Origin of the sequence: Serratia sp. BIGb0163, assembly GCF_024809935.1 — a bacterium.
Classification (GTDB): Bacteria; Pseudomonadota; Gammaproteobacteria; order Enterobacterales; family Enterobacteriaceae; genus Serratia; species Serratia quinivorans.
Window position 1 is genome coordinate 1 of record NZ_JANUDZ010000006.1, and the last position, 56,478, is coordinate 56,478.

The following is a 56,478-nucleotide window of genomic DNA, read 5'->3' on the forward strand; positions in this document are numbered from 1 at the left end:
GGCCCGACGCACCAGCCGGTTGAGCAGATGGCCAGCCTGCGCGTGACCCCGAACATGAGCACCTGGCGTCCGTGTGACCAGGTGGAATCGGCGGTAGCCTGGCAGTACGGCATCGAGCGCAACGACGGCCCGACCACGCTGATTTTCTCACGTCAGAACCTGACCCAGCAGCCGCGTACCGCAGAGCAACTGGCCAACGTTTACCGTGGTGGTTATGTGTTGAAAGACTGCGCCGGGACGCCGGACGTCATTCTGATTGCCACCGGTTCGGAAGTGGGTATCACCGTGGAAGCGGCAGACCAGCTGACTGCGGCGGGCCGCAAGGTGCGCGTGGTCTCCATGCCGTCTACCGATGCGTTCGACAAGCAGGATGCGGCGTACCGTGAATCCGTGCTGCCGGCGGCAGTGAGCGCACGCGTGGCGGTAGAAGCAGGTATCGCGGACTACTGGTACAAGTATGTGGGCCTGAACGGCACCATCGTGGGCATGACCAGCTTCGGTGAGTCTGCCCCGGCAGAGCAGCTGTTCAAAGAGTTTGGTTTCACCGTGGACAACGTGGTAGCCAAGGCGCAGGCACTGCTGAAATAGTTCCCTCTCCCCCTGGAGAGGATGACGCCATCAGCCCGGCACATTGCCGGGCTTTTTCGTTCTGGCTGAAGCTCTTTTTATATTTCATATTCCCCCCCCCAAATTGAGTTAATCATAATCAGGTATCTTATACCTTTGTTTTATTAAAACTGACGTCACAGCAACCATAAAGATATAATTAAAATAAAATAACTCCCGCGATAGTTTATTAAGAAATCAGTTGCGGTGCCATTTATTGATTTTTAATGCCATTATTTTTATTGCAAAACAGCACATTAATAAATACCTCATATAACCAATGAGACTGTGATCCTTCGTTCAAGTCGGGCGCATTTAAATGGAAAAAATAAAAAAATTCAATATAATTATATCGTTATAAATAAAACCATAAAAATACAATAGCCAATGACTATCGAAACTTGCTTTTTGATCGATGACACCGATAGATTTAATCGATCAAAAGAAAGAAATTAATAGATTGAACGATACGAATATAGCGTGTAATTTTCATTCCTATTTTAAAACCCAGAAATATCAAAATAAAAAAACAAAAAGAAAATGTATCCTTCCGCATTTGGAATCACCAAGAACAATTACACATGGATAGTTACACTCAACATGAAGGAAGCGCCATGATTATTATCAGTGAAATACTTGGAAACATAAATAAGAACAAAGAGTGGCAAGACAAGATCCGTGGAACCTCTCCAGACTACCTCATACTGGATTCGGCACAGTTGGAAAAAGAATGTCATCAATACTCTACCCATGATGGGCTAAGACTGGCCATATTTATGCCACCCAACAGCAGGCTGGCGGATGGAGACATTTTAATCTGGGATGAAGAGACCGAAATCGCCGTTATCGTGAAGGTTATCTCACATGACATTATGGTGATTAACCTGCAACGCCTGCTCTCCACCAATTCAGATGCCATCATTCACTATGCATTCAAACTGGGTTTGATTTTAGGACAACATAAACTGCACGCCATGATAAAGAATAATCTGGTTTATGTCCCGATCACTATCGCCACCAGCACGTTAGACACCATGTTCAAAGAGAACAGTTTCCACTCGCTGTCCTATTGGTATGTCAACGGCACCGATATTTCTTCGCTGTTAACCCCTAATGAAATTGATCTCCTATTCGACGGTATCTTTCCCTATCGCCATGTATGACGTCAGGGTCTCACCCCGTACACCGCCAGCATTCTTTTTATAAATCAGAGGTCATTCACCCAAACGACAGAACATGAACGCCCCCAAAAGTCTATGCGATAAAAGGAGTTTTCCATGGCAATTAATATGAAGATTTTTATTAATGAGATGCTTAAATGGATAGAGGGCAATTTGGGAGCCGAGCTGAATATAAAGACCATTGCAAAAAAATCCGGCTACAGCAGATTCCACATTCAACGGCTTTTCAAGTTGCATGCAGGGCTAACGCTTGCCCAATATATCAGAATGCGGCGCGTCACTGAGGCGGCGATCGCACTGAGATTTACCGACAGAAAAATCATGGATATCGCACTGGATTATGGCTTTGACTCTCAACAGGTTTTTACTCGGACATTCAAAAAACAGTTAAAAACCACGCCAGGCGAGCTGAGGAGAAGCAAACAATTAAACAATAACCGGCTCTGTTACTCATTGTACATGCCGACGATGGTGCAAAAACCCTCGACAATCCAGCCTAACGCCCACAAGCCTAACTAACGCACGTTGGATTCATCTCGCCGTTCGCCGGCGAGATGAATAGCCTGTCTCAGTCCATAATCCGATGAATTTGCAGGTACTGCAGCAGCATAATGGTCTTGCCGTCTTTCATGCGCCCGTCGGCGATCATCGCCACCGCCTCGGTGAAGGGCAGTTCCACCACTTCAATATCTTCGTCTTCGATACCGCCACCGGCCGCATGACGCTCGTCGTCGTGGTATTCGGCGATAAAGAAATGAATAATTTCAGTCACGCCACCCGGCGACATATAGGCTTCGAAAACCTTCTTCACCTCACCGACCTGAAAACCGGTTTCTTCCACCGCTTCACGTCGCGCGCACTGTTCCGGTGAATCCGCATCCAGCAGGCCCGCACAGGCTTCCAGCAGCATGCCACTCTCATTGCCGTTAACATAGGTCGGCATGCGGAATTGATTGGTCAGTACCACCGTGCCCTTGGCGCGGTTATACAGCAAAATGGTCGCACCGTTACCACGATCGTAGACTTCGCGCATCTGCTGAACGGAACCGCCATCCTTGCGCTTGAGATCAAAAGTATATTTGTGCAGTACATACCAGTTATCCGACAACAGCTCTTTTTTCACATTCTCAATTTTCGCCGACATGAACCCTTCTTCTTTTCCGTTAGCTGAAACGCAAAAATGATACCGCGATTAAGCTTCGAAGTGACAACGGATTTGCAACAAAAAACCCCGTAGCTCATACAGAACCACGGGGTTTTTACCCTCAAAAGTATTTAGAAGCCGTTGGGTACGTCGCGCATATCCGGCAGCTTATGGGCGATCCCCTTGTGGCAATCGATACAGGTTTTGCCTTCGGTTATCGCCTTGTCGTGCATCTTCGCCGCCACGGTTTTTTGCGCGGTAAAGTCCATATATTCAAAATTATGGCAGTTGCGGCACTCTTGCGAGTCATTGGCCTTCATTCGTGCCCATTCATTGCTCGCCATCGCTAACCGATGCTGGTCAAATTTCTGTGGCGTATCGATCAGCCCGAACGCTTTGGCGTACAACTCCTTGCTGGCCTTAATCTTACGCAGCATTTTCGGCCCCCACTCATGCGGCACGTGGCAATCCGGACAGGTGGCACGCACGCCACTGCGGTTGTTGTAATGCACCGTGCCCATGTATTCCTCATAGACGTTTTCGCGCATTTCATGACAGCCAATACAGAACTGTTCGGTATTCGCTGCTTCCATGCCGGTATTAAAACCGCCCCAGAAGATGATGCCGGCGCCAAAGCCGAGCAACAGCAGCGTACCCAGCGCCAGGCGGCTTGGCCTGCGCCACCAGCGCCAGATCCGCAACAGGCGGCCGGGCTTTTTCTCAGTGGTGGTGTGTTTGTCTTCGCTCATAGCTCCCCCGCTTAATGCCCAAAGCCCGGCATGGGCTGGAAATCATTGCCGACAATCGGCGCCGCATCGGTTTGCGGTACGTGGCACTGCAGACAGAAATAGCGACGTGGCGCGACTTCACTCAGCACCTTGCCGTCCCGGTCCATAAAATGCGTCGGGCTGATACGCGGCGCACCGGTGGTGCGGTAATGTTCCACGCCGTGGCATTGCAGGCAGCGGTTGGTGTTCTTGCTGATCTGATAGCCATCCACGCTATGCGGGATCATCGGCGGCTGATTGACGTAGTTCAGCGCCATCCGTTCCTGCTGCTTTGGCATCGAAATCGGCCCGCTGGCAGTCGAGGACACTTCCGGAGACTTACTGAGATCGACATCACTGGCAGCAAACGCCAGGCCGGCAAAGGCCAGCGACAACAGGGTCACCCACAGGGCAAACGTCTTTTTCACAACAGGGCTTTTCATTTTTATTTGGCTCCCGGGTCATTAAATAAGGTGTTCATCGCGCAATTCGTCAGCCTCACACCTTCTCCAACTTCACCGCGCATTTCTTGAAATCGACCTCTTTGGAAAGCGGATCGGTGGCGTCCAGCGTCAGGTTATTGACCAGCTGCGCCGCATCAAAGAACGGCATATACACCAGCCCTCTTGGCGGACGGTTGCGGCCGCGAGTTTCGACCGTGCTGATCAATTCGCCACGGCGCGACAGTACCTTGACCTTCTCGCCGCGGCGCAGGTTGCGGCTTTTGGCGTCCAGCGGATGGATAAACACCACCGCCTGCGGGAAGGCACGGTGCAGCTCGGGTACCCGGCGCGTCATCGAACCGGTATGCCAATGTTCCAGCACCCGACCGGTGGATAACCAAAGGTCATATTCTTTATCCGGACTTTCCGCCGCCGGTTCGAATGGCAGCGCGAAGATCACCGCCTTGCCGTCCGGCTTGCCGTAGAAACGCACTTCTTCTCCGGCTTTAACGTAGGGGTCAGTACCTTCGCGGTAGCGCCACAACGTCTCTTTGCCATCCACCACCGGCCAGCGCAGACCGCGAGCCTGATGATAGCTATCGAACGGCGCCAGATCGTGCCCATGACCGCGACCAAAGCCGGCATATTCTTCAAACAGCCCTTTTTGCAGATAGAAGCCGAAGTCGCGAGCTTCATCGTTAAGCTGATCCGCCGGGATCTCCGTCAGCGGGTATTTATTGACCTCACCGTTGGCAAACAGCACGTCGTACAGCGTTTTACCGCGATATTCCGGTTTCTGTGCCAGCAGTTCGGCCGGCCACACTTCTTCCACCGTAAAGCGTTTGGAGAACTCCACCAGTTGCCACAGATCGGATTTGGCCTCGCCCGGCGCTTTCACCTGCTGGCGCCAGAACTGAGTACGGCGCTCCGCATTACCGTAAGCCCCCTCTTTTTCCACCCACATGGCGGTCGGCAGGATCAGATCGGCTGCCAGGGCGCTGACGGTCGGGTAAGGATCCGACACCACCACAAAGTTGCGTGCATCACGCCAGCCCGGCATCCGGTCTTCATTGATGTTCGGCCCGGCCTGCATGTTGTTGTTGCACATCACCCAGTAAGCGTTCAGCGTGCCGTCTTTCAGCGCGCGATCCTGCGCTACCGCATGCAACCCGACTTTGGCTGGAATGGTACCGGCCGGCAGTTGCCACTTCTGCTCGGCGGTCTGCCGATGTTTTTCGTTGGTGACCACCATGTCGGCCGGCAAACGGTGGGCAAAGGTGCCCACTTCACGGGCGGTGCCGCAGGCGGAAGGCTGGCCGGTCAGTGAGAACGGCCCACAGCCCGGTTTGGAGATTTTGCCGGTCAACAGATGCAGGTTGTAGCACAGGTTATTGGCCCATACGCCGCGCGTATGCTGGTTAAAGCCCATGGTCCAGTACGACACCACCTTGATGTTCGGATCGGCATACAGTTTTGCCAGCGCTTCCAGTTGGTCTTCCGGCACGCCGCTCATTTTGGCCGTTTTTTCCAGCGTGTAGTCCGCGACAAAGGCTTTGTATTCTTCGAAGCTCATCGGGTCCGAAGCGTCGCTACCGGGGTTTTTCGCCGCTTTTTCCAATGGGTCGGTTGGGCGCAGGCCATAGCCGATATCCGTCGCGCCACGGCGGAAGTTGACGTGCCGATTAAGGAAGTCCTGATCTACCGCGTTGTTTTGAATGATGTAATTGGCGATGTAGTTCATGATCGCCAGATCGGTCTGCGGCGTGAACACCATGCCGTTGTCCGCCAGTTCGAAGCTGCGATGCTCAAAAGTCGACAGGACCGATACGTTGACCTTCTCATTGCTCAGGCGGCGGTCAGTGATGCGCGACCACAGGATCGGGTGCATCTCCGCCATGTTGGAGCCCCACAGCACAAAGGCATCGGCCTGCTCGATATCGTCATAGCAGCCCATCGGCTCGTCCATGCCGAAGGTGCGCATAAAGCCCACTACCGCTGACGCCATACAGTGACGGGCATTAGGATCCAGGTTATTGGAGCGCAGGCCGGCTTTGAGCAATTTGGCGGCGGCATAGCCTTCCCACACCGTCCACTGACCAGAACCGAACATGCCAACGGCCTCTGGGCCTTTCTCTTTCAGGGCCTGCTTGAACTTTTCGGCCATGATGTCGAAAGCCTGCTGCCAACTGACCGGCGTGAACTCGCCTTCCTTGTGGTACTGGCCGTCTTTCATGCGCAGCAGTGGCTGAGTCAGACGATCTTTGCCGTACATGATCTTTGGCAGGAAATAGCCTTTGATGCAGCTCAACCCACGGTTGACCGCCGCTTCCGGATCGCCCTGTGAGGCCACAATGCGGCCGTTCTGGGTACCGACCAGCACGCCACAACCGGTGCCGCAGAAACGACAGGGCGCTTTGTCCCATTTTATAGAGTCGGCGCTGCCTGCCGCCGCCTGCACCACCGTAGGAATAGTCAGCCCGGCGGCTGCCGCAGCGGCGACCGCGGCGTTTGCTTTCATGAAGTCTCGACGACTGAGTTTCATGGCGTTACCTCACCTTGAGTGTCCTGCTGGTGATAAACCAGCGATACCGCCAGCACGCCATCCAAATTGCGTACCGACTCAATTTTTTCCAGCAGCTGATGAGAACAAGCTGCCTGCATCACCACCACCAGCTTGCCGTGCTGCTGGTCCTGGGCCGGAATTTCCGTGTCTGCGATCGCCAGCAAGTCGGCGACCAGCCTTGGAATTTTTTCCGGCCGTGCCTGCACCACCAGCCCGCTGACGTGCCATTCGTTATTCATCATTATTTTCGCTCTGGGTTAGGGTAACGGCACCGGCCGGACAACCGGCGACACAGGCGCCACAGCCAGTGCAGGCCGCGATCTCCAGCACCGGTTGAGCCATTTCGCCCAGACGGGGCCGAAAGCGGATCGCCTGGGTCTCACAGCTATCCTGACAACTGCGGCATTCCACGCCCCGCTGCGCCAGACAACCGCTACCGAATACCGCATGTTGTTGCCAGGGTGTTTCTGCCAACGGGCGAAATAGCGGTTCTTCGCAGGCCTGCACGCAGCGTCCGCAGAAGGTACATTCTGCTCGTTGAAAATCAATTTCGGGAAAACCGCCGCTGCCGCTAATCAGCACCCCGGTTTCGCAGGCGCGAACGCAGGCCTGGCAGCGAGTGCAACCGGTAATAAAAAGGGATTCTCGCAGCGACCACGGGGGGCGGATCGCTGCGGCTGGCTGACGCCATTGTCCACCGAGCAGGTTACGCCGTGACAATACGGTCATGCTGTTTTCCTCGACATTGCAAACACGCCATCGCGCGTAAATATACCCGTCATCTTTCAAGCTGCAGCGTTGTTACCTGCACTCGCTCACCCCAGTTACTTACTAAAGTAAGCGCCTGGGGATGAGCGAGCTGGCCGCCTAGCTGCAGCTTGAAAGCTATAGGGTATAGAACCTGTTTTTGTATTGTTATTGTAGTCGTTACCAAAGAGTTTCCAGTTGTCGTTAAAGACATTAAAAACGGCAGGCATAAACCTTGATAAATACGGGGGTAAGATAATATCAGTTCGGGGGGTATATAATCCCCCTAAAGGGGTAAATGCAGGAGTAGTTTGCGCCAGATCAATCAATTACCGATGGGGGGCGGAATTTTAGCCCTGCGATTTCCACTTACTCGCTATCTAGTTGATTATACAGCGGCCACCTTTTGTGACGATGGCAGCCAATTTCATGCAAAACGCTACGCATTTTAGTTGCAAAACTTATAATTTTGCTTTCGAATGAAACCCGGTGATGCTCATCGCCCGCGAGAAAAGGATGCATGATTGCTTGTTAAACGTTCAGTGACCAGCAGCCTGGCCAAGGCGCTGTTTTGCATTGTGATTTTGTCCGTGCTCTCTACCGGGCTGGCGCTAACCACCGTGGCTGACAGCCTGCGTGACGCCGAAGCGGTCAACATTGCCGGTTCGCTGCGCATGCAGAGCTACCGGCTGGCCTACGATCTCACTGGCCCGGCTCCGGAGCTGGAACAGCATCTATTACAATATCGGCAATCCCTGCAGGCCCCGGCGTTGCAGAAGTTGGATCGTTTTTACGTGCCTGCGGAAGTGCGGGAAAAGTACCTGTCTTTGCAGCATGCCTGGCAACCCTTGGCGCAGCAGATCCAGGCCGGCCAGTCGGCCGACTATCAGGCCAATATCGCCGGCTACGTTAACCAGATTGACCATTTCGTGTTGGCGCTACAGCGTTATTCCGAGCTGAAACTGACTATTGTGGCGGCCATCAGCGTGCTGGGCTTTATCGCCATCATCGGCCTGGTGCTGTTTTGCATCCGTTTTATGCGCCGTCAGGTGGTGGCACCGCTGAAGCATCTGGTGGATGCCAGCCAGCGCGTGCAACAGCGGGACTTTAACCACCCACCGCTGGATACCGCCCTGCCGAATGAGCTGGGCGTTTTGTCGCAGGCCTTTACCGCCATGTCGGGCGACCTGGCCAAGTTGTATCAGTCGCTGGAGCAGAAAGTGCAGGAGAAAACCCAGCGTCTGCAACAGGCGAACAAGACGCTGGAGGTGCTGTACAACTGCTCGCAAGCACTTAACGTGCGGCAGATAGACCAGCAGGCATTTGAGAAGATCCTGCACATCGTGCGCCAAAGTGAAGATTTGCACTGCATCCGGCTAAACGTGGCGGACAGCCTCAGCGAGTGGCAATTGCGCAGCGGCCGCCCTTCGCCGACGCTGGCCTGGCAATCGCTGACCATTATCCAGGGCGACAAACCGCTGGGTGAACTGAGTTGGCAGCATAAGGAACAGCCACCACATCCGCACCTGATGCAGAGCGTGGCCAATATGCTGAGTCGTGGGGTTTATTTTAACCGCGCGCAGAAACAGCATATGCAATTCTTGCTGATGGAAGAACGTGCCACCATCGCCCGCGAGCTGCACGATTCTCTGGCACAGGCGCTGTCGTTCTTGCGTATTCAGTTAACCCTGCTCAGGCGCACGCTGGCGGACAGCACCCCAGAAGCCCAAGAGATTATTAGCGATTTTGACCAGGCGCTGGCCGACGCCTATCGCCAACTGCGCGAACTGCTGACCACCTTCCGCCTGAACATTCAGGAGGCCGATTTGAACACCGCACTGCACCAGTTGCTGGCGCCATTAAAGGTTCTTACTGACGCACGGATTCAGTTACACTGTCGGCTTTCTTCCCAGGCGCTCAATGCCCAGCAGCAGGTGCATGCGCTACAGATTGTGCGCGAAGCGGTGCTTAACGCCATCAAACATGCCCAAGCACAGGAAATCGTCATTCGCTGCGAAATGACGGCCGAGGGTGATAACAGCATCAGCATCGCTGACGACGGTTGCGGCATCGCCAGCCTGAATGAACCTGAAGGTCACTATGGTCTGACCATCATGAGCGAGCGCGCTGCGCGACTGGGAGGAACGCTGCGCATCCAGCGGGGTGAGCCGGACGGCACGGAAGTCCGCCTGACATTCCCGCCATAAAATCAGGACTGTTCACTCTTCGTTACGGTTTAGCTGAGTCTAACGGTCTATTTCAGGATGTTCGTAGAGATAAGCTGCATCCCGTATTTGCACGTGAGCACCGCTGGCGGTCATTTGGACGCGCAGCAAGGCGCGAGTCGTGAGGTTTGGTGGGCCAAATAAGCGGCTCGTAACACAGGTGCGCGTTCAAATGGCCCCAGCCCTTCGGGTCGCGCCCCAAAAACCCGTACTCTGTGTTGTCGGGTTTGAACGTAGGCCCGCTATGTCCTGCCCCCTCCGCCTTGATTACGGGCTTTTGGGTCTGCGACGGTGCCACGGTCAAATACGGGATGCAGCTTAATCGCCACTATTTTATAAGAGTCTGTCCCACTGTGAAGCGTGCTGCACGGCGCGTTTGAGTGGCTTTACTCGCTACAGGGAGCATATTTCATGGTGATGAAGAATTACCGAGTGATGATCGTCGACGACCACCCGCTGATGCGCCGCGGCATCAAACAACTGCTGGGGCTGGATCCGCTGTTTAGCGTGCTGGCCGAAGCCAGCAACGGCAACGAAGCCATTACGCTCGCGCTGCAACACACGCCGGACGTGATCCTGCTCGATCTGAATATGAAGGGTTTGTCCGGCCTGGACACGCTGAAAGCGCTGCGTAATGAAGGTGTGGATGCCCGTATTATCGTGCTGACGGTGTCAGACTCACGCAGCGACGTGTACGCGTTGATCGACGCCGGTGCCGACGGCTACCTGCTGAAAGACAGCGAACCGGAACAGTTGCTGGAACACATTCGCGCGGCGGCGGAAGGAAAGAACGTGATCAGCGACGCGGTCGCGGACTATCTGTCATCCCGTAGTGAACAACACGACCCCTTTGCCGAACTGACCGAACGCGAGCTGGACGTGCTGCAGGAAGTGGCGCGTGGCCTTTCCAATAAGCAGGTAGCGGCCCAGTTGCACATTTCTGAAGAGACGGTGAAAGTACATATTCGCAATATGCTGCGCAAACTGGATGTACGTTCACGCGTGGCGGCAACGGTGATGTACCTGGAGCACAAGAGTCAATAATCTCTCCCCGGCATGCCGGGGAGGCTTTATTCGATGGCGGCAAGCAGCGCCTGATGATGCTGGTGAACCCAGCCCTTGTTGATCGGTCCCCAGTTTTCCAACTGATAGAAACCGTCGTTATTACGTACGCCCTGCTGAACAAACTGCAGCTCTACCCCCAGACCGGGCAAGGCTTTCAACACGTCTTGCAGGGTCCGGCGCGGCCAGCCGGTCAGCTCCATCAGACGCGGGACGTTTGGCCGTTCGCTATGGCTAATCAGCCAGCACAGATAAAGACGACGGGCAAATACCGGGTTAATTTCCATGCCTTGCTCCTGCATTAAAGTGAGTCCTGATTATTTTTTGACAACCCCGAATACTCAGGCCATTGATTGTCATTAAATTGTCTTAATCGCGCCGTTAACGGTAATGACAGTGTAATTAGGGGTTTCTTCTACCGTTATTTACATTATCTCCTTTTTTTCTCCACGCTTTCCCCCCCCTTCACGCGTAAAGTGCATAAGTGCCGGAATCCTTCCCAGCCACTGAGAAAACGCAATTCCGATGCGTCTTAAAGATAGAACAAGTCATAACGAGGTTCGCGCTGCATGGCCAATTTTTTTATTGATCGCCCGATTTTCGCCTGGGTCCTGGCAATTATTCTTTGCCTGACCGGCGCCTTGGCGATTTTTTCCTTACCGGTGGAACAATACCCGAATCTGGCGCCGCCGAACGTTCGCATTAGCGCCACCTATCCAGGTGCTTCGGCACAGACGCTGGAAAACACCGTCACCCAGATTATCGAACAGAACATGACGGGCCTGGACAACATGATGTATATGTCGTCGCAGAGCACCAACACCGGGCGAGCCACGGTAACGCTGACCTTTGAAGCAGGTACCGACCCCAACGAGGCGATGCAGCAGGTACAAAACCAACTGCAGGCGGCGATTAAACGACTGCCGCAGGCCGTGCAGACCCAGGGCGTAACGGTATCGAAATCCGGTGATACCACGCTGATGATGGTGGCCTTCGTTTCCACCGACGGCAGCATGGACAAGCAGGACATTGCCGATTACATCGTTTCCAATCTGCAGGATCCGCTCAGCCGCATCAACGGCGTGGGCAGTATGGACGTTTACGGTTCGCAATACGCCATGCGCATCTGGCTCGATCCCAACAAACTTAACAGTTACCAGCTCACCACCCAGGACGTCGTCAGCGCGATCCAATCGCAGAACGCCCAGGTCGCCGTCGGTCAGCTCGGCGGTACACCCTCCGTCGATAAACAGGCGCTTAACGCCACCATCAATGCGCAGTCTCAGTTACAAACGCCTGAACAATTCCAAAAAATTACCCTGCGAGTCAACCAGGACGGTTCATTAGTCACGCTTGGCGATGTTGCCACCATCGAACTCGGTGGCGAAAACTATGACTATCTCAGCCGCTATAACGGCATGCAGGCCGCCGGCATGAACATCAAGCTGGCCTCCGGTGCCAACGAGTTGCAAACCGATCAGTTGGTGAAGGATAAAATCGCCGAGCTGTCGCAGTATTTCCCGCATGGGCTGGAGGCGAAGGTCGCCTATGAAACCACCCCGTTCGTTAAGGCCTCAATCAAAGACGTGGTAAAAACCCTGCTGGAAGCCATTGTGCTGGTGTTCCTGGTGATGTACCTGTTCCTGCAGAACTTCCGCGCCACGCTGATCCCGACCATCGCCGTGCCGGTAGTGTTGATGGGCACCTTTGCCATTCTTTCGGCCTGCGGATTCAGTATCAACACCCTGACCATGTTCGCCATGGTGCTGGCCATCGGGCTATTGGTGGATGACGCCATCGTGGTGGTGGAAAACGTCGAACGCGTGATGAGTGAAGAAGGCCTGTCGCCCAGGGATGCCACTCGCAAATCCATGGGGCAGATCCAGAGTGCGCTGGTCGGCATCGCCATGGTGTTGTCGGCGGTGTTTATCCCAATGGCGTTCTTCGGCGGTACCACCGGCGCCATTTACCGCCAGTTCTCGATCACCATTGTTTCTGCCATGGTGCTGTCGGTGCTGGTGGCGATGATCCTCACCCCTGCCCTGTGCGCCACCCTGCTCAAACCCATTGCCAAAGGCCACCATCACGGCAAGCGCGGCTTCTTCGGCTGGTTCAACCGCATGTTCAACCGCAACGCCGACCGCTACGAGCGCGGCGTGGCGCGGGTGCTGCACTCCAGTGTGCGTTATATAGTGATTTACCTGTTACTGCTCGGCGGCATGGCGTTACTGTTTATCAAGTTGCCGACCTCCTTCCTGCCGCAGGAAGACCGCGGCGTATTCACCGTCCAGGTGCAATTGCCGCCGGGTTCGACCCTGCAGCAGACCACCAAAGTGGTGGAAAAAGTTGAACACTATTTCCTGACCAAAGAAAAACAGGACGTGCTGTCAGTGTTCTCTACCATTGGCGCCGGCCCCGGCGGGAACGGGCAGAACGTGGCACGCATGTTTATTCGCTTGAAAGACTGGGATTTGCGTACCTCCGGTGCCAACAGCTCATTCGATATCATCGATCGCGCCACCAAGGAATTTAACCAGATTATCGAGGCGCGGGTGATTGCCAGCAGTCCACCGGCGATTACCGGTCTGGGCAATTCTTCCGGCTTCGATATGGAACTCGAAGACCACGCCGGTCTGGGTCACGACAAACTGATGGCGGCACGCAATCAACTGCTGCAACTGGCCGCCGCTAACCCGCTGCTGTCCCGCGTGCGCCACAATGGCCTGGATGACAGCCCGCAGCTGCAAATTGATATTGACCAACGCAAAGCCCAGGCGCTGGGTGTTTCAATTGATGACATTAACAACACGCTGTCGACCGCCTGGGGCTCCACCTATGTTAACGACTTCGTCGACCGCGGTCGGGTGAAAAAAGTCTATGTGCAGGCCGCCGCCCCGTTCCGCATGCTGCCTGGCGACATCGATAAATGGTTCGTGCGCAACAGCGCGGGTGGCATGGTGCCGTTCAGCGCCTTTGCCACCTCCCACTGGGAATATGGCTCCCCACGTCTGGAACGCTATAACGGCAGCTCAGCGCTGGAAATTGTGGGCGAAGCGGCAGAGGGTGTCAGCAGTGGTACCGCAATGGCCGAAATGGAAAAGATTGTCAGCCAGTTACCGACCGGCTTCGGTCTGGAATGGACCGCCATGTCCTACCAGGAACGCCTGTCCGGCTCGCAGGCACCGGCGCTGTATGCCATTTCGCTGTTAGTGGTGTTCCTGTGTCTGGCGGCACTGTATGAGAGCTGGTCGATCCCGTTCTCGGTGATGCTGGTGGTGCCACTGGGCCTGATTGGTGCCGTTGCCGCTACCTGGCTACGCGGACTGGAGAATGACGTTTACTTCCAGGTCGGGATGCTGACCATCATCGGGCTGTCGGCGAAAAACGCCATTTTGATCGTCGAATTCGCCAACGAGCTAAACCAGAAAGGTCAGGATTTGATGTCAGCCACATTGGAAGCCTCACGCATGCGCCTGCGGCCGATCCTGATGACCTCGCTGGCCTTTATCTTCGGCGTACTGCCGATGACCATCAGCAGTGGGGCCGGCTCAGGCAGCCAGCATGCGGTGGGTACCGGGGTAATGGGCGGTATGATTTCCGCCACCCTGCTGGCAATTTACTTCGTACCGCTGTTCTTTGTGCTGGTACGCCGCCGCTTCCCAGGCAAGCCGGCAGCCACCGCCAAAGCGCAAGACGTCGCGCAATAGCAGGCAAAAAAAAGCAGCGTCGGGAAACCGATGCTGCTTTATCTCGAACGAGTGTCTCGTTCCCAGGGTGCTTTAATCACGAACAAATAAACCAACCTTGTTATCAACCTCAACGCAGTGTCAGTTGCCTAACATCTCTTCGATGAAGTCTTTCCAGTTTCCCAACTCACGATCAACCATAATAATTTACAACCTCAATTAATAGACGAAGCGAATTCTACGCCTGTTTTTTGAGCAAGTGAAGAGCTTCGGGAACGATGCCACCCACGAAAACCGGGGATAGTGCACATTTTCGTATTTATCTGATCAATGGATATTCCCGACTATTCCCTTCAGGTATTAACTCATCAAATCAGCGGCAGAAAAGATCTAACCCGGCCGCAGTTGGCAAGCGGCCGGGTAATTTACTCGGCAAAAGTTAGAAATCGACACGTAAGCCGAGGTTATAACGGCGGCCTTCCAACTGCGGATATTCTCCCCAACTGGTGGTGCGTTTTGGCGCACTATCGAAAATGTTGTACACGCCCGCCATCACCTGGGTGTGTTTGTCGAAGTGGTAAATTACCCCGCTATCGAGCAAAGCATAAGCGCCATAGCGGGTATGGTCGCCGGTCTCCTCATTGCGGCTGCGATAATTGACTTTGGACCAGACGTCCAGCGCCGATGTCGCTGCCCACTTGGCGGATAAGTTGGCCATGTGTTTCGGGAAGTCATTCAGGGCATAACCCTTATTAACGCCGTTTTTCTGTTCGCTTTTGTTGAAGGTGTAGTTGGCGCTAAAACTTAGAAGGTCCGTGGCCTGCCAGTCTGCGTTAAGCTCAAGACCGTAGACGTTGGCCTTGCCAATATTGAAATACTTATCGATGGATTCTGCGCTATACCCGTTAACCACGCAGGGGTGGTTCGCGCTCGCTTCACAGATATTCACCTCCGCGATCTTGTCCTTGAAGTCGGTATAAAACACCGTTGCGTCAAAAGAGAGATCGCGATTGTTGTTCCAGTACAGCCCCAGTTCGGTGTTCAGGCTGGTTTCCGGTTTCAACTCGCTGTTGCCTACCGACAGATAGGGATAAGGCGGGTTACTGCCACGCGGCGTAATGAATTGATCGGAGTTTTCCCGCAGCGACGGTTTTTTATAGCCGGAAGAAACACCGCCCTTCAGCGCCCAGGCTGAATCGAGGATCCAGTTGCCATAGAGTTTCGGGCTAATGTGGGTGCCAAAGTAGTTGTCGCGATCCATACGCGCCGAGGTAGTCAGTGAAAAATCATCAATATTCCATTGTCCTTCGGCGAACAGCGCCCAGCCGTCGCGCGAGATTTTGGTGACGGGCTCAATCCCTGGCGCCCGCTTGCTGTCAGCATAGAAATCGTCATTCAGCGTTTCACGGCTGTAGTTGGCGCCAAGGGTCAGGTTGTGCTCACCCAGGCTTAGCTTGGCCTGGCTGTTCAGCACATAATTCTCGCTCTGAATATGCTGTGGCGCCAGCGTGCTGGTGTGGAAGGTCGACTCGCCTTTTTCGTACTGGAAATAGCTGGTGGTGGCCACGCTATCTTCCGCATACCAACCCGAGTGGGTCAGGCTCAGGGCGTCACGATCAAAATCCCAACCCCAGGGCGTACCGCCACCTTTTTCCGTCCGGCTACGTTTTTTCTCCCCTTTAACCAGGTTCAGATCGAACAAATTGGTCTCATTGGCGGCAAAGCCGAGCGTCATGTCGATCGACTTTTTGTTGTTCTTGCTGAACGAGTTGGGTTTTTCGTCCTCGCGTCGATCGAGATAATCTGCCGACAGGCTGAGTCCCAGAACATCGGGTACCAGTGGGCCCATCAGGAACAGGTTGGTCTGTTGGGTATTACCGAACTCCTGATGTTGTTGCAGGAAACTGTTTGCAGCGATCGAGCCCATCCATTCTCGTACGCCAAACGGCTTTTTGGTAATGACGTTGACCACGCCGCCGATGGAGTCCGAGCCGTACAGCGATGACATCGGGCCACGGATCACCTCAATACGATCGATGGCCGCCACCGGCGGTAAAAAGCCGGCTTCAGTGCCGACATTCTGGCCATAGGGACGGGATTCGCCGGTATTCTGCTTGATGCTGTTGACCATGAACGAGGTGTAACTCGAGTCCATACCGCGGATCATAACGTCGCCGGAAACCTCAGTGCCGGCACCATTGCTGACCGACACGCCAGAAATATCCTGAACCGCTTCGGCCACATCGTGGCTGTTCTGCTTCTCGAGCGTCTTTTGATCGATAACCGAAATGCTGGCCGGGGCATATTTCTTGTTCTGCTTGAATCCGGAAGCGGTGACCACCAGTTGGTCTTCCTGCGAGGCGTTATTTTTCTGCTCTGCCTCCCCTTCCTGCGCATAAGCTTGAGGGGCAATAATCAATACCAGCGCCATTGCTCTGGCTATTTGGCTGCGTTTTCCCATGAAGTGTTGATCAATCATAACTATTCCTAATAAAACCTGTTTCCGATTGGTGTTGTAGCCCGCAAAGCATCCAAAAACGGCGGCGTAACAAGAAGTGAGTGGCCAATACCTGCCCACTGCGCACATCACCGGATAACCCCTGTTGATAGTATTTTTATTTACAGTTCTTAACAGTTGGCGGCGAATATAGCGGATATTTTCCCGCATTAAAACGAAATGAAAATCATTACATTCATTAAACAAACGGGAAACAAGATCGCTTAATAAGTCTATTTTATAAGGGCAAACGAATAAATTACTTATATTTCAAATACAAACACAACTATCACTGTATGATTAATTAAATGATATTGATATTAATTATCAATATCATTAGCATCCCTGAATCGTAAACTGATGTAAAGGAATGTATATGAAATTATCCCTGTTCACCCCAGGCAAAGGTTTCTCTTTCAGCACCCTGACTTCCGCCATGCTGCTGCTGTCTTGCTCAACGCTGGCGGCTGAGCTGCCAGAAAGCCATTTCCAAACCAAACCGGTGGGATACGGCCTGTATGAGCTGGCATTTGATGGCCAAAACAACAGCCTGTTTGCCGCTTCTACCCCTTCATTCGCCAAAGGCAAAAACAGCGGCATTGTCTACCGTATCAATCCGGCCACGCTGGCCACCGATGGGAAGATCATCACCCAACGCCGCGCCTTTGCCACCGCGCTGGATGAAGAACGCCATGTCTTGTACATCGGCAACACCGTCGACGGTTCAGTAACGATGATCGATACCCAGAGCGGTAAAGAACTCGCTACCGTCCAGCTCAGCGAAAGCATGAAAGAAGACCAATTCGTCCCGACGCGTGAAATGGTGCTCGATAAGAAAAATCAGCGTTTGTATGTCTCTGGTACTTCGAAGAAAGGCGTACTGTGGGTGATCGATACCGCCAAACGGGAAAAAATTGCCACCATCAGCGACGTTGGGGAATACCCTACCGGTCTTGCTCTGGACACCGAACGTGGCCATATCTACTGCGTTAACGGCGGCGGTGAACTGATTACCCTGGACGCCACCAGCCACAAGATCCTCAAGCGTCTGGTGGTGGAACCTGCTAAAAAACACTTCTTCTTGAATATCAGCCTGGACAGCAAAACCGGCCGTGCCTTCCTCACCGATCCTGACCTGCCGAAGGTGCTGGTTGTCGATATCAACAGCGGCAAAATCCAGCACCAGATTGAGGTGATCAACTCTCTGGCCGTGCTGTTCAACCCGGCACGCAGCGAAATCTACATCACGCACCGCGAGGCCAAACGCATCAGCATCGTGGACAGCAATAGCTACCAGGTCAAAAACAGCATCCTCACCACCGCACTGCCTAACAGCCTGGCCCTTTCTGCGGACGGCAATACCCTCTTTGCCAGCATCAAGCAGTCCAAGGAAGAGATGGAGAAAAAGCAGGATTATCTGCTCAAGATTAATCTCGGCGAACTATGAGGCAGGTAATGACGAGTTTTATGATTCGCCTCTCCGGTGGCGCACTGCTGTGCCTGCCGGTGATGGTGGCGCAGGCTACGGGGGCCGAGCAGGCTCCCCGCCCACAGAAAGAAGAAACCCTGGAAGTGGTCGCTTCGCCGTTCAGCGATGACGGCAGCACCGAGAACACCGGCTCCTACACCACCAGCCAGATGACCACCGCGACCGGCTTGCCGCTGAGCATCAAGGATACGCCGCAGTCGGTTTCGGTCATCACCCGCCAGCAAATTGACGATATCAACGCTTATTCGCTGAAGGATATTCTGCGCTGGTCCACCGGCGTCAGCGAGAGTAACTACGATAGCGAACGCTCCTCGTTCAATTACCGCGGTTTTAGCGTCGATAATTATCAATACGACGGCGTGCCCACCTTCTTTGATTCCGGCTATTCCGGCGGTGAGTCAGAAATTGACTCGATCACCCTCGATCATGTCGAAATCGTCCGGGGTGCCGCCGGTTTGCTGAACGGCGTCGGTAATCCGGGGGCGGCCATCAACCTGGTCAGAAAGAAAGCCTCCAGCCTTTCGCCTTTTGCCCGCGTCGAACTCTCCGCCGGTTCCTGGGATCACTACCGCACCACGGTCGATGTCGGCACACCGCTCAACGACGAAGGCACCGTCCGGGTGCGCGTCGCGGCCGCCGGCGAACGCAGTCACTCGTTTATGGACAGGCATCAGGAACGTAAAGGCACAATCTATGGCACGCTGGAAGCCGATCTTAGCAGCGATACGTTGCTGCGCCTGGGGGCGGATTATCAGCAAAACCGGCCTAAAGCCTCCACCTGGGGCGGTGCCCTGCCGACCGGTTGGTTCAGCGACGGCAGCGAGATCAATTGGGATCGCCACTACAGCGGCGCTTCTGACTGGTCGAGCTGGGATACCACGCTCAGCACCCAGTTCGCGACGCTGGAGCACCAGTTCGATAACGACTGGAAAGGCGTGGCCAACTACACTCATAGCCGTCAGGCTTTCGATGCCAAAATGGCGATGAGCCTTGGTGGGCTAATCGATCCCGATACCTGGGCGGTGAAACCTTCAAGCCCTTATGCCGGGCGTTATGAGGGTTACCGCGATCAGCATGCGGTCGACCTGAAACTGAACGGTGATTTCAGCCTGCTGGGCCGCAACCACAAATTTGTGGTGGGCAGTTCTTCCGCCTGGCAGCACAGTTACAGCACCTATCGTAGTGCCAGCGCCTCACAACTGTTTAGCGGCAGCTTACTGGACTGGAACGGTGGCCTGGGTGAACCCGAGTGGTCGGACAAAATGCCACAGATGGATTACCGCACGCGGCAAATCGGCTTCTACAGCAGCGCTGACTTTTCGCTAACCGACCGTCTGGATCTGGTGCTCGGTGCCCGCTTCAACAGCTTTAAAAACACCACGACCACCACCGCAAACAAGGTCACGCCGTTCGTCGGCACGGTTTATAAGCTGACCGATCAGGTCTCTGCCTATGCCAGCTACACCGACATCTTCAAGGATCAGAACCTGCTCGACAGCAGTGGCCACTATCTGGCACCAATCGAAGGGGTGAACAAAGAGGTGGGTATCAAAGCCGCGTTGCTCAATGACCGGCTCAACCTGTCGCTGTCGGCATTCCGCATCACGCAGGACAACCTGGGCGTGCTGGACGAAGACACCGCCAATCTGGACTGGCTGCAGCAGACCTATCATGAGAGCCAGGGTGCCACCAGCAAGGGCATCGAGTTCGAACTGAACGGTGAGCTGGCCCAGGGCTGGAACGCGCAGTTTGGCATCACGCACTTCTCGTTGAAGGACAAGGATAAGGTTGATCTCAACACCGAGCAGCCGCGCACGCGCATCAACCTGTTCACCACCTACCAACTGACGGGTGCCTTGCGCGACCTGACGCTGGGCGGCGGCGCACGCTGGCAGAGCAAGGTTTACGCCAACGTTAGCGGGGCCGATAACGGTGAAATGGTGCAGCGCAAAGCCGAGCAAGGATCTTATGTCCTGGTCGATGCAATGGCACGCTACAGGCTAACGCCGCAAACCTCGGTGCAACTTAACCTGAACAACGTTTTCGACCAGAAATACTACTCGCAGGTTAATTTCTACAGTACCCGCAACTATGGCGAACCGCGTAACTTCATGCTTACGCTCAAACACGAGTTCTGATTATCCGCAGTAAACTGGCCCCTGACTACGGGGCCAACCTTCCCTCTGTAATGCCTTAGCCCTTGTGCGATGAATTCTTCCGTAGTAGCGTGCAAAAGATACAAAAACCTTACTCACCCAAGGCCATATGATGTCTCCTACGCTGACCATCGAACAATTGAAAGAGTTGGGCCGCTATCAGGAAGCGACCGAACTGGCGCAACAACAGTTACTGCAACAACCGGAAGCCGCCGGGCTGCACTACCAATTGGCTTGCCTGTACGACGTTCAGGGGTTTGAGCAGCAGGCCATTCCCTGCTACCTCGCGGCACTGGCGCGCAATTTGCCGGCGACGCAGCGGCAGGAAGCCTGGCTTGGCCTGGGCAGTACCTACCGGGCGCTAGGCCTGTACCAACAGTCGCTGGCCGCCTTCGACGACGGGTTGAGCGAGTTCCCGCAGGCCAAAGAGCTCACGCTGTTCCGCGCCATGACGCTGTACAACCTGGGCGAAACCAAACAGGCGGTAGCGGATCTGCTGTTACTGCTGGCGGAAACCTCCTCGCATAGCGACATCAGCAGTTACCAGCGTGCGATCCGTCAATACGCCGCCGACCTGGATAGGATTGGCTAAGCGAGGCTGATATGGAAATAGTGACTGACCCGAACCGCTACGGCGTCGACTGGCTGCAGTTGGCCGGGCTACTGGAAACCGCCGGATTGGGCCAGCGCGATCCGCAGGTATTGCAGCGCGTTTATCAGCACAGCCAATTTTGCTACTGGGGCTACCTGGATGGCCGACTGATCGCCACCGCCCATGCCATTAGCGACATGACTTCGGTGGCCTATCTGGCCGACGTAGCCCTGCATCCGGATTTTCAGGGGCGGGGATTGGGACGACAATTGATGGATCGGGTGATGCAGGATCTGGCCCCGCTCGGCAAAGTGTTTATCTACTCGGTACCCGACAAGCTGGAGTTCTACAAAAAGTATCACTTCCATGAGCTGACCACCGGCATGGTCTATGCCGATAGCGCGGCTTTGGAACGCCTGCAGCACAATGGTTATGTCCGCTGAAAAAACCTTAAAGGAACATTGCTCCCAAGATCAGAAAAAAGCCTGAGTTATAAATTACGTCAGGCCGGAGAATAATTTCCGGCCTGTCATCTACAGCGTCTTCATCATAAAGACTCGGCTGGTGCCTGCCGGCAGACAGGGCACCTCACCAAAGCGCGTCCAGCCGTTCAACTCATAAAACTTTGGTGCCTGAAAGCTGATGGTGTACAACACCGCGGAAACGCAGCCCCTGCGCCGCCCTTCCAATTCGAAACGACGCAGCAACTCACTGCCCAATCCTGAGCCACGCAGCGATTTTGGCAGATGAAACAGATCGACAAACAGCATGCCCAACGATGAACGCCCGCTAATCCCGCCCAGCACCTCGCCGCTGTTCGGGTCTCTCACCACCACCGCCAACGGGCGACGATCGTTGGTGCCGGTCACTTCATCGTTATATTGATTCAGCCCTTCTGCAATCAGCGCTTCTATTTCGTCAATGCCGCTTTCGGTAACTTCAATTCGGTAATTTTCCATAGTCTTCTTCTATGTAGGGTAACTGAGTAGCACATTGAGATTAGCAAAAAAGCACCGCAATAAACGCGATCGGGATTTTTTCAGCTTTCCCCGGTCTTTCAGACCATTGTACGGTGGAACTCCCCGCCATTTTTCGGCATGCTGGTCGCTGGCATTTATTTCACCGCCACCGGCGGTTTACCACCGGCCCCACGCGCCGGTGTCAGGTTGCAGAGAAGGTTCTTACTCCATGACGTTGACCATGTACGGCATCAAAAATTGTGACACCATCAAAAAAGCACGCCGCTGGCTGGAAGAACAGGGTGTGGCTTATCAATTTCACGACTACCGCGCCGACGGGCTGGACGAACAGCAACTGCGCGGCTTTGTCGAACGTCTCGGTTGGGAACCGCTGCTCAATACCCGCGGTACCACCTGGCGCAAGCTGGATGAAGCGCAGCGCACCGCCTGCAACAATGCCGATGCGGCCATCGCGCTGATGCTGGCACAGCCGGCAATCATCAAACGCCCACTGCTGGACGACGGCAACGGACACGCCCTGCTCGGCTTCAGCGCCGAAGGCTACCAGCAATTTATTTCCGAGGTGGCAGCATGACTTGCCCGGTTATCGAACTGGCCCAACAGTTGATCAAGCGCCCGTCGCTCAGCCCGCACGATGAAGGCTGTCAGGCACTGATGATTGAACGTCTGGAAGCCATTGGTTTTACCGTTGAGCCAATGCCTTTCGGCGATACCCTGAATTTCTGGGCCTGGCGTGGCGAAGGCCAAACCCTGGCGTTTGCCGGCCACACCGACGTCGTGCCAACCGGCGACGAAAAACGCTGGGACAACCCGCCGTTTGAGCCGACTATCCGCGACGGCATGCTGTATGGCCGTGGCGCGGCAGACATGAAAGGCTCGCTGGCGGCAATGGTCGTGGCGGCCGAACGTTTCGTCGCGGCCAATCCGCATCATCAGGGCCGTTTGGCATTCCTGATCACCTCCGATGAAGAAGCCAGCGCGACCCATGGCACGGTGAAAGTGGTGGAAGCGCTGATGGCGCGCAATGAGCGCCTGGATTATTGCCTGGTCGGTGAGCCGTCCAGTACCGAACGCGTCGGCGACGTGGTGAAGAACGGGCGTCGCGGCTCGATCACCGCCAACCTGCACATTCACGGCATTCAGGGCCACGTTGCCTATCCACATCTGGCGGATAACCCGGTGCACCGCGCCATGCCGGCCCTCAATGAGCTGGTGGCGATCGAGTGGGATCGCGGCAATGAATTCTTCCCGCCGACCAGCATGCAGATTGCTAACGTGCAGGCCGGTACCGGCAGCAACAACGTGATCCCGGGCGAGATGTTCGTTCAGTTCAACTTCCGCTTTAGTACCGAATCGACCGACGCGACGATCAAACAGCGCGTAGAGGAACTACTTGAGCGCCATCAGTTGAACTACAGCATCGAATGGCGCCTGTCGGGCCAGCCGTTTCTGACTGCACGTGGCGCGCTGGTGGATGCGGTGGTTAACGCCGTCGAACACTACTCTGAGCTGACGCCGCAGTTGCTGACCACCGGGGGCACCTCCGACGGCCGCTTTATCGCCCAGATGGGCGCGCAGGTGGTTGAGCTGGGGCCAGTCAACGCGACTATCCATAAGGTCAACGAATGCGTACACGCGGCCGATTTGCAACTACTGAGCCGTATGTACCAGCGCATCATGGAGCAATTGGTCGCATGATCACACCGGAAATGTTGACCGGGTGCTCAACCGAGCATCTGGCACCGCTGAGCGGTAACCACCGGCTGCAGCCCGCCGCGGTGGCTGCATTCCTCGCCATGCAACAGGCGGCACTGGAGGCCGGTTTTGATCTGCAGCCCGCCAGTACATTTCGTGATTTTGGCCGGCAACAGGCGATCTGGAATGGAAAATTCTGCGGCCAGCGCCCAGTATTAGATAAGGACAGTCAGCCAATCGACATCACGCTGCTGTCTACCGGCGAACTTTGCGAAGCGATCCTGCGCTGGTCGGCCTTGCCGGGCGCCAGTCGCCATCACTGGGGCAGCGATCTGGATGTCTACGATCCTTCACTCTTGCCTGCCGGGCAAAAACTGCAGCTGGAGCCTTGGGAATACCAAAAAGGCGGCTATTTTTATCCACTCAATCAGTGGATGACGGAACATATGGCCGAATTTGGCTTTTACCGGCCGTTCACCGAAGAGGGTGACGGCGTGGCGGTCGAGCCCTGGCATCTAAGCTACCGTCCGCTGGCGCTTGAAGCCGAGCATCTGCTGACGCCGGAGCTGCTGCTGGCGGCCTGGAAAAATAAGGAAGTCGCCGGTGCCCAATGGCTTGAAGAGCATTTGCCATCGCTATTTTCGCGTTTTATACGCCCTGAAGGAAAGGAGTGAATATGGAATGGTTAGCAGATTATTGGTGGATTATCCTGCTGATTCTGGTCGGGATGATTATCAGTGGGATCAAAGAGCTACGCCGCGTTGACGTCAAACGCTATCTGGCCGATAAGCCGGAGTTGCCTCCGCACCGCGATAATAACGCCGAGTGGGACGACGACGACTGGCCGAAGAAAAAATGATATCAGGGCGCATTATACCCTATGAATTTCAAGTTGCAGTTAGGCGCCCAGCTCGCTCATCCCCAGGCGCTTACTCGAGTAAGTAACTGGGGTGAGCGAGTGCAGGTAACAACGCTGCAACTTGAAAGGCGACGGGTATAAGCGCCCTGAAGTTTATTTAAAGGCCACCAAATCGCCGCGCTTGCCGAACATCGCTTCGTCCCAGTAGCGTTGCGGGACGTAGTAATGCAACCGTTCCAGGGCATCATTCATCATGCCCTGATTGATGGCGTGCCCCACGTCATCTTCCACATCCAGCGTGAAATCGACGCCGATAGCCTGCAGCCGCTCAGCCGCCGCCCTGGCATGTTGCACCCTAATTACCGCATCCTGTTCGCCGTGGATCAAATGCACCACGCTGTCACCGAACGCTTTATCAGGCAAACCGGCAAAACGCCCGCTGAAAGCCACGATGCGGCCGGCCAGCCGGGGTTCCACCTTCAAGGCTTCCAGCGCCATGATTGAGCCCTGAGAAAAACCGACCAGCGCGGTACCGGCATCATTCACGCCGCTTTGTTGCTGCCAGTAACGCACGGTTTCGATAAACTTCGGCATCACTTCAGCAATGCGCTCGGCACGGTTTTCTTCGGTCACACCCTGCACCGAAAACCACTGGCGACCGCCACCGGTATCGAAGGCAACAGGGCCACCAATGCTGACTACCTGCGCCTGCGGGAAGTCTTTGGCGAAATAACTGCCAATCTCACCCATCGCCACCGGAGTATCGCCAACACCGTGAAACAGCAGGATCAGCTGCGCAGCCGGGGTTGCCGGGCTCTGTACAACAAAATGCTCATGTTTCATCGGTGACTCCTCGTGTTGATCAAATTCTGCCCGGCGCCAGATGCCCCGGTTCCTGCCAGCTACTATACGCCGCTGAGAATTCAGGAAAATCGGGTTTTATTGAGCAACATCTTCAATTTATTGCAATGACTGCGACCAGTCGTGCCAGCGCAGGCAATGCTGCGCATCGAGCTGTTCAAGCGCCATTCCCGTCTCTTGTCGCCAGCGACGCAGCAAGGCTTTCTGGCCGCTGAAACCAAGTAGCTCCACGCAACCTGCCGATGTCGTTTGCTGTTGCAGATGCAGCCGCAGTGCGGGCAGTGGCAAAGCGCTGGCTAACAATAAACGCTGTAACGCCCCCAGGCTGGCCTCCAGTGGCCGATGGGCGAAGGCGAATCCGGCCAGTTCACGCCAGTCGTCCTCGCCCAGCCGGGTGTCGCCGTCGTCACCGGTGACTTCCAGTTGCAGATCGATGCGCGGCTGCAACCAGCGCCAATCACGCGCCAGATGCTTATGTGCCGCATGACGCAGCGCCTCACCCTGCTCGCTCAAGGGCAGAATGGCCATGACGCTGTAGCAACCGCTGCTGGCCTCGATCTTGCTGCCAATGCGCACCAGCTCAAAGCCACAGGACTGCCAAAAGCGCCACAGCGGCTCGGTGTAACCAAAGCTGACCGAAAGATAATCCAACCCTTGTGCCTGCTGACGCTGCTGTTCGATCAGGCGGCGGGCGATGCCCTGCTGACGCATAGCGGGTAATACCGCAATGCGGGTAATGCGTCTTGAACGCAGCGTCGGTGCCCACCACTGGCCACCGTGCGCCGCCAACGATTGGGCCACCAGATTGCCACGTGGTCGCCGCCTGCCGGCCCAGACTTCGTGCGCCAGTTCGGCACTCAGGCCGCCTTCTTCTACCAGCCACAACGCGCCGACGACCTCATCCTCAACCTGCGCCAGGCCAAAATGCATACCCGGTGCATCCATCAACCGCCGTAAATCGAGCGGTGAAGTCCGGTAATGGGCGCTGCTCAACAGGGCGTAAAAACGCACTAAGCGTTGAGGATCGGCACACAGCGCCCTTTGTTCAGCTCCAGTGATACTGACGGGGCGATCCGTTGCCTGCCACGGCGGGAGTTCGTTGAACAGCAGCGCGTTATCGATGACACGCTCCAGCGCATCACCCGGCGCCCAACGCATGGGCTGCTGCAACTCCAGCGGCTGAAACTCAGGCAGCCCGGCGCAAAACTTGAGCAAGAAACCCCGGCCAGTGCCTTCATAGCCCTGTACCGTGGTCGTCAGCAGAATACGGGGGAAATGGTTAACCCACTGCTGTAATAACGGGCCGGGGATCGCCGCCGCCTCGTCCACCAACAGCCAACCCACGTCGCTGACATCATGTTCGCGACAATGGGCCAACAGCGCGTCCGGTGCCCAGAATTGCGCACGGCCCTGCGCCCATTCACCAGCAACCTCGGTAGCCGCTCGGCTGGGCCCGGTGAGCCAGCAGGTCAGCGGCGTGTTGGCCACCAGCATCCCCGCCAGCGTTGACTTGCCGCGCCCACGGGCGGCGGTCAGCACCCAAACGCCTGGCTCGGCGCCGAGTAATTGCGTCAACAACGCTTGCTGCTCGAAAGTCGGTTGGCCATTCGGTGCCAGCCACTGCGGGCGGACCGGCAAAGGTGCCAACGTCAGCGGCTCATCCTGTCGCCAGAGCGTGACTTCGCTGTCCGCCGCCAAGTGTTGCTGCAGATGGTGAATGAAGTTTGGGGTAGTGATCGGCTGTGGGCAATCGCTCCAGCGCAGGCTGTCGCTATCCGGCTGTTGGTGCCAGGACTGCCAGGGTGGGGTTAACAGCAACAACCAACTGCCGGCTCGCAGCGTACCGGCCAGCGCGGCCAGCGCTTCAACATCCAAACCATCGGTCGCGTCATACACGGCATGTAATCGTTCCTGCCCCAGCAATGTCCGTACCGCACCACTGGCCAGCGACTGCATGCCGCTGGGCGGGTTTTCCCCCACCCACGGCCAGTCACCCGGCAGGGTTGTCGCCAGCCGGTGCGCTTGCTGGCGACACCATTGCGGCTCGCCACTGAGCACCAGCAGGCGTCTGATGCCCTGCTGCTGCATAAGTTGTTGCATTGCCTGTAACATCAGTATCCAGACCCAGAGCTAAAAAAAATGCCGGAGTCAGGCTCCGGCATGCATGTTAACGGGATGCGAAGGTATTGCAGGTGTTAGGGTCACCGCTGTCGAAGCCCTGTTTAAACCAGGTGTAGCGCTGCTGTGAGGTCCCGTGGGTGAAGCTGTCCGGTACCACGCGTCCCTGCCCTTGTTGCTGCAAGCGATCGTCGCCGATCGCCTGCGCAGCGTTCAATGCCGCCTGCAGGTCGCCCTCTTCCAACATTTGCTGCTTCTCGGCATATTTGCCCCACACGCCGGCAAAGCAGTCCGCCTGCAGTTCCATTTTCACCGACAGACGATTCACTTCTGCCTGGCTGGCACCCTGCTGCATTTGACGCACTTTAGGCTCAATGCCCAACAGGTTCTGCACATGGTGGCCCACCTCGTGCGCCACCACATAGGCCTGGGCGAAGTCACCGCCTGCACCCAGTTTGGTTTTCATATCCTGATAGAACGACAGGTCGATATACACCGTTTTGTCGCCCGGACAATAGAATGGCCCCATCGCCGCCTGACCGGTGCCGCAGCTGGTGCGCGTTACGCCGCGATACATCACCAATTTGGGTGGCTGATAGGTTTTACCCATGCGCTGGAAAACTTCTTTCCAGTTATCTTCGGTAGAGGCCAGCACCACCGAGGTAAATTTGGCCAGCTCATCGTCTTTTGGACTGATGCTGGCGCTCTGTTGCTGTGTTTGCGGGCTAACATCCCCGCCGTTCAACAGCGGTGAAAGATCGATGCCGTAATAGCCGGCCACCAACACCACCACCAGAATGGCGATACCGCCCTTGCCGCGAGGCACGCGGAAACCGCCACCGCCGCCACCCAGACCTGAAGACTGCCCGCGACGATCCTCAACATTGTCACTTTCCCGACGCCCTTGCCAACGCATAAGTAAACTCCAGATTAGGTTTTTGTCATGTTACGTAGATCATTATAAATGCTCAGCGGCAAAGGAAATGTAGAATTTTTCTGGAAATGCAGACAGAAGGAACAGACGGCGGGGAAAGTCAGGGAAATGACGGGGCCAAACGGCCCCGTATAGCGGAAAAGGGCTTAGTCGAGTTTGACGCCGATGCGGCGAGCCACTTCTTCGTAGGCTTCGATCAGGCCACCCAGGCTCTGACGGAAGCGGTCCTTGTCCATCTTGTCCAGGGTGTTTTTGTCCCACAGGCGGCTACCATCCGGCGAGAATTCATCGCCCAGCACCACTTCGCCGTTGAACAAACCAAACTCCAGCTTGAAGTCGACCAGGATCAGGCCTGCGTCGTCAAACAGCTTGCTCAGCACGTCGTTCGCCTGGTAGCTCAGCTCACGCATGCGTGCCAGGTGCTGTTTGTTCACCCAACCAAAGGTTTCGCAGTAGGATTCGTTGACCATGGGATCGTGCATTTCATCGTTTTTCAGGAACAGGTCAAACAGCGGTGGGTTCAGTACCAGGCCTTCTTCAATGCCCAAACGCTTCACCAGTGAACCGGCAGCACGGTTGCGGATCACGCACTCTACCGGCACCATGTCCAACTTCTTCACCAGAACTTCGTTGTCTGACAGCAGGCGTTCCATTTGCGTCGGGATGCCGGCTTCTTCCAGTTTGCTCATGATGAAATGGTTGAACTTGTTGTTTACCATACCCTTGCGATCAAATTGCTCAATGCGCTGACCATCCAGTGCTGACGTATCATTGCGGAATTCCAACACCAGCAGATCAGGATTTTCAGTGGTGTAGACGGTTTTTGCCTTTCCGCGATACAGCTCAGCTAGCTTTTGCATCTGACTTACTCCAATAAAAGAATTATTTAAAAACGCTGCAAGGATGATGGGGTCTATTGTGCCAAATCCGTGACGCAAACGATACCGTATTGAACAAAGAAAAAAGGGGCCGTAGCCCCTTTTCCGTTATTTAACGCTGGTTTTACTGAATGCTGACTGGAATGCCGCAACCAAGCCGTCGTTTTGCGACTGGGTTAATGGCTTCCCTTTAGGATCGATAAATTGCAGGCTGGAGCGGTTGTTCAAGTCACCGACCTGCAGTTTGTAATCGCCTTCTTTCAGTTCAGGATCCTTGACGCCCAACGCATCCCAGTCGCTGCTGCTCAGGGATTTGTAGGTCACGGCGACGGTACCCTGCGGACGGCTGCGGTCACCCACTTTCATCCCCAGTTTTTCCAACGCCGCCGGCAGGCGATCCCACACTACGGTGTACGGACCACGCACGACCAACATTGGCAGGCCGGTATCATCCGCGCCGCTCTGCACGTCCAGCGCGCCGAAACGGTTGGCCGACTGGTTGCTCGCCAGGTTGTCCTGCTTGTCCAGGCCTTCGACGATAGTGTTCATCATCATGCCGTTGTAGCGCTGCACTTCAGACGGGTCGGTCACCTGATCGGTTTTACCCTGCTGCTGCAGGCCGACGGTTTTCACTACCAGCGCCTGCTGGTAACCCTGCTGCTGTACGCTGATCTGGTAGCGGCCTTCGTACTGGTTGTCTTCATCCAGACGGTTCCACTTCACCCAGTCGGTAGTCAGGGTCTGAGTAGCGTCCTGACGTGAGGCGATCGCAATGTTTTTCGCTTGCAGCATGCTGGTAACGCGTGACCACAGGTTCTGGTTCTGCGGGCTGTTTTCAAGCAGCAACGTACCGCTGTCGCCGGCATATTGCGCGCGTGAACCGCTCAGCAATGCCAGTGGCTGTACCGGCGGACGAATATCCAGTTGCTTGCCGACGCCGCCTTTCAGCGTGGTGGCCGGAACATCATAATTACCGCTTTGCACCGGCAGGATCATACCTGCGGGTGCGTTCAGTGGCTTGAGCACCGACGCGTCGAGGTAAGACTCATCGCCGCTAACCTGGCGTTTGTAGCGTTGGTCGGTGGTACAACCGACCAGCATCATAACCAGCGAAATACCCACGACTTTTGCTACCGTCGACTTTTGCAATGAATAAACCATCAAATTTCCCTTAGAGTTACAGCAAACCGGCGCTTTTCAACGCGCGTTCCACTACCGGACGGGCAGCGTCGGTCAACGGCGTCATAGGCAGACGCATCGTATCGGTTGCCATCAATCCCAATGCCTTACAGGCCCATTTCACCGGAATTGGGTTTGCTTCTACAAACAAATCCTGATGCAACGGCATCAAGCGTTGATTTAAGCGGCGTGCCTCAGCAAAGTTGCCCTGTGCTGCCAGCGCGCAAAGTTGCGCCATTTCACGTGCGGCCACGTTGGCCGTCACGGAAATCACGCCCTTGCCACCCAGTTGCATGAAATCCAGACCGCTGGCGTCATCGCCGCTCAGCAAAATGAAATCTTCATCATCAACCAGCACTTGGATCTGACTTACACGACTTAAGTTCCCTGTTGCCTCTTTAACAGCAACAATATTCTTGATTTTTGCCAGGCGCGCAATCGTCGGCGGCAGCATGTCACACCCGGTGCGAGAAGGCACGTTATAGAGGATTTGTGGCAGTGCGGTGCTTTCGGCAATGGCCTTGAAGTGCTGATACAGGCCTTCCTGAGTCGGTTTATTGTAGTAAGGCGTGACCGTCAGGCAACCCACTACACCGCTATTTTCGAAGCGCTGGGTCAGCGAAATGGCTTCGGCGGTGGCGTTGGCGCCGGTACCGGCGATCACCGGAATACGGCCTGCGGCCAGTTCCAGCGTCTGCAATACCACGTCAACGTGCTCGTCATGGGCAAGCGTTGCAGACTCGCCGGTAGTCCCTACGGAAACGATGGCCGCAGTTCCACTGGCTACATGATAATCAATCAATTTTTTTAGGCTCGCGCGATCGACAGCACCTGTGTCGTCCATCGGCGTAACCAGTGCAACTATACTTCCCGTAAACATTGGCCGTCCCCTCCACAAACAAGTCACTCATGGTACTTTTGCTGCCTATCCAAAAGCAAGCAAACAACGGTGTTGTAAGCGCTTGGCAGGCGGTTTTTTTTATGTTTACCATGGTAACCCCATTGTGCACGACAGGAAGCCCCATTTTGCCTAAGCCAGATGAACACTATCTCGTGATTACCGCGCTCGGTACCGACCGCCCCGGGATCGTCAATGCCATCACCCGCCACGTCAGCAGTTGCGGATGCAATATCGAAGATAGCCGTCTGGCCATGCTGGGTGAGGAGTTCACGTTCATCATGCTGCTTTCCGGTAGCTGGAACGCCATTACCCTGATTGAATCTACCCTGCCGCAAAAAGGGGCGGAGCTGGAACTGCTGATTGTGATGAAGCGCACCAACTCGCACGAGAGGCCGCCGATGCCGGCTACGGTGTGGGTGCAGGTTGAGGTCAAGGACTCCCCGCACATCATTGAGCGTTTTACCGATCTGTTCCACTCCAGCCAGATGAACATTGCCGAACTGGTGTCGCGCACCCAACCGGCAGAAAGCGACCTGCCGCCCCAGCTTCATATCCAGATCACCGCACACAGCCCCGGCAACGCCGATGCATCAAATATTGAGCAAGCCTTTCATCGCCTATGTACAGAATTGAAAGCACAAGGCAGTATTAGCGTTGTGAACTATCCACAGCATGATGAGAAAGATGGAGAGTAGTGATGACCCCATTGAAAGCCGGTGACACAGCGCCAAACTTTAGTTTGCCTGACCAGGACGGTGAGGAAATTAATCTGGCCGACTTCCAGGGACAACGAGTACTGGTTTATTTTTATCCCAAGGCGATGACGCCGGGCTGTACCGTACAGGCCTGCGGTTTGCGGGATAACATGGATGAACTGAAAAAAGCAGGTGTCGAAGTTCTGGGCATCAGCACGGATAAACCAGAGAAGCTGTCGCGTTTTGCCGAGAAAGAGTTGTTAAACTTCACGTTGTTATCTGATGAGGATCATCAGGTAGCGCAGCAGTTCGGCGTTTGGGGTGAGAAAACCTTTATGGGCAAAACCTATGATGGTATTCACCGCATCAGCTTCCTGCTCGACGGCAAAGGCAAGGTTGAAAAAGTGTTTGATGATTTCAAGACCACCAATCATCACGACATCGTTCTGAGCTATCTGCAGCAATAATTGAACCGAAGCGCAGCAACCTGATCCTGCTGCGCTTCGTTTTTCCCGTTTATTCCGCTTCCGTTTCCACCCGCAGTTCGTCCGGCCAGGCGTGGATCACCGCCTTCACCAGAGTCGCCAGCGGGATAGCAAAGAACACACCCCAGAACCCCCACAATCCGCCGAAAATAATCACCGACAAAATGATCACCAGCGGATGCAGATTAACCGCCTCAGAGAACAGAATCGGCACCAGCAAATTCCCATCCAGCCCCTGCACCACCAGATAGGCGACGATCAGCGTCCAGAAGTCGGCACCGACACCCCATTGGAACATCGCCACCACCACCACCGGAATGGTCACCAGCACCGCACCGATATAGGGGATCAGCACCGAGAAACCGACCAACACCGCCAGCAGCAGCGAATAGCGCATATCCAGCACCACGAACACCAGATAGGTCGCGACGCCGACGATCACCATCTCCAGCACCTTGCCGCGAATATAGTTGGTGATCTGCTGATTCATTTCGATCCATACCTGTCCGGCCAGCCCGCGATTACGCGGCAACACACGGCGTACCGCGTTGAGCATCTGCTCTTTGTCCTTCAGCAGGAAGAACATCATCATCGGCACCAGGATCAGGTAAATCGCCAGGGTCAGCAGCCCGACCAGAGAGGCCAGTGAGAATTTCACTACCGACTCGCCCATGCCCGACAGACGTCCACGCAGGTTTTCCGCCATCATATCGATGATGCCGGCATCCACCAGCGCCGGATAACGCTTCGGCAGCGTCGCGGCAAAGTTATAGAACTGATTGAGCATCCCCGGCAGATCGGTCATCAGGTTAATGCCCTGCTGCCACGCGGTCGGCGCCACCACAAACACCAGCAGCATTGCGATGCCGGCAAACATGATCATCACCATGCTCGCCGCCCAGTTACGCGAACAACCGATACGTTGCAGGCGTGCGGTCGGCCACTCCAGCAGGTACGCCAGCACTATCGCCACCAACAGTGGGGTCAGAATGCCATGCAGAAAATAGAGGATGAGGAAGCCGGCAACCAGGATCACCAACAGCGCGATGGCCTGCGGATCGGTAAAACGGCGACGGTACCACTGTAATAACATCTCCAGCATCAGAGAGTGCTCCTAGAGGTTTGACTGGCAGGCATTGCGGTTCCTGTGGTGGGATATTTTTTAACTTATTACTCCCCCGGTATTAACCGGGGTTCAAGCGTATCGTTGTACCATGCCGGCCATTTGCCATCCAGCTATCACTGTCGAATCATTCTAAATATTCGCCCTCATTTAAGCGCCTGCTCGGCTAACAAGACAACGGCGATGAGGGTCATCGCGATACCGGAGATGCGGCTGACAACCCGCGCCGCCTGCGGGCGCGTCTGTAATACTGACTGCGAACCATAACCCACCAGCAGATAAACCAGCCCACAACTGACCAGATGCAGCAGGCCGAGTGCCAGGATCTGCGCCGGAATCGACCACAGGGCATGTGGATCGGTGAATTGCGGCAACAGGGCCAGAAATAACAGAAAGACCTTTGGATTCATGCCACTGATGCAAATTCCTTTGCCTGCCCAGCGCATCCATGAATCTGAGCTCTGTTTCTCGGCGGAACTGGGGACCGGAGGATTCAGCAACAGATTGATACCTATCCACAGCAGGTAGGTTGCACCCACGACGGTAAGCCCCGTCAGGATCAGCGGGTTACCGGCAACCAACACGCCGACACCGGCCGCCACTACCACAATCGCCAGCAGATGCCCAAACAGTAATCCGGCGACTGCCGGTACTACCACCCTGCCGCGTATACCCGCCGATATCACGTATGCCCAATCCATGCCCGGCGTGATGACAAACAGAATCGAAACTGCCCAGAAGGCGGCAAAAATGGCCAGTGTCATGACAGATCGCCCCACTGCCGAGATTGTTCTGTTATGCGTATTTTCACCTGACTTTCCTCATCATAGGGCCTGCAAACCGCGTTAAGTGCGATCGGCCCCGGCCGCTTAATTATTGGAAAGAATATCTTTAGGGCGTTAAAATGTGCTGCCAATTACTTGCCTGAAAACCACAAATTCGGGGAAATTTTTCTAAATGGATAAGATAGACCGCAAAATTCTTGCCGAGCTACAAACGGATGGGCGACTTTCTGTCACCGAACTGGCCGAACGTGTCGGGCTTAGCGTTTCGCCCTGCCACCGCCGGGTGAAGGCTCTGGAAGAATCAGGGGTGATCAGGGGCTATCGCGCCCAGCTTGAACCCACCAGCCTGGGGTTTAACTTTTCCGCATTGGTTTTCGTCACCATGAGAGAAGGCGATCGCCATGCCGTCGCCGCCTTTGAGGATGCGATGACCGATATTCCTCAGGTGGTTCAGGCGCAAAGGCTGTTCGGTGACCCCGATTACCTGCTGCATGTGATCTCCCGCGATCTGCCCGCTTTCCAGCAGTTGTATGACGAGAAGCTCTCTGCCCTGCCCGGCGTTCAGCGCCTCAGCTCCACGCTGGTGATGAAAACCGTGGTGCCGGAGCGCTCTTTCTTGCCGATGGGAAAATAACGGCGGGAGCGTTTCCGCTCCCGTGGGTAGTGACTTACGGCTTAAGGCACAATCACAAAATCTGGATTGGCGACGGCAAACAAAGCATCGCGATCCGCTGCCGGTGGGTAAATCCACTGGGTGTTGATTTCCTGTTTGATCTTTTTGCCCTCTGCACGTGTGAATAGCACCTGACGATCCCAGCCTTCGGTGTAAAGCGCACCCCAGGCACCGAGATCGAGGCAAGTCACATACTTGGGTTGGCTATAAGGGTGCAGCGGCAATCCCACCAGTTCCGCTGCAGCATTGTGCCCGGCAACGCGTCCCAGGCTCATCGCATGCTGGCAGGTCATCAGATTATGGTTGCCCAACGCGTCGGTCGCTGCCTTGACCGTATCTCCGGTAACAAAAACGCCAGCCGCCGCCGGCGCATGCAAGAAGGCATCGCCGACAATGCGGCCAGAGCCGTCGCGCTCACCCGGAATTTGAGCGACCAATGGATTTGCCCGTACACCGGCAGCCAATATCACCGTGTTGGCTGCAATACGCTCACCGCTCGACAGCGTGACGCTGTCAGCATCGATCGCCGTCACGCGCATCCCGGCCCGTGGCTCAACGCCGCATTCTTCCAATGCTTGTCGGATCACCACGCCAGGTTCGGCCCCCATACCCGCCCCCACTTCCGCCGCAGTATCAACAATCACCACGCGGATGTTCGCTTCGCTGCCCAGAATGGCACGCAGGCGCATTGGCATTTCGGCGGCGCTTTCCAACCCGGTTAGCCCACCACCGACCACCACCACGGTGTTACGCGCCGGGGTTTCCGGTTGTGCTGCCAATGCCTTCAAATGTGCATCCAGTCGTTGCGCGCTTTGCAGCGTATCCACATTGAACCCATGCTCGGCGAAACCGGCAACCGGTGGAACAGAAAGCTGGCTACCGGTCGCCAGAACCAAACGGTCATAATCCAGCTGGAGCTTTTTCCCCTCTGCGTTTTCCACCACCAGCGTCTGGTTTTCGCTGTCTATCTGCTCAACCAAACCGGCCAAATGGCGAACGCCAATAGCGGCGAGCTGTGCCGAGATATCCGGGCTCATGTTCTCCAGCACCGCTTCATACAAGCGTGGACGAATGGTGACATTCGGCGTCGGCGAAACCATCGTGACTTCGATCTCCTCTTCCTTACCGGCCTGCGCTATCGCTCGCATGGCGGAAACTGCAGCCCAAAAACCAGCAAAACCAGAACCGGCGATCACTATTTTTTGCGTCATGGAATAACTCCTTCCTACAGGTTTAATCAGATGCCCGTACTATTTTCCAGGCGAGTGGCGCCGTTCCGCTGCCTGTTAAAAGGGCGCAGAAGGGCTACCGCCTGTGGCACACAGGCGGGAAAAAGAATCAGAGAAACTGCTGAGACGTTATTTAGGCTTGGTGCGGGCCGATTTGCCGCTGCGGGTGGTACGTTCGCTCATTCGTTCATCCATCCAGATGTTGACCTCACCAAAGAAACCCTCTGGTGCCTTGCGCCCGAAACGAGTGGCAACGGCCCCCAGAGTTTGTACCGCCAGTGCATCGCGCATGGCCTTTTCGGCCTGCAGCATCACTGCATGGATCGCACACTTGCCGGACAGCGCCCAGTCGGGTGGGTTGTCGTCAAAAACCGCGCAACGGCCGCGTACTTCCTGGCAATCGAACAATGGCTTGTGCCCTTCAATGGCATCGATGATCTCCAGGAAAGTGATCTCATCGGCCGGACGGGCCAACCGATAGCCACCGCGTACGCCTTCGCTCGCGGCGACGATCCCCGCTTTCTCCAGCTTGGGGAAAATTTTGGCCAGAAAACTCGGTGAGATCCCCTGCAGTTCGGCAAGTTCACGGCTGCTGAGCGCGCGCTGATTGTCGCCGACTAACCAAAGCAGGCAGTGAATGCCATATTCAACGCTGGTAGTGATGTAAGCCATATTGGATTTGAGGTGCACCTATGAATTCAATAACACAGACTATATTAGTCCACGTTTATCCTGTCAATTAAAACACGGACAAACTTTGTCTTTGTTTTATCTGATGACCCGAATGGCAATATTGAGAAATGAAAAATAAAGCATTTCTGGTCGAATATTGCCGAACAGAAGTTTCATTGTCGCATCCGGCTGACTATGATGTTAACTGCCAACTGGCCGCCACAACGCGTGCATTTTTGTGAGCTAACACGCTTTCGCACTGATTGTTTTGGCGAGTCCGGCAGGGAACAAGAACTCTTAGGTGATGCTGACGTCTTAGAAATGACTATTTAAGGGAAACGCCTGACTATGACCACCCGGTTGACCAAAACAGCGATTGCAGTACTGTTGCTTGGCACACTCAACGCCACGGCGCCGGTGCTGGCGGAAACCCAGGATCAACTGCCGGATATGGGCACCTCTGCGGGCGGTACCCTAAGCATTGGCCAGGAAATGGCCATGGGGGATTTTTACGTGCGTCAGCTTCGTGCCAGCGCACCGCTGATCAATGACCCGTTGCTGACTCAATATATTAACCAGTTGGGCAACCGGCTGGTGGCAAGCGCCTATTCGGTGCGTACGCCATTCCATTTCTATCTGGTGCGTAACGACGAAATCAACGCCTTCGCCTTCTTCGGCGGCAACGTAGTGCTGCACTCCGCCCTGTTCCGCGAAACCGACAACGAAAGCCAACTGGCTTCGGTGCTGGCGCATGAAATCTCGCACGTGACCCAACGCCACCTGGCGCGGGCGATGGAAGACCAGCAACGCAATGCCCCGCTGACCTGGGTCGGTGCCCTCGGTTCAATCCTGCTGGCGATGGCTAACCCTACCATGGGCATGGCGGCGCTCAGCGGTACCCTGGCCGGTACCCAACAGGGCATGATCAGTTTTACCCAGTCGAACGAACAGGAAGCCGACCGCATCGGCATTCAGGTATTGCAACGTGCCGGATTTGATCCGGAAGCCATGCCTGACTTCTTGCAAAAACTGTCTGACCAGTCGCGCTACGCGTCTAAACCACCGGAAATGCTGCTGACCCACCCATTGCCTGACAGCCGCCTGTCTGACGCACGCAACCGCGCCAACCAGATGCCCAAGCATCTGGTGCAGTCCACCCAGGATTACCTGATGGCCAAAGTGCGTTCTCTGGGGATGTACAGCTCCGAAGGTTACGGGCTGCGCGAAGAACTGCTCGATACCTACAGCAAAGGCAATATCCGTGAACAGGCCGCCGCCAAGTATGGCCGCGCCATTTTGTTCTATGAGGCGAAGAAATATGACGACGCCCGTAACATCATTCAGCCACTTCTGACGCAAGATCCAAAAAACGTCTGGCTGCTCGACCTGATGACCGACATCGACCTCGGTCAGAAACGTGCGCCGCAGGCTATCGCTCGTCTGCAGGCCGCCAATGCGGCCCAAAGCAACAATCCGGTGCTGCAGCTCAACCTGGCTAACGCCTATGTTGAAGGCAACCAGCCGGCTCAGGCATCCAAAATTCTTAACCGTTATACCTTCGCCCACCCTGACGATCCCAATGCCTGGGATCTGCTGGCCCAGGCCAGCGCCGCGCAGGGGTTGCGCGATGAAGAACTTTCCGCCCGCGCTGAAAGCCTGGCGCTAACCGGCCGTCTCGATCAGGCCATAGGCCTGCTCAGCAATGCCAGTTCATTGCAAAAACTCGGCAGTCTGAAACAGGCGCGCTATGATGCGCGCATCGACCAGTTGCGCCAATTGCAGGAGCGTTTCCGCCAGTACCAGCGCAGCTGATTTTGAAAAGGATGAGTTAATTGAAAAACGTCACTATTTACCACAACCCGCGCTGCTCCAAGAGCCGCGAAACCCTGGCGCTGCTGGAACAGCATGGCGTAACCCCTGAAGTGGTGCTGTACCTGGAGACGCCACCGTCGGTGGATCAGTTGAAAAAACTGTTGAAGGAACTGGGTTTCACCTCGGCACGCGAGCTGATGCGCAAAAAAGAAGATCTGTACAAGGAATTGAAACTGGCGGATGAAAGCCTGAGCGAAGCCCAGTTGTTAGCGGCCATGGTGGCGAATCCGAAGCTGATCGAACGCCCTATTGTGGTTAACGGCAACAAGGCGCGTATCGGCCGACCGCCGGAGCAGGTGCTGGAAATTCTGTAAACGTGATAGTGGGCACTGATTATGGTGCCCAAAATTTTCGAAGTGAAGCTGTTACAGCCCCAGGATCTCTTTCACAAACGGGATGGTCAGCTTGCGCTGGGCGGTGATTGAGGCATGATCGAGTTGATCCAGCGTCATAAACAACGTGCGCATTTCGCGATCCAGGCGTTTCAACAGGAAACGGCCCACGTCTTCCGGCAATTCAAAGCCGCGCAGTTTGCCACGCAGTTGCAGCGCCAGCAGTTTCTCTTCATCCGACAGTGGTTGTAACTTGTAGATTTGCCCCCAGTCCAGGCGTGAAGCCAGATCGGGCAAATGGAGATTCAATTGGCGTGGCGGGCGATCGCCGGTAATAAACAGGCGCGTACGGCCGGTTTCCAGAATGCGGTTGTAGAGATTGAAGATGGCCATTTCCCACTCTTCGTCACCGGCAATGCATTCGATATTATCGATACACACCAGGGCCAGCTGCTCCATGCCATCCAATACTTCAGGCACGAAATAGGCTCGCTTATCCAGTGGCACATAGCCTACGGCCTCGCCACGCAGCGAAAGCTCCGCGCAGGACGCATGCAACAGGTGGCTGCGCCCACCCCCCTCGCGTGACCAGAAATAGATATAGCTGCCATGTTCCTGACGAACGGCAGACTGGATCGCGCTCAATAGGGATGGGTTCTCCCCCGGATAAAAACTGGCAAAAGTTTCATCATCGGGAAGATAAAGTGGCAGTGAAAGCTGTGCCGGCGTATTCAGAAAAGCACCTCAACCAAAACTGGCAGGAAAACGCGGTAAGTCTACCACAGAAAGCTGGCTCTGTTGAACCGGCAGGATTTTATGCCGTAATAGTGAGCAAAGGCGCCAGGGAAAGCCAAGCTCCCCAAGGGCAGCATGGGTAAAATTTGTATTTTATCCAAGACTTATCCTAGTATAGAAAGGCGAAACGCAGTTACCATAAACAAGGTTTCTACAAGGATATAGACGATGAAAGTATGGAATAAAGTGCTTTTGGCTTCACTCATTGGGCTAGTGCTTGCCGGTTGTGATGACTCATCCAAGGTCGACACCAATCTTGAAAAAGCCAAAGACAGCGCAGAGCAAATGAAAGACGCCGCCCAGAAAAAAGCGGACGATCTGACTGATAAAGCCGCAGCCGTGGCCAAGGACATCAAGAAAGAGGCTACCACTCAGGCGGACCAGCTTAAAGACAAGGCCTCGGCGATTAAAGACGATGCCAGCAAGCAGGCGGATGCCATCACCAATGATGCCAAAGCCAAGGCCGATGCTATCAAAGACGACGCCAGCAAACAAAGCCAGCAGTTGGTCGATCAGGCCAAAGCCATTAAGAACGACGCCATTAATGGTGCCAACGACCTGACCGAACAGGCGAAAGCGAAAACCGAAGCGATTAAAAATAGCGCTGAGAATAAAGCAGAAGAATTAAAAAGTGATGCCGACGCTGCAGGAGCAAACAGTACTCAGCCGGCGACACAACAATAATTAGTTGATATCAAAGAAAGGAGCAGTCAATGGGAATTATTTCCTGGATCATCTTCGGCCTGATCGCCGGTATTTTAGCCAAGTGGATCATGCCGGGCAAAGACGGTGGCGGTTTTATCCTGACCATAGTGTTGGGTATTGTCGGCGCCGTGGTTGGGGGCTATATCAGCACCTTCTTTGGCTACAGCAGAGTGGACGGTTTCAACTTCGGCAGTTTCGTGGTGGCAGTGATTGGTGCCATCGTGGTGCTGTTTGTTTACCGTAAAATCCGCAGCTAATTCCTGGCACATTAATAAAACGGGCAGCTCATGGGCTGCCCGTTTTCATTACTTCTGTTCGACCGACTCGTCTGGTGCTTCGAGCACGACCTCTTCCTTGCGGTACAGGCTGATCACCTTAAACAGCAGGCTGAGACCAATGCCAACAATGGTCGCCAACGCCATGCCTTTCAGCTCGGCGGCACCGATATGCACCTTGGCACCGCTGACGCCGATAATCAGGATCACCGACGTCAGAATCAAGTTTTGCGCCTTGTTGTAATCCACCTTGGATTCAATCAGCACGCGAATACCGGACGCGCCGATCACCCCGTACAGCAGCAGAGATACACCGCCCATTACCGGCACCGGCACCGCCTGAATGGCCGCCGCCAACTTGCCAACGCAGGATAGCAGGATCGCCAGAACCGCCGCGCCACCAATCACCCAGGTGCTGTAAACCTTGGTGATGGCCATCACGCCGATATTCTCACCGTAGGTAGTATTTGGCGTTGAGCCGAAGAAGCCGGAGATGACCGTCGAGATACCGTTGGCAAACATGGAACGGTGCAAACCAGGGTCACGCAGCAGGTCTTTTTTCACGATATTGGCCGTCACCACCAGATGGCCGACGTGCTCGGCGATCACCACCAGCGCCGCGGGCAGGATGGTAAAGATGGCAAACCATTCAAAACGTGGCGTGTAGAAAGTCGGCAGTGCAAACCAGTGCGCTTCGCGGATCGGGGTTAAATCCACCACGCCCATAAAGAACGACAGCGCATAACCCACCAGCACGCCAATCAATATCGGGATAATTGCCAGAAAACCGCGGAACAGCACTGAGCCGAGGATCGTCACGCCCAGCGTCACCAGCGAAATGGTTACGGTCGTGGTGTCCGCGCTGACGCCGTCGGCTGGCAGCAGGCCCGCCATATTGGCCGCCACGCCCGCCAGTTCCAGACCTATAACCGCGACAATCGCCCCCATCGCCGCCGGCGGGAATATCACGTCCAGCCAGCCGGTACCGGCTTTTTTGACCAGTAGCCCCACCAGGCAGAACAGCACCCCACACATGATAAACCCGCCCAACGCCACTTCATAACCCAATGGCAGCAGCAACAGTACCGGGGAGATAAAGGCAAAGCTGGAACCGAGATAGGCCGGGATCTTGCCCTTGCAGATAAACAGATACAGCAGCGTGCCGATGCCGTTAAACAGCAACACCGTCGCCGGGTTAATCTTGAACAGGATTGGCACCAGCACGGTAGCACCAAACATGGCGAACAGGTGCTGGAAGCTGAGCGGAATGGTCTGCAGTAGCGGCGGGCGTTCACTGACGCCGATGACGCGACGTGTCATGGGGTTTTTCCTCTAATTATTTTCCGGTCAAAAAAAAGCCGACTCATCGTCGGCTTCAATTTTTATTTGGTACCAAATATCTTATCGCCCGCATCACCCAGGCCCGGCACGATGTAGCCCTTGTCATTCAGGCATTGATCGATAGAAGCGGTGTAGAGTTCGACGTCCGGGTGCGCTTTCTCCAGCGCAGCGATACCTTCCGGTGCCGCGACCAGTACCAGCACCTTGATGCTGTTGCAGCCGGCTTTCTTCAGCAGATCGATAGTGGCGATCATCGAGCCACCGGTTGCCAGCATCGGGTCAACCACCAGCGCCAGACGCTCTTCGATGTTGGAAACCAACTTTTGGAAATAAGGTACCGGCTCCAGGGTTTCTTCGTCACGGTAAACGCCAACCACGCTGATGCGCGCGCTAGGAACGTTTTCCAATACCCCTTCCATCATGCCCAGACCGGCACGCAGGATAGGTACGACGGTAATTTTTTTCCCTTTAATCTGGTCAATTTCAACCGGACCACACCAGCCATCGATGGTCACTTTCTCCGTTTCCAGATCGGCGGTCGCTTCATAGGTCAGCAAACTACCCACTTCCGAAGCCAGCTCACGGAAGCGTTTGGTGCTGATGTCATTTTCACGCATCAGACCAAGCTTGTGTTTCACCAGCGGGTGTTTCACCTCAACGATCTTCATCATTTTTCTCCTATTAAGGTGGTTGACGGCCAAAAAAATCGCCGGATTATACCTCCTTTTGCCGACTGCGCCACCCACAATAGCCCGATCGGGATCAACAAAAGATTGAATAACAGTATAGATGACGAAAAATCGGAGCTGGTTCACAAGCCACTCGCAAACGTTTGCCTGCGCTGTTAGAATTGCCGCGCCTTAGTCCGGAATCAATGCCGGATGCACAGTTTTCAAACCGCAAACCGTCGTGGGGATCGCGCAGTGACCGACAAAACCTCTCTCAGCTATAAAGACGCAGGTGTCGATATCGATGCTGGCAATGCATTGGTAGACCGCATCAAAGGTGTAGTTAAACAGACCCGCCGCCCTGAAGTCATGGGTGGTCTGGGCGGTTTTGGCGCCCTGTGTGCGTTGCCGCAGAAATACCGCGAGCCGATACTGGTTTCCGGTACCGACGGCGTAGGCACCAAGCTGCGTCTGGCGATGGACCTGAAACGACACGACACCATCGGCATCGATCTGGTTGCAATGTGTGTGAACGATTTGGTGGTACAGGGCGCTGAGCCGCTGTTCTTCCTGGATTACTTCGCGACCGGCAAGCTGGACGTGGACACCGCGGCCAGCGTGATCACCGGTATCGCCGAGGGCTGCAAGCAGTCCGGTTGTGCGCTGGTGGGCGGTGAAACCGCCGAAATGCCAGGCATGTATCATGGCGAAGATTACGACGTGGCCGGCTTTTGCGTCGGCGTGGTCGAGAAATCCGAAATCATCGACGGCAGCAAGGTGCAGTCCGGCGATGCCCTGATCGCCCTCGGCGCTTCCGGCCCGCACTCCAACGGCTACTCGCTGGTGCGCAAAATTCTGGAAGTCAGCAACACCGACCCAACCACTACAGTTCTGGAAGGCCAACCACTGGCTGACCATCTGCTGGCACCAACCAAAATTTATGTGAAATCCGTACTGGAGCTGATCGAGAAAATCGACGTGCATGCTATCGCTCACCTGACCGGCGGCGGCTTCTGGGAAAACATCCCACGCGTACTGCCGGAAGGCATGCAGGCGGTGATCGACGAATCCAGCTGGCAGTGGCCGGCCGTCTTCAACTGGCTACAGCAAACCGGTAACGTCAGCCGTCACGAAATGTACCGCACCTTTAACTGTGGCGTGGGCATGGTGATCGCTCTGCCGGAAGAATCGGTTGAATCCGCCATCGCATTGTTGACCGCAGCCGGTGAAAAAGCGTGGAAGATCGGTAAACTGACCGCTTCTTCTGACGAACAACAAGTGGTCATCAACTGATGAAAAAGATCGTGGTGTTGGTCTCCGGCCAGGGGAGTAATCTCCAGGCGCTGATTGATGCCTGCCAACAGGGCCGGATTGCCGCCGAAATTGTGGCGGTATTCAGCAACCGGGCGCAGGCTTATGGCCTGCAACGTGCGCAAGCGGCAGACATTGCCGCCCATGCGCTGGATGCCAAGGCCTATGCCGACCGTGCGGCGTTTGACGCCGCACTGGCAGAAGCCATTGACCAGTATCAACCGGATTTGGTGGTGCTGGCGGGTTATATGCGCATTCTCAGCCCGCAGTTCGTGCAGCACTTTGCCGGACGCATGCTGAACATTCACCCTTCCCTGCTACCAAAATACCCTGGGTTGCACACCCACCGGCAAGCCATCGACAACGGTGACAGCGAACACGGCACCTCGGTGCACTTCGTGACCGAACAGCTCGACGGCGGCCCGGTCATTTTGCAAGCCAAGGTGCCGATCTTCCCCGGTGACGAGGAGGATGAGGTAGTCGAGCGAGTGCAAACACAGGAACACCTGATTTATCCGCTGGTGGTGAACTGGTTTGTCGAAGGTCGGTTGGCGATGCGTGATAACGCGGCCTGGCTCGATGGCAAGCGCCTGCCCGAACAAGGGCATGCGGCGGACTAAAGTGCATCTTGAGTTTCTTCAAACCCTGGCTTTCAGCCGGGGTTTTTTATTCACGGATATTCCCGCTTGGCGTGAATAACACTAAGAACTTCTATATGCCCGATGATTCTATAAACAATCAGGTAGTTGGGATGGACGACAATTTCACGCGTATTATCTACCCTACCCAAACGATGCATTAAGGGGTTTAACGGCAGGGAAAGTACCACCGCTTCGATTTCGTGCTGCAATTTTCGCGCAGCCCGCGGATTTCTGTCATCAATATAATCAATAATGCTCCATAGCTCTTCCTGAGCTTCACTGCTCCATTCTATCCGCATTGATCATCCCATTTTGCGCAATTTTTTCTTTGCTGCTAAACGAGCTTGCAGTTCAGTCATCACCTGTTCGTGCGGAATTCTTGGCTGCTCACTGTTAATGGCTGATTCAATCTTGGCCCGATACCACCGATCGTAGCTCTCTGTTTGTTCGGCCGAACCCAGCACCGGCAAGGTAGAAAGTGGAGGTTTTATCGCCATGGAATACGTCCTCTCTGAGTTGTCTATATTTCAGGCAGTATAACGGCTTTGTTTACGAAAAAATACGCGACTCAGGCCTTCATCCTGACCATAATGTATTGTGCAGTATTATCATTGGTACCCTCCACGACATAAGGAACCCCCATGTCCAGCCCTACCAACGTCAAGCTACGCCCACTGGAACGGGATGATTTGACGTTCGTCCACCAGATGGACAACAACGCCAGCGTGATGCGCTATTGGTTCGAAGAACCCTACGAAGCCTTTGTTGAGCTTTCCGACCTGTACGACAAGCACATCCACGACCAGAGCGAACGCCGCTTTATTATCGAACACCAGGGCGCCAAAGTCGGGCTGGTGGAACTGGTGGAGATCGACCACATCCACCGCCGCGCGGAATTCCAGATCATTATTGATCCGACTCATCAGGGTAAAGGTTACGCCACTATCGCCGCCAAGCTGGCGATGGATTACGGTTTCTCGGTACTGAACCTGTACAAGCTGTATCTGATCGTCGACAAAGAGAACCCGAAGGCGATCCACATTTACAGCAAGCTGGGCTTCGAGGTAGAAGGTGAGCTGATTGACGAATTCTTCGTTAACGGCGAATATCGCACCGTGCTGCGCATGTGCATCTTCCAGCCGCAGTACATGGCAAAATTCAAAACCGCTGCCAGCGATAAACCTCTGGTGAAGTAAGCAAAAAACCCGCGAAAGCGGGTTTTTTATGAGGAGCTTATCGGCCCTTACTTGTCGTTAATATGACGAAAGAAAATCAGGTCCAGTCTTGATATCCATCATCATGGATCCAGACAATACCCGCAGAACAAGCATCAGATAAGAACCAATAACCATTGAAAGCCCCATGCTCCATATCTTCAGGGGTATTGGGGAAATTAACACGAAATCTATCTATTTGCTCTTTTATGCTTCCAGTTAAAAACAGGCCGTCACTGCCAAGTTTTACTTTCCCATCATGCATAAGACGTTCAATAAACCATAAAAACAACTCTTTTTCTTCGTTAAAAGAAAGAGTTATTTCCCCAGAGATACTATCTGGATGAATATTCTCCCATATAGTCACCATTGATGCGCCTTCAAGAGTCTCTTTTCTATTTTTATATTGTTCTTCTGTCAGCATAGAAATCACCTATCTAAATTTTATTTCAAACTTATTATCAGAAAGTTTAGACATTGTATTTATATTCTTATTTCCTATAATATCAATGGTCCATCGAGCTTTCGACTCTTGCGAACTTGAAGAGTAGTTTCTTAAATTGACTATTTTCCCATCAAACTTAGCAAAGTAAACAACCCCTTTCGAGTTTCTTACCTCTTTAAGGGGAAGACCTCCAGTAAGTGACTGAGCATAATCATAGATTTCCTTATCTGTTAGCGTCTCGGACGCAAAAACTTTTGTTGTTCCTTTTTTGTTACTCCCACCATCACCTAAAACTTGCTGTATTGATTTTCCAAAAACATTTACCTTGCCATCTACCTCCGTTTTATCGAAAAGCTTGACCAACTGATCTGTGTTGGTTTTCTGAATATCTCGCAGGTAATTCGCCGTTTTGGTCGACAGATTGGCACCCTCAGCCGTTTCGCCCTTGATGAAATCTGCGACCGGTTGAGCATTGAAGGTTTTGGTTTTATACAACTCATCAGAAGTCTTCACCAACTGCTGCGTTAGCTTCTTCACGCTATCCTCGGTTTTCCCCAAGATCAGCGTGCTGCCGGTAGTGACGGCTCCCGTTCCAATTATGGCCTCCGGCGCCACAATGTCTGCGGCAAAAATTCCGGCCTGGTTCAGGCAAAGCGCGGGGTTGGTTTTGCAACCGGCAATCGCCAATCGTGCCGCCAGAACTAATTCTGGCGCAGCTCCCACCAGCGTCATCCCCCCCGCAGTAAGTACCAGACCGCCGCCACCAACGGTCGCCACTATTGCGGCAGCTTCTCGGCGAGCCACAACACGTTTTGCCGCAGCAACATCGCCTTTATCAGCGGCCAAAATATCTTTCTGATTATCCAGCGCATACTGCAGCAACATATGTTCCGTCATGTTGTAACGGTAGACAGATTGCGCACTGTCCGCAGCGCTGTAAGCCCCTTCTGGCGTATGGGTAGTCAAAGCACCGGTCAGCGCACCGATAACACGTGCCGTTTGCTCTTTAACCTCATTGCCATTCATCGCCTCCTGCAGACGCAGCAGCTCGCGTTCTTTTTCATTGAGGTTGGCCGGTTCGAACAACGTGCTTTGCATAATAACGCCAGCCAGTTCTGCCGCCAGCGCCCCGGCTGCCGCCCCCTTGCCGTCACCGCGGCCGATTTCCGCCGCTACGCCGGCGACCACTGCATGGCTGACAGATTTACCGACGACACCCAGCAGGTAGTGTGGTTGGCGATACCAGCGATATCGCCGAGCGGAGAGACTGGCACCTGGCGTGCCACACTACCAACCGAATAACCGACACGGCGTTCTCTGCACGCTGACAACTACTCAGGTCCAATCTTCATAGCCGTTATCATGGATCCAGACAATGCCGCCGGGGCATTCCTCTGTCAGAAACCAGAATCCGTCGAAGGCATCGGCATCCATTCCCTCCTGATTTTTAGGAAACCTCTCGCAATACAGTGCAATCTGCTCAGCGACACTTCCCTCCAAGAATTTGCCTCGGCTGGCCAGTTTGATCTTCCCGTCTTCGAGCAAGCGTTGAAGAAACGCAAAGAAATATTCTTTTTTCTCTTCAAAAGGGAAGGCATCATTCCAAATGTCCTCATCTGGGCAACTGACTTCCCAAAGAGCACCTATAGACATACCTTCCAATGCTCTTGTTCTTTCATCATAGAGCGACTCTGTAATTTTCATTATTATTCAGCGCACCGATAACACGTGCCGTTTGCTCTTTAACCTCGTTGCCATTCATCGCCTCCTGCAGACGCAGCAGCTGGCGTTCTTTTTCATTGAGGTTGGCCGGTTCGAACAACGTGCTTTGCATAATAACGCCAGCCAGTTCTGCCGCCAGCGCCCCGGCTGCCGCCCCCTTGCCGTCACCACGTCCGATTTCCGCCGCTACGCCGGCGACCACTGCATGGCTGACAGATTTACCGACGACACCCAGCAGGTAGTGTGGTTGGCGATACCAGCGATATCGCCGAGTGGAGAGACTCGCGCCTGGCGTGCCACACTACCAACCGAATAACCGACCCGTTGTTGCCGACACGGCGTTCTCTGCACGCTGACAACTACTCAGGTCCAATCTTCATAGCCGTTATCATGGATCCAGACAATGCCGCCAGGGCAATCCTCATCATAAAACCAAATATCTTCATTTTTGGCTTTCCATTCCTCTTCCGTCTTGGGGAATGCAGCTTTGTAGAGTGTTACCTGATATTCAATGTTGCCTTCTAGGAGTTTACCGTGTTTTGCTAACTTTATTTTCCCATATTTCATAAGAAGCTGAATAAGTTCTAAAAAGTAGGCTACTTTCTCCTCATAAGATAATGTTTCTCTATCAAAGTTGTCAGCTCTCATAGCTGACCATACGGTTCCAATAGATGACCCTTCTAACTCTTCACTAAACAATTTGTATTTATCGTCGCTATACAACATGGAAATCCTCACCGAAACTTGATTTCTATTCTTTTCTTCACTTTACCTTGAAGCTCACCCAACTGTTCATTACCAAGGATATCAATTGTCCAACGTGCTTTGGTATCTTCCTTACTGCTTGAAATTTTCCTAAGGGTTAGTTTTTCACCCGTTTTCTCGTTCAAAACAACGGTCCAAAGCTCGTTAGTTCTTATCTCCAACAATGTTTTTCCACCCGTCAGTGACTGCGCGTAATCAAAGATTGCTTGTTTTGATAAATTCTCAGTTGCGAACACCTTCACATTACCTTGCTTGACCCTGACCCCGAATATGATCCAGTCATAATCAGGAATAACCGGCTTCTGACCCTGACCCCTACAATAAATCAACCATAGCGCCCGGTAATATAATCCTCGGTACGGCGCTGGCGCGGTGAGGTGAAGATGTCGTCGGTGTCGTTATATTCCACCAATCGGCCCTGGTGAATAAACGCCGTGTAATCGGATACTCGCGCCGCCTGCTGCATGTTGTGCGTCACCAGCACCACGCTGTAGTGCTGTTTTAGCGCGGAAATCAGCTCTTCGATGGTTAGCGTAGAGATCGGATCCAGCGCCGAGGTCGGTTCATCGAGCAGCAGCACTTCCGGTTCGATGGCGATTGCCCGCGCAATCACCAGCCGCTGTTGCTGACCGCTGGAAAGGCGAAACGCGTTCTCGCGCAGCCGGTCTTTTACCTCGTGCCACAGCGCTGCGGCACGCAGCGAACGTTCCACCGCTTCATCAAGGATGCGTCGATCGCGCACGCCCTGCAGCCGCAGGCCGTAAACCACGTTTTCATAAATCGACTTCGGGAAGGGATTCGGGCGCTGGAACACCATGCCGACCCGCCGTCTCAGCGCCGCAACGTCGATCTGCGTTCCAGAGATGCCCTGGCCGTTAAGTTGTAGTTCGCCTTCAATCCGGCAGTTGTCCACCAAATCATTCATGCGGTTGAAACAACGCAGCAGCGTCGATTTACCGCAGCCGGAGGGGCCGATCAGCGCCGTCACCCGGTGTTTCGGGATACGCAGTGAAATATCGTGCAGTACCTGCTTCTCACCATAAAACAACTTGAGATCCTTTACCGCCAACGCGGTATCTTCATCATCAAGATGCTGGACATCCAGCCGGGGCAAACTGCCTGGCGTCATCAAACCCATTGGGCACTCTCCAGCAATAGCTTCATTGTTACTGCGACCATGCTTTATACCGCTCCCTTAGCGAATGTCGGATGCCCATCGCCGCCAGATTCAACCCCACCACGATCGCCACCAACAGGAAGGCGGTGGCAAACACCAGCGGCCGGGCGGCTTCTACGCTCGGGCTCTGGAAGGCCATATCGTAAATCTGGAAGCTCAGGTGCATAAACTTCCGCTCCAGATGCAGATACGGGAAAATATCATCCACCGGCAACACCGGCACGGATTTCACCACGCCCACCAGCATCAGTGGTGCGGTCTCTCCAGCGGCGCGTGCTACCGCCAGGATCAACCCCGTCATCATGGCAGGTGCTGCCATTGGCAGAACAATGCGCCACAGCGTTTCCGCCCGGCTGGCACCTAATGCCAGCGATCCCTGACGCAATGAGGCAGGAATGCGCGACAACCCTTCTTCGGTAGCGACAATCACCACCGGCAAGGTCAGCAGCGCCAGCGTCAACGCCGCCCACAGCACGCCCGGCGTGCCAAAGGTCGGGTTGGGCAACGACTCCGGGAAGAACAGTTGATCGAGCGTGCCGCCAATCATATAAACAAAGAAGCCCAGACCAAATACCCCATAGACAATCGAGGGTACGCCGGCCAGATTCACCACCGCAATACGGATCAGCCGTGTCAGCAAATTATTACCGGCGTACTCGTGCAGATAAACCGCGGCAATGACGCCGAACGGCATCACCACAATCGACATCAGAATTACCATCAGCACCGTGCCAAAAATGGCCGGGAATACGCCGCCTTCGGTATTGGCCTCACGTGGGCTGTCAGTAAGGAACTTCTTGACCTGCTCGCCCCAGTGCACCAGCTTCTGGGTGGTATTCATCGCATTGGGATACCAGGCATCGCGCACCTGGCTGAGCGCAATAGTATGAACCTGGCCGTGCATATCACGCAGCAGCAGCGCATCACGGTGACGATCGCGGTTCAAGCCTTCCAGTCGGTCAGACAACAACCGATACTGACGTTGCAGTTCCAGTCTCTCAGCGTTGATGGACGCCTGCGCACGGGCGTCGAGCTTGTCGTCATGCTGCAGGCTTTTCTCCCGCAGGCGCAGCGCATCAAACCGTTGGTTGATACGCGCCATATCGCGGAACTGAATATCATGCGCCTGACGGGAAAGCGCGGCAATTTGCGGCAAACGCTGCAACAGCGCCTGGCTGAGATTACGCCCGGTCAACGGCTGGCCGTCCTCCAGCATGCCCGCCAGATAACCATAGGCGGTGCCATTACTGTTGCGTTCCAGTACCAGCAAATTGCGCGGCGTGCTTTGGCTCAGAATGTCACCGGCCAGCAGCGTGCGGAAGTCCTGCCCTTCGCTGTCACGATTACCCACTTTGATCAGATAGCGCTCAAAACTCTGTGCATCTGCTGGCGGCAAGGCAACCCCGGACTCCTGCAATTGACGGCGCGGAATGCTCTGCTGTTGGTACAGTTCGCCAATCATGGTCACCGATCCTGCGGCGCTCTGATTGAGTTCAAACTGGTAGACCGGGCTGGGCCAGAAATAGCGCATCCCCTGCCCGGCCAGCAGCAGCATAATGCCGATCAACGCCAGCAGGCTGACGGCCACCGATCCGGCTGTCAGCCAGATCCAGGGCGAGCCGCTCTTGGCCCAAAGCCTCATGGCGCCTCCTGATTCAGGGTATAGCGCTCACGCAGGCGCAGACGGATCGCCTCCGCCAGCGTGTTGAAGACAAAGGTGAAAATAAACAGCACCAGTGCGGTCAGGAACAGCACCCGATAATGGCTGCTGTCGGCCACCGCCTCCGGCATTTCGATGGCGATATTGGCCGCCAGGGCGCGCAAGCCCTGGAACAGGCTACCGTCGATCACCGGCGTGTTGCCGGTCGCCATCAGCACAATCATGGTTTCGCCCACCGCACGACCAAAGCCGATCATCAGTGCCGAAAAAATACCGGCGCTGGCCGATGGCAGAACCACCCGCATCACGGTTTGCCACTGGGTCGCACCCAACGCCAGCGATCCCTGGCTCAGGGTAGCCGGCACGCTGAACAAGGCGTCTTCCGCCAGTGAGAAGATGATCGGCACCAGTGCAAACCCCATTGCCACCCCCACCACCAGTGCATTGCGCTGGTCGTAATCATCGCCCAGCCAAAAATGCAGCGGCTCGCCAAACAGTTTTACCTCCAGCCACGGCCCCACGCTGAACGCCAACCAGACGGTCAATATCATCAACGGCAGCAGGATCAGCAGATCCATGCCCGGCGGCAAGCGGCGCGGTGCCAGCTTGTTCACCAGAGCGCCGCAGGCCAGCACCACTGTCGCCAACAACAGCGGCAGTGACAGCACCGTCAGCAGATAGTGTTCAATCACCGGTGCCAGCCAGATACCGGCCACCAGCCCAATCACCACCGTTGGCAGTGCACCCATCACTTCGATCGCCGGCTTGATCACCCGCCGTAGCCCGGCCGACATGAAATAGGCGGTATAAATAGCCCCGGCCAATGCCAGCGGAATGGCAAACAGCATGGCGTAAGCCGCTGCCTTGAAGGTGCCAAAAATGACCGGCATCAGGCTGAACTTGGCCTGATAGCTGTCCTCACCGGAGGTGGATTGCCAAACATAGGCGGGCTCAGGGTAATTTTCATACCACACCTTGTGCCATAGCGAGCGCCAGGTGACATCGGGATAAGGATTATCGATCGGATAATGCTGCCAACCCTGCGCCGTTTCCAGCAGCAGGCCGTCACCACGTGGAGCAAACGCCATCTGTTGCACCCCGGTGCTCAACCGGCCATTCAACAACGGCTGTGGCTGAATGCTGGAAAACAGCGAGAAGCCCCCGTCGGGCCTCAGTGTGGCGAACACCCGACGATAAGGTTCAGCCACCAGCAAATCCCGTGGTTCGGACTGATGGTCGAAATGCTGCACCGGCGTCAGTTGCCAGCGCTGCCCTTTTTCAACATCAAACCACTCACGCAGGCTGCCGTCAGCCGCTTCAATCAATAAGGCGCTGCCACCGGGCAAGGCCGTCAGTTGATAAGGAGTGCGATCGCCGAGAATACGCGTTTCTTTAAGCTGTAACTGAGTGTCGTTAATTTGATAGCGCGCCAGTCGGTTACCCGACAGCAGGTACAACTGACGGCCGTCCGGCGTCAGCACCAACTGTTGTACCGCGCTCTCCAGCGGGCTTTCGCTGAGCTGCGGCGCCTGGTCGCTGCCAAAACGGCCAAACACCAAACGCCGGTCTTCGGTAACCCCGGCCAGCAGATACTGCCCGTGCCGCGCTTCGGACAGTGCCAACAATGCCAGGGGCCGCCCCTGTTTATCCAGCGCCAATGGTCGTTGCCCCAGTGGGAATAGCCACTGTGGTGCAGAGGTGCTCGCAGCGGCAAAATCCGCACTGGCGATGATAAAACGACCATCGGCCTGCGCCAGAGCAAACAGGTCACGTTCCCCGGCCGCCTGGGTCAGCAACGCCGGTTTGGTCAGCAATGGCTGCTGCGTTAATGGCTTGCCGGTGCCGGCGGGATCCTGCTGCGTCAGGGAGTAAAACTGCCCTGCACCCTGCTTATCAATGCGATAGCCGATACGCTGCTGCACATCCATACCCAGCGCCAGCGCAGGCGCGGTGGCGCTAATCGGCAACGGCTTTGCCTGCCCCATCGCCGCCGGTTTAAACAGCGGCAGCACCGCAAACAGCAGGTAAACGAAGATCAGCATTAACGTCATCAGCACCAGCAGCCCGCTGACGGTCACGGCCGCCTGCACGCTACGGTCGATGCGCGCACGCAGCCGATCCCGGGGATGTTGGTTTACCGTAGTCTGTGCCATGTCTCTCGCTGTCGCTGATGTAAGCAGGCTTGCGCCATAGAATAACCGGGCATCTTATGTCAGTTTTATGACGTTTGCATGACAAAGTTGCCCGCCGAGTGCGTCGAACTTTAGGCTACACATAAGCATTATTAATCACATATATTGCTGAAAAATGATGATAAACCCGATCACATCTATAAACACAAAGCATGAAATGCGGCATTTTATGCCAGTTGGTAATGTCACGCAGTCCCAACGCCGCAGAAAATATTTTTACGCCTTAAAATGCCTCGCGCCAGGGTAATGGATATGTTGGACTTTCCTGTCAATCTCTCGCAATAATGATGAAGGACACTGAAGCGGCATCCGGGCTGCGTCCCGGATCCTTTTCTAAAATTGAACTGGAGTGGCAATGGGTCAGGAAAAGCTCTACATCGAAAAAGAACTAAGCTGGTTATCCTTTAATGAACGCGTATTGCAGGAAGCCGCAGATAAGAGCAATCCCCTGATTGAGCGCATGCGTTTTCTGGGCATTTACTCCAATAACCTTGACGAGTTCTATAAGGTCCGCTTTGCCGATCTCAAACGACGCATTCTGATCAGCGAAGAGCAAGGCTCTGGCGGCGCTTCACGCCATCTGCTGAAAAAGATCCAGGCCAAGGTATTAAAAACCGATCAAGAATTCGACAGCCTGTATAACGATTTGCTGCTGGAAATGGCGCGTAATCAGATCTTCCTGATCAACGAACGTCAGGTGTCGGAGAACCAGCAAATTTGGCTGCGACAATACTTCAAGCAGCATCTGCGTCAGCACATCACGCCCATCCTGATCAATCACGAAACCAACCTGGTGCAGTTCCTGAAAGACGATTACACCTATCTGGCGGTGGAGATTATTCGCGGCATACGCATCGATTATGCGCTGCTGGAGATCCCGTCCGATAAGGTGCCGCGCTTCGTCAACCTGCCGCCGGAAGCCCCGCGCCGTCGCAAACCGATGATCCTGCTGGACAACATTCTGCGCTACTGCCTGGACGATATTTTCAAGGGCTTCTTCGACTACGACGCGCTCAATGCCTATTCGATGAAAATGACCCGCGACGCGGAATACGATCTGGTCACTGAGATGGAATCGAGCCTGCTGGAACTGATGTCCTCCAGCCTGAAACAGCGCCTGACCGCCGAGCCGGTACGTTTTGTTTATCAGCGCGACATGCCGAATGAAATGGTGGAGTTGCTGCGCGGCAAGCTGGGTATCTCCAACTATGACTCGGTGATCGCCGGCGGCCGCTATCATAACTTTAAAGACTTTATCGGCTTCCCGAACGTCGGCAAGGCCAATCTGGTCAACAAACCGCTGCCACGCCTGCGCCATACCTGGTTCGAAAAGTTCCGCAACGGTTTTGACGCCATCCGCGAACAGGACGTGCTGCTTTACTACCCATACCACACCTTTGAACACGTGCTGGAACTGGTGCGTCAGGCGTCATTTGACCCTAGCGTGCTGGCGATAAAAATCAATATTTACCGCGTGGCGAAAGACTCACGTATTATCGAATCGATGATCCACGCCGCCCACAACGGCAAGAAAGTCACAGTGGTGGTAGAGCTGCAGGCACGTTTTGATGAAGAGGCCAACATCCACTGGGCCAAGCGCCTGACGGAAGCCGGCGTGCACGTAATCTTCTCAGCTCCAGGCCTGAAAATCCACGCCAAACTGTTCCTGATCTCACGCCGTGAAGGCGACGAGATTGTGCGCTATGCTCATATCGGTACCGGCAACTTTAACGAGAAAACCGCGCGTATTTATACCGACTATTCATTGCTGACCGCCGACTCACGCATCACCAACGAAGTGCGTCGGGTGTTTAACTTTATCGAAAACCCGTACCGGCCGGTCACCTTCGACAACCTGATGGTGTCGCCGCAGAACTCGCGCCTGAAGCTGTATGAGTTAATCGACCGGGAAATTGCCAATGCCGAGGCCGGGCTTCCCGCCGGTATTATGCTGAAAATCAACAATCTGGTGGATAAAGGGCTGGTAGATCGGTTATATACCGCATCCGGCGCCGGTGTAAAAATCCGCCTGTTGGTGCGAGGTATGTGTTCTTTGATTCCCAACCTGCCGGGGATCAGTGACAATATTCAAGTAATCAGCATCGTCGACCGCTATCTGGAACACGACCGGGTTTACG

59 protein-coding genes (1 of these 59 only partly in view) are annotated in these 56,478 nt (G+C 54.8%); 25 read left to right on the plus strand and 34 right to left on the minus strand.

The genetic code is table 11. The features are described from left to right. From M2406_RS18910 to M2406_RS18920, 3 genes are all read left to right on the plus strand, one after another. Positions 1 to 588: transketolase-like TK C-terminal-containing protein (locus tag M2406_RS18910; RefSeq protein WP_310473632.1), on the plus strand; the 588-nt coding region annotated here is incomplete at its 5' end. A gap of 632 nt (positions 589 to 1,220) precedes the next feature. Continuing rightward, positions 1,221 to 1,769, plus strand: coding sequence for an urease accessory protein UreE (gene ureE, locus M2406_RS18915; protein ID WP_189636435.1), 549 nt, complete (start codon positions 1,221 to 1,223; stop codon positions 1,767 to 1,769). A gap of 114 nt (positions 1,770 to 1,883) precedes the next feature. Next, positions 1,884 to 2,306 (plus strand): helix-turn-helix domain-containing protein, encoded by a 423-nt coding sequence (locus tag M2406_RS18920; RefSeq protein ID WP_012146194.1) that lies wholly within the window; start codon positions 1,884 to 1,886, stop codon positions 2,304 to 2,306. Positions 2,307 to 2,355: 49 nt separating this feature from the next. Here M2406_RS18920 and nudK read toward each other — a convergent pair whose 3' ends face one another. The 6 genes from nudK to napF form a co-directional block, all read right to left on the minus strand. After that, positions 2,356 to 2,931: a GDP-mannose pyrophosphatase NudK gene (gene nudK, locus M2406_RS18925; protein WP_012146195.1), complete on the minus strand. Its 576-nt coding sequence runs from the start codon at positions 2,929 to 2,931 to the stop codon at positions 2,356 to 2,358. 131 nt (positions 2,932 to 3,062) lie between these two features. Then, the gene (napC, locus tag M2406_RS18930) at positions 3,063 to 3,680 is read right to left on the minus strand and encodes a cytochrome c-type protein NapC (RefSeq protein WP_012146196.1); all 618 of its coding nucleotides are present in this window, start codon (positions 3,678 to 3,680) and stop codon (positions 3,063 to 3,065) included. Positions 3,681 to 3,691: 11 nt separating this feature from the next. Continuing rightward, on the minus strand, positions 3,692 to 4,141 hold the full coding sequence (gene napB, locus M2406_RS18935; protein WP_012146197.1) for a nitrate reductase cytochrome c-type subunit: 450 nt from the start codon (positions 4,139 to 4,141) through the stop codon (positions 3,692 to 3,694). Positions 4,142 to 4,196: 55 nt separating this feature from the next. Then, complete coding sequence (napA, locus tag M2406_RS18940) at positions 4,197 to 6,683, minus strand: nitrate reductase catalytic subunit NapA (RefSeq protein WP_259191016.1); 2,487 nt, start codon at positions 6,681 to 6,683, stop codon at positions 4,197 to 4,199. After that, positions 6,680 to 6,946, minus strand: coding sequence for a chaperone NapD (gene napD, locus M2406_RS18945; RefSeq protein ID WP_012146199.1), 267 nt, complete (start codon positions 6,944 to 6,946; stop codon positions 6,680 to 6,682). Before napD ends, napA begins: the two co-directional genes overlap by 4 nt. Next, positions 6,936 to 7,433, minus strand: a complete 498-nt coding sequence (gene napF, locus M2406_RS18950; RefSeq protein ID WP_012146200.1) for a ferredoxin-type protein NapF — start codon at positions 7,431 to 7,433, stop codon at positions 6,936 to 6,938. The genes napD and napF overlap by 11 nt, the downstream gene beginning before the upstream one ends. Positions 7,434 to 7,975: 542 nt before the next feature. Here napF and narQ point away from each other — a divergent pair. Then, positions 7,976 to 9,658 (plus strand): nitrate/nitrite two-component system sensor histidine kinase NarQ, encoded by a 1,683-nt coding sequence (narQ, locus tag M2406_RS18955; protein ID WP_259191017.1) that lies wholly within the window; start codon positions 7,976 to 7,978, stop codon positions 9,656 to 9,658. 429 nt (positions 9,659 to 10,087) lie between these two features. Further along, positions 10,088 to 10,720 carry a two-component system response regulator NarL gene (gene narL, locus M2406_RS18960; RefSeq protein WP_012146202.1) on the plus strand — a complete coding sequence of 211 codons (633 nt, stop codon included), beginning with the start codon at positions 10,088 to 10,090 and terminating at the stop codon, positions 10,718 to 10,720. A 26-nt stretch (positions 10,721 to 10,746) separates the two neighbouring features. On the opposite strand, the gene M2406_RS18965 is transcribed toward narL, so the two are convergent. Continuing rightward, the gene (locus M2406_RS18965; RefSeq protein WP_017893610.1) at positions 10,747 to 11,025 is read right to left on the minus strand and encodes a helix-turn-helix domain-containing protein; all 279 of its coding nucleotides are present in this window, start codon (positions 11,023 to 11,025) and stop codon (positions 10,747 to 10,749) included. A gap of 282 nt (positions 11,026 to 11,307) precedes the next feature. Between M2406_RS18965 and acrD the strand changes: the two genes are divergently transcribed. Beyond that, on the plus strand, positions 11,308 to 14,445 hold the full coding sequence (acrD, locus tag M2406_RS18970; RefSeq protein ID WP_017893611.1) for a multidrug efflux RND transporter permease AcrD: 3,138 nt from the start codon (positions 11,308 to 11,310) through the stop codon (positions 14,443 to 14,445). Positions 14,446 to 14,565: 120 nt separating this feature from the next. Here acrD and ypfM read toward each other — a convergent pair whose 3' ends face one another. Together ypfM and M2406_RS18980 are read right to left on the minus strand one after the other, a co-directional pair. Further along, positions 14,566 to 14,625, minus strand: coding sequence for a protein YpfM (gene ypfM, locus M2406_RS18975; protein WP_112349006.1), 60 nt, complete (start codon positions 14,623 to 14,625; stop codon positions 14,566 to 14,568). Positions 14,626 to 14,863: 238 nt separating this feature from the next. After that, complete coding sequence (locus tag M2406_RS18980; protein WP_049767923.1) at positions 14,864 to 16,903, minus strand: TonB-dependent receptor domain-containing protein; 2,040 nt, start codon at positions 16,901 to 16,903, stop codon at positions 14,864 to 14,866. Between the two features lie 394 nt (positions 16,904 to 17,297). Here M2406_RS18980 and M2406_RS18985 point away from each other — a divergent pair, with 394 nt between their 5' ends. From M2406_RS18985 to M2406_RS19000, 4 genes are all read left to right on the plus strand, one after another. After that, positions 17,298 to 18,368, plus strand: coding sequence for a YncE family protein (locus M2406_RS18985; protein ID WP_259191018.1), 1,071 nt, complete (start codon positions 17,298 to 17,300; stop codon positions 18,366 to 18,368). An 8-nt stretch (positions 18,369 to 18,376) separates the two neighbouring features. Next, complete coding sequence (locus M2406_RS18990; protein ID WP_259191019.1) at positions 18,377 to 20,548, plus strand: TonB-dependent siderophore receptor; 2,172 nt, start codon at positions 18,377 to 18,379, stop codon at positions 20,546 to 20,548. A gap of 130 nt (positions 20,549 to 20,678) precedes the next feature. Next, complete coding sequence (locus tag M2406_RS18995) at positions 20,679 to 21,158, plus strand: tetratricopeptide repeat protein (protein ID WP_017893615.1); 480 nt, start codon at positions 20,679 to 20,681, stop codon at positions 21,156 to 21,158. Between the two features lie 11 nt (positions 21,159 to 21,169). Beyond that, complete coding sequence (locus tag M2406_RS19000) at positions 21,170 to 21,601, plus strand: GNAT family N-acetyltransferase (protein ID WP_259191020.1); 432 nt, start codon at positions 21,170 to 21,172, stop codon at positions 21,599 to 21,601. A 90-nt stretch (positions 21,602 to 21,691) separates the two neighbouring features. Here M2406_RS19000 and M2406_RS19005 read toward each other — a convergent pair whose 3' ends face one another. Then, the gene (locus M2406_RS19005; protein WP_012146211.1) at positions 21,692 to 22,117 is read right to left on the minus strand and encodes a GNAT family N-acetyltransferase; all 426 of its coding nucleotides are present in this window, start codon (positions 22,115 to 22,117) and stop codon (positions 21,692 to 21,694) included. Between the two features lie 229 nt (positions 22,118 to 22,346). Here M2406_RS19005 and M2406_RS19010 point away from each other — a divergent pair, with 229 nt between their 5' ends. From M2406_RS19010 to M2406_RS19025, 4 genes are read left to right on the plus strand one after another with little or no spacing between them, the layout of a single operon-like run. After that, entirely contained in the window at positions 22,347 to 22,712 is a 366-nt protein-coding gene (locus M2406_RS19010; protein WP_017893617.1) for an ArsC family reductase, read from the plus strand. Beyond that, on the plus strand, positions 22,709 to 23,836 hold the full coding sequence (gene dapE / locus M2406_RS19015) for a succinyl-diaminopimelate desuccinylase (RefSeq protein ID WP_012146213.1): 1,128 nt from the start codon (positions 22,709 to 22,711) through the stop codon (positions 23,834 to 23,836). The genes M2406_RS19010 and dapE overlap by 4 nt, the downstream gene beginning before the upstream one ends. After that, a complete protein-coding gene (locus M2406_RS19020; protein ID WP_259191021.1) occupies positions 23,833 to 24,507 on the plus strand; it encodes a M15 family metallopeptidase in 675 nt (224 codons plus the stop codon). The genes dapE and M2406_RS19020 overlap by 4 nt, the downstream gene beginning before the upstream one ends. A 2-nt stretch (positions 24,508 to 24,509) precedes the next feature. Continuing rightward, on the plus strand, positions 24,510 to 24,692 hold the full coding sequence (locus tag M2406_RS19025) for a YpfN family protein (protein WP_259191022.1): 183 nt from the start codon (positions 24,510 to 24,512) through the stop codon (positions 24,690 to 24,692). A 153-nt stretch (positions 24,693 to 24,845) separates the two neighbouring features. Here M2406_RS19025 and ypfH read toward each other — a convergent pair whose 3' ends face one another. The 6 genes from ypfH to dapA all read right to left on the minus strand — a co-directional run bounded on the left by ypfH (position 24,846) and on the right by dapA (position 31,542). Next, positions 24,846 to 25,535, minus strand: coding sequence for an esterase (gene ypfH / locus M2406_RS19030; protein WP_259191023.1), 690 nt, complete (start codon positions 25,533 to 25,535; stop codon positions 24,846 to 24,848). A gap of 117 nt (positions 25,536 to 25,652) precedes the next feature. Beyond that, positions 25,653 to 27,665, minus strand: coding sequence for a tRNA(Met) cytidine acetyltransferase TmcA (locus tag M2406_RS19035; RefSeq protein ID WP_259191024.1), 2,013 nt, complete (start codon positions 27,663 to 27,665; stop codon positions 25,653 to 25,655). Between the two features lie 55 nt (positions 27,666 to 27,720). Next, positions 27,721 to 28,587 carry a neutral zinc metallopeptidase gene (locus tag M2406_RS19040; RefSeq protein WP_012146218.1) on the minus strand — a complete coding sequence of 289 codons (867 nt, stop codon included), beginning with the start codon at positions 28,585 to 28,587 and terminating at the stop codon, positions 27,721 to 27,723. Between the two features lie 164 nt (positions 28,588 to 28,751). Then, a complete protein-coding gene (gene purC / locus M2406_RS19045) occupies positions 28,752 to 29,465 on the minus strand; it encodes a phosphoribosylaminoimidazolesuccinocarboxamide synthase (RefSeq protein WP_012146219.1) in 714 nt (237 codons plus the stop codon). Positions 29,466 to 29,591: 126 nt separating this feature from the next. Continuing rightward, positions 29,592 to 30,644 (minus strand): outer membrane protein assembly factor BamC, encoded by a 1,053-nt coding sequence (bamC, locus tag M2406_RS19050; protein ID WP_012146220.1) that lies wholly within the window; start codon positions 30,642 to 30,644, stop codon positions 29,592 to 29,594. Positions 30,645 to 30,660: 16 nt separating this feature from the next. Next, positions 30,661 to 31,542, minus strand: coding sequence for a 4-hydroxy-tetrahydrodipicolinate synthase (gene dapA, locus M2406_RS19055; RefSeq protein ID WP_012146221.1), 882 nt, complete (start codon positions 31,540 to 31,542; stop codon positions 30,661 to 30,663). A gap of 110 nt (positions 31,543 to 31,652) precedes the next feature. Between dapA and M2406_RS19060 the strand changes: the two genes are divergently transcribed. Both M2406_RS19060 and bcp read left to right on the plus strand, forming a co-directional pair. Further along, on the plus strand, positions 31,653 to 32,258 hold the full coding sequence (locus tag M2406_RS19060) for a glycine cleavage system transcriptional repressor (RefSeq protein WP_197724626.1): 606 nt from the start codon (positions 31,653 to 31,655) through the stop codon (positions 32,256 to 32,258). A gap of 2 nt (positions 32,259 to 32,260) precedes the next feature. Then, positions 32,261 to 32,725, plus strand: a complete 465-nt coding sequence (gene bcp / locus M2406_RS19065; protein WP_012146223.1) for a thioredoxin-dependent thiol peroxidase — start codon at positions 32,261 to 32,263, stop codon at positions 32,723 to 32,725. A 49-nt stretch (positions 32,726 to 32,774) separates the two neighbouring features. Here the strand turns inward: bcp and M2406_RS19070 are convergent, their stop codons facing one another. Together M2406_RS19070 and M2406_RS19075 are read right to left on the minus strand one after the other, a co-directional pair. Next, the gene (locus tag M2406_RS19070) at positions 32,775 to 33,845 is read right to left on the minus strand and encodes an AI-2E family transporter (protein ID WP_012146224.1); all 1,071 of its coding nucleotides are present in this window, start codon (positions 33,843 to 33,845) and stop codon (positions 32,775 to 32,777) included. A 167-nt stretch (positions 33,846 to 34,012) separates the two neighbouring features. Beyond that, positions 34,013 to 34,630 (minus strand): LysE family translocator, encoded by a 618-nt coding sequence (locus tag M2406_RS19075; RefSeq protein ID WP_259191025.1) that lies wholly within the window; start codon positions 34,628 to 34,630, stop codon positions 34,013 to 34,015. Between the two features lie 193 nt (positions 34,631 to 34,823). On the opposite strand from M2406_RS19075, the gene M2406_RS19080 reads away from it, so the two are divergent. Continuing rightward, the gene (locus M2406_RS19080) at positions 34,824 to 35,285 is read left to right on the plus strand and encodes an Lrp/AsnC family transcriptional regulator (protein ID WP_012146226.1); all 462 of its coding nucleotides are present in this window, start codon (positions 34,824 to 34,826) and stop codon (positions 35,283 to 35,285) included. A 41-nt stretch (positions 35,286 to 35,326) separates the two neighbouring features. On the opposite strand, the gene M2406_RS19085 is transcribed toward M2406_RS19080, so the two are convergent. Both M2406_RS19085 and M2406_RS19090 read right to left on the minus strand, forming a co-directional pair. After that, positions 35,327 to 36,535 carry an NAD(P)/FAD-dependent oxidoreductase gene (locus M2406_RS19085; protein WP_259191026.1) on the minus strand — a complete coding sequence of 403 codons (1,209 nt, stop codon included), beginning with the start codon at positions 36,533 to 36,535 and terminating at the stop codon, positions 35,327 to 35,329. Positions 36,536 to 36,682: 147 nt separating this feature from the next. Beyond that, on the minus strand, positions 36,683 to 37,225 hold the full coding sequence (locus M2406_RS19090) for an Rrf2 family transcriptional regulator (protein WP_115184054.1): 543 nt from the start codon (positions 37,223 to 37,225) through the stop codon (positions 36,683 to 36,685). A gap of 348 nt (positions 37,226 to 37,573) precedes the next feature. Between M2406_RS19090 and M2406_RS19095 the strand changes: the two genes are divergently transcribed. Continuing rightward, positions 37,574 to 39,037, plus strand: coding sequence for a M48 family metallopeptidase (locus M2406_RS19095; RefSeq protein ID WP_012146229.1), 1,464 nt, complete (start codon positions 37,574 to 37,576; stop codon positions 39,035 to 39,037). 20 nt (positions 39,038 to 39,057) lie between these two features. Further along, positions 39,058 to 39,411: an arsenate reductase (glutaredoxin) gene (gene arsC / locus M2406_RS19100; protein ID WP_012146230.1), complete on the plus strand. Its 354-nt coding sequence runs from the start codon at positions 39,058 to 39,060 to the stop codon at positions 39,409 to 39,411. Between the two features lie 51 nt (positions 39,412 to 39,462). Here the strand turns inward: arsC and hda are convergent, their stop codons facing one another. After that, positions 39,463 to 40,164: a DnaA inactivator Hda gene (gene hda, locus M2406_RS19105; RefSeq protein ID WP_026142482.1), complete on the minus strand. Its 702-nt coding sequence runs from the start codon at positions 40,162 to 40,164 to the stop codon at positions 39,463 to 39,465. A gap of 228 nt (positions 40,165 to 40,392) precedes the next feature. On the opposite strand from hda, the gene M2406_RS19110 reads away from it, so the two are divergent. Continuing rightward, a complete protein-coding gene (locus M2406_RS19110; protein WP_259191027.1) occupies positions 40,393 to 40,908 on the plus strand; it encodes an E3 ubiquitin--protein ligase in 516 nt (171 codons plus the stop codon). 29 nt (positions 40,909 to 40,937) lie between these two features. Continuing rightward, on the plus strand, positions 40,938 to 41,186 hold the full coding sequence (locus M2406_RS19115; RefSeq protein ID WP_259191028.1) for a GlsB/YeaQ/YmgE family stress response membrane protein: 249 nt from the start codon (positions 40,938 to 40,940) through the stop codon (positions 41,184 to 41,186). 48 nt (positions 41,187 to 41,234) lie between these two features. On the opposite strand, the gene uraA is transcribed toward M2406_RS19115, so the two are convergent. Together uraA and upp are read right to left on the minus strand one after the other, a co-directional pair. Further along, complete coding sequence (uraA, locus tag M2406_RS19120; RefSeq protein ID WP_259191029.1) at positions 41,235 to 42,524, minus strand: uracil permease; 1,290 nt, start codon at positions 42,522 to 42,524, stop codon at positions 41,235 to 41,237. A gap of 62 nt (positions 42,525 to 42,586) precedes the next feature. Continuing rightward, positions 42,587 to 43,213: a uracil phosphoribosyltransferase gene (gene upp / locus M2406_RS19125; protein ID WP_017893631.1), complete on the minus strand. Its 627-nt coding sequence runs from the start codon at positions 43,211 to 43,213 to the stop codon at positions 42,587 to 42,589. A gap of 255 nt (positions 43,214 to 43,468) precedes the next feature. Between upp and purM the strand changes: the two genes are divergently transcribed. Together purM and purN are read left to right on the plus strand one after the other, a co-directional pair. Then, positions 43,469 to 44,506, plus strand: coding sequence for a phosphoribosylformylglycinamidine cyclo-ligase (gene purM / locus M2406_RS19130; RefSeq protein ID WP_115184932.1), 1,038 nt, complete (start codon positions 43,469 to 43,471; stop codon positions 44,504 to 44,506). Further along, entirely contained in the window at positions 44,506 to 45,144 is a 639-nt protein-coding gene (gene purN, locus M2406_RS19135) for a phosphoribosylglycinamide formyltransferase (RefSeq protein WP_259191030.1), read from the plus strand. The genes purM and purN overlap by 1 nt, the downstream gene beginning before the upstream one ends. 50 nt (positions 45,145 to 45,194) lie before the next feature. Here the strand turns inward: purN and M2406_RS19140 are convergent, their stop codons facing one another. Further along, positions 45,195 to 45,464 (minus strand): type II toxin-antitoxin system RelE/ParE family toxin, encoded by a 270-nt coding sequence (locus M2406_RS19140; protein WP_112362990.1) that lies wholly within the window; start codon positions 45,462 to 45,464, stop codon positions 45,195 to 45,197. Positions 45,465 to 45,467: 3 nt separating this feature from the next. Next, positions 45,468 to 45,662: a hypothetical protein gene (locus tag M2406_RS19145; RefSeq protein WP_259191031.1), complete on the minus strand. Its 195-nt coding sequence runs from the start codon at positions 45,660 to 45,662 to the stop codon at positions 45,468 to 45,470. 144 nt (positions 45,663 to 45,806) lie between these two features. Here M2406_RS19145 and speG point away from each other — a divergent pair, with 144 nt between their 5' ends. Next, a complete protein-coding gene (speG, locus tag M2406_RS19150) occupies positions 45,807 to 46,361 on the plus strand; it encodes a spermidine N1-acetyltransferase (protein ID WP_012146239.1) in 555 nt (184 codons plus the stop codon). Positions 46,362 to 46,437: 76 nt separating this feature from the next. Here speG and M2406_RS19155 read toward each other — a convergent pair whose 3' ends face one another. The 9 genes from M2406_RS19155 to M2406_RS19195 all read right to left on the minus strand — a co-directional run bounded on the left by M2406_RS19155 (position 46,438) and on the right by M2406_RS19195 (position 54,301). Continuing rightward, complete coding sequence (locus M2406_RS19155) at positions 46,438 to 46,803, minus strand: DUF596 domain-containing protein (protein ID WP_112362989.1); 366 nt, start codon at positions 46,801 to 46,803, stop codon at positions 46,438 to 46,440. Between the two features lie 9 nt (positions 46,804 to 46,812). Beyond that, positions 46,813 to 48,012: a DUF769 domain-containing protein gene (locus tag M2406_RS19160; protein ID WP_259191032.1), complete on the minus strand. Its 1,200-nt coding sequence runs from the start codon at positions 48,010 to 48,012 to the stop codon at positions 46,813 to 46,815. A gap of 147 nt (positions 48,013 to 48,159) precedes the next feature. Further along, on the minus strand, positions 48,160 to 48,528 hold the full coding sequence (locus M2406_RS19165) for a DUF596 domain-containing protein (RefSeq protein ID WP_041418648.1): 369 nt from the start codon (positions 48,526 to 48,528) through the stop codon (positions 48,160 to 48,162). Beyond that, positions 48,503 to 48,748: a hypothetical protein gene (locus M2406_RS19170; RefSeq protein WP_012146241.1), complete on the minus strand. Its 246-nt coding sequence runs from the start codon at positions 48,746 to 48,748 to the stop codon at positions 48,503 to 48,505. The genes M2406_RS19165 and M2406_RS19170 overlap by 26 nt, the downstream gene beginning before the upstream one ends. A 161-nt stretch (positions 48,749 to 48,909) precedes the next feature. Further along, positions 48,910 to 49,272, minus strand: coding sequence for a DUF596 domain-containing protein (locus M2406_RS19175; protein ID WP_012146245.1), 363 nt, complete (start codon positions 49,270 to 49,272; stop codon positions 48,910 to 48,912). An 8-nt stretch (positions 49,273 to 49,280) separates the two neighbouring features. After that, positions 49,281 to 49,547 carry a hemagglutinin gene (locus M2406_RS19180; protein ID WP_259191033.1) on the minus strand — a complete coding sequence of 89 codons (267 nt, stop codon included), beginning with the start codon at positions 49,545 to 49,547 and terminating at the stop codon, positions 49,281 to 49,283. Between the two features lie 89 nt (positions 49,548 to 49,636). Beyond that, on the minus strand, positions 49,637 to 50,449 hold the full coding sequence (gene pstB, locus M2406_RS19185) for a phosphate ABC transporter ATP-binding protein PstB (protein WP_012146247.1): 813 nt from the start codon (positions 50,447 to 50,449) through the stop codon (positions 49,637 to 49,639). Positions 50,450 to 50,477: 28 nt separating this feature from the next. Next, positions 50,478 to 52,130, minus strand: coding sequence for a phosphate ABC transporter permease PstA (gene pstA / locus M2406_RS19190; RefSeq protein WP_259191034.1), 1,653 nt, complete (start codon positions 52,128 to 52,130; stop codon positions 50,478 to 50,480). Then, a complete protein-coding gene (locus M2406_RS19195; protein WP_259191035.1) occupies positions 52,127 to 54,301 on the minus strand; it encodes an ABC transporter permease subunit in 2,175 nt (724 codons plus the stop codon). The genes pstA and M2406_RS19195 overlap by 4 nt, the downstream gene beginning before the upstream one ends. 394 nt (positions 54,302 to 54,695) lie before the next feature. Between M2406_RS19195 and ppk1 the strand changes: the two genes are divergently transcribed. Next, positions 54,696 to 56,478 carry the 5' portion of a polyphosphate kinase 1 gene (gene ppk1, locus M2406_RS19200; RefSeq protein ID WP_012146250.1) on the plus strand. It continues 281 nt past the right edge of the window, so 1,783 of the gene's 2,064 nt are visible here — the first part of the coding sequence; the start codon lies at positions 54,696 to 54,698; its stop codon lies off the right edge, out of view.

Excerpts from the sequence above, each read along its gene's own strand:
- nudK (WP_012146195.1), bottom strand. The coding sequence starts at position 2,931 with ATGTCGGCGAAAATTGAGAATGTGAAAAAAGAGCTGTTGTCGGATAAC.
- narL (WP_012146202.1), top strand. The coding sequence starts at position 10,088 with ATGGTGATGAAGAATTACCGAGTGATGATCGTCGACGACCACCCGCTG.
- M2406_RS19110 (WP_259191027.1), top strand. The coding sequence starts at position 40,393 with ATGAAAGTATGGAATAAAGTGCTTTTGGCTTCACTCATTGGGCTAGTG.
- speG (WP_012146239.1), top strand. The coding sequence starts at position 45,807 with ATGTCCAGCCCTACCAACGTCAAGCTACGCCCACTGGAACGGGATGAT.
- M2406_RS19140 (WP_112362990.1), bottom strand. The coding sequence starts at position 45,464 with ATGCGGATAGAATGGAGCAGTGAAGCTCAGGAAGAGCTATGGAGCATT.
- M2406_RS19000 (WP_259191020.1), top strand. The coding sequence starts at position 21,170 with ATGGAAATAGTGACTGACCCGAACCGCTACGGCGTCGACTGGCTGCAG.
- bcp (WP_012146223.1), top strand. The coding sequence starts at position 32,261 with ATGACCCCATTGAAAGCCGGTGACACAGCGCCAAACTTTAGTTTGCCT.
- napC (WP_012146196.1), bottom strand. The coding sequence starts at position 3,680 with ATGAGCGAAGACAAACACACCACCACTGAGAAAAAGCCCGGCCGCCTG.
- M2406_RS19165 (WP_041418648.1), bottom strand. The coding sequence starts at position 48,528 with ATGAAAATTACAGAGTCGCTCTATGATGAAAGAACAAGAGCATTGGAA.
- pstB (WP_012146247.1), bottom strand. The coding sequence starts at position 50,449 with ATGGGTTTGATGACGCCAGGCAGTTTGCCCCGGCTGGATGTCCAGCAT.
- purN (WP_259191030.1), top strand. The coding sequence starts at position 44,506 with ATGAAAAAGATCGTGGTGTTGGTCTCCGGCCAGGGGAGTAATCTCCAG.
- dapE (WP_012146213.1), top strand. The coding sequence starts at position 22,709 with ATGACTTGCCCGGTTATCGAACTGGCCCAACAGTTGATCAAGCGCCCG.
- M2406_RS19040 (WP_012146218.1), bottom strand. The coding sequence starts at position 28,587 with ATGCGTTGGCAAGGGCGTCGGGAAAGTGACAATGTTGAGGATCGTCGC.
- M2406_RS19145 (WP_259191031.1), bottom strand. The coding sequence starts at position 45,662 with ATGGCGATAAAACCTCCACTTTCTACCTTGCCGGTGCTGGGTTCGGCC.
- acrD (WP_017893611.1), top strand. The coding sequence starts at position 11,308 with ATGGCCAATTTTTTTATTGATCGCCCGATTTTCGCCTGGGTCCTGGCA.
- napA (WP_259191016.1), bottom strand. The coding sequence starts at position 6,683 with ATGAAACTCAGTCGTCGAGACTTCATGAAAGCAAACGCCGCGGTCGCC.
- M2406_RS19175 (WP_012146245.1), bottom strand. The coding sequence starts at position 49,272 with ATGTTGTATAGCGACGATAAATACAAATTGTTTAGTGAAGAGTTAGAA.
- M2406_RS18920 (WP_012146194.1), top strand. The coding sequence starts at position 1,884 with ATGGCAATTAATATGAAGATTTTTATTAATGAGATGCTTAAATGGATA.
- uraA (WP_259191029.1), bottom strand. The coding sequence starts at position 42,524 with ATGACACGTCGCGTCATCGGCGTCAGTGAACGCCCGCCGCTACTGCAG.
- M2406_RS19095 (WP_012146229.1), top strand. The coding sequence starts at position 37,574 with ATGACCACCCGGTTGACCAAAACAGCGATTGCAGTACTGTTGCTTGGC.
- M2406_RS19035 (WP_259191024.1), bottom strand. The coding sequence starts at position 27,665 with ATGTTACAGGCAATGCAACAACTTATGCAGCAGCAGGGCATCAGACGC.
- M2406_RS18995 (WP_017893615.1), top strand. The coding sequence starts at position 20,679 with ATGTCTCCTACGCTGACCATCGAACAATTGAAAGAGTTGGGCCGCTAT.
- M2406_RS18990 (WP_259191019.1), top strand. The coding sequence starts at position 18,377 with ATGACGAGTTTTATGATTCGCCTCTCCGGTGGCGCACTGCTGTGCCTG.
- M2406_RS19080 (WP_012146226.1), top strand. The coding sequence starts at position 34,824 with ATGGATAAGATAGACCGCAAAATTCTTGCCGAGCTACAAACGGATGGG.
- upp (WP_017893631.1), bottom strand. The coding sequence starts at position 43,213 with ATGAAGATCGTTGAGGTGAAACACCCGCTGGTGAAACACAAGCTTGGT.
- M2406_RS19020 (WP_259191021.1), top strand. The coding sequence starts at position 23,833 with ATGATCACACCGGAAATGTTGACCGGGTGCTCAACCGAGCATCTGGCA.
- M2406_RS18965 (WP_017893610.1), bottom strand. The coding sequence starts at position 11,025 with ATGGAAATTAACCCGGTATTTGCCCGTCGTCTTTATCTGTGCTGGCTG.
- ypfH (WP_259191023.1), bottom strand. The coding sequence starts at position 25,535 with ATGAAACATGAGCATTTTGTTGTACAGAGCCCGGCAACCCCGGCTGCG.
- napB (WP_012146197.1), bottom strand. The coding sequence starts at position 4,141 with ATGAAAAGCCCTGTTGTGAAAAAGACGTTTGCCCTGTGGGTGACCCTG.
- M2406_RS19010 (WP_017893617.1), top strand. The coding sequence starts at position 22,347 with ATGACGTTGACCATGTACGGCATCAAAAATTGTGACACCATCAAAAAA.
- M2406_RS19090 (WP_115184054.1), bottom strand. The coding sequence starts at position 37,225 with ATGGCTTACATCACTACCAGCGTTGAATATGGCATTCACTGCCTGCTT.
- pstA (WP_259191034.1), bottom strand. The coding sequence starts at position 52,130 with ATGAGGCTTTGGGCCAAGAGCGGCTCGCCCTGGATCTGGCTGACAGCC.
- M2406_RS18980 (WP_049767923.1), bottom strand. The coding sequence starts at position 16,903 with ATGATTGATCAACACTTCATGGGAAAACGCAGCCAAATAGCCAGAGCA.
- M2406_RS18985 (WP_259191018.1), top strand. The coding sequence starts at position 17,298 with ATGAAATTATCCCTGTTCACCCCAGGCAAAGGTTTCTCTTTCAGCACC.
- M2406_RS19075 (WP_259191025.1), bottom strand. The coding sequence starts at position 34,630 with ATGACACTGGCCATTTTTGCCGCCTTCTGGGCAGTTTCGATTCTGTTT.
- bamC (WP_012146220.1), bottom strand. The coding sequence starts at position 30,644 with ATGGTTTATTCATTGCAAAAGTCGACGGTAGCAAAAGTCGTGGGTATT.
- M2406_RS19005 (WP_012146211.1), bottom strand. The coding sequence starts at position 22,117 with ATGGAAAATTACCGAATTGAAGTTACCGAAAGCGGCATTGACGAAATA.
- dapA (WP_012146221.1), bottom strand. The coding sequence starts at position 31,542 with ATGTTTACGGGAAGTATAGTTGCACTGGTTACGCCGATGGACGACACA.
- M2406_RS19115 (WP_259191028.1), top strand. The coding sequence starts at position 40,938 with ATGGGAATTATTTCCTGGATCATCTTCGGCCTGATCGCCGGTATTTTA.
- M2406_RS19155 (WP_112362989.1), bottom strand. The coding sequence starts at position 46,803 with ATGCTGACAGAAGAACAATATAAAAATAGAAAAGAGACTCTTGAAGGC.
- M2406_RS19195 (WP_259191035.1), bottom strand. The coding sequence starts at position 54,301 with ATGGCACAGACTACGGTAAACCAACATCCCCGGGATCGGCTGCGTGCG.
- purC (WP_012146219.1), bottom strand. The coding sequence starts at position 29,465 with ATGCAAAAGCTAGCTGAGCTGTATCGCGGAAAGGCAAAAACCGTCTAC.
- M2406_RS19025 (WP_259191022.1), top strand. The coding sequence starts at position 24,510 with ATGGAATGGTTAGCAGATTATTGGTGGATTATCCTGCTGATTCTGGTC.
- napF (WP_012146200.1), bottom strand. The coding sequence starts at position 7,433 with ATGACCGTATTGTCACGGCGTAACCTGCTCGGTGGACAATGGCGTCAG.
- napD (WP_012146199.1), bottom strand. The coding sequence starts at position 6,946 with ATGATGAATAACGAATGGCACGTCAGCGGGCTGGTGGTGCAGGCACGG.
- ureE (WP_189636435.1), top strand. The coding sequence starts at position 1,221 with ATGATTATTATCAGTGAAATACTTGGAAACATAAATAAGAACAAAGAG.
- M2406_RS19060 (WP_197724626.1), top strand. The coding sequence starts at position 31,653 with ATGGTAACCCCATTGTGCACGACAGGAAGCCCCATTTTGCCTAAGCCA.
- M2406_RS19070 (WP_012146224.1), bottom strand. The coding sequence starts at position 33,845 with ATGCTGGAGATGTTATTACAGTGGTACCGTCGCCGTTTTACCGATCCG.
- M2406_RS19085 (WP_259191026.1), bottom strand. The coding sequence starts at position 36,535 with ATGACGCAAAAAATAGTGATCGCCGGTTCTGGTTTTGCTGGTTTTTGG.